Raw genomic sequence first — 57,671 nt, 5'->3', positions numbered from 1 at the left:
GAAATAAGCGCTATAAGGCTCATCTTATAGGAGGTTTTAAGCTTGCGTATACTCGGACTAGACTTTGGCACAAAGACGACAGGCGTAGCTGTAAGTGATCCACTTGGATTTACTGCACAAGGACTTGAGATTATTAGACGTACTGATAGCTATAATCTTAAGCCTACTATAAATAGAATTAAAGAAATTTGCGAAGAATATAAAGTAGAAAAAATTGTATTAGGATTCCCTAAAAACATGAATAATACAGAAGGTGAAAGATGTCAACATACTCTTGTTTTTAAGAAAAAACTTGAGCAGGCATTAGCATTACCTGTTGATTTATGGGATGAAAGGCTTACTACAATGGAGGCAGAGAATGTACTTCTTGCAGCCGATGTAAGTCGTGGACGTAGGAAACAAGTCATTGACAAATTAGCAGCTGTGCTTATTTTACAAAATTATCTACAAGCACATAGTTAAAGGGGATTATTATGGATAAAATAAATTTTTATGATGAATTAACAGGTGAAACAATTCAATTTGAAGTAATCGATCAAGCAACAATAGATGGACAAAAATATTTATTAGTTGCTGATGAAGAGGATATTGCAACAATACTAAAAGAAATGAGTGAGGACGGAGACGAAATCACATATGAATTAGTAGAAGATGATGAGGAACTTCAAAAAGTAGCTTTAACCCTTATGGAAAGCGATGAATATGACATTGAAGTTTAGATGATAGGAAGTATCAATTGACAATAGGCTAAGGTACATTTATAATAAAAGTACTTAGGAAATCAATTTTTAGAGGGGCGAATATAATGAATGCAGCAACATTTAAAGAACGACTTAAAGAAAAAGGTTGTAAACTAACCACACAACGTAGAGGAATCTTAGACGTTCTTATTGAAAATTGTGATAAGCATTTATCTACAGAAGAACTTTATGCATTAGTAAAAGAGCGTTATCCAGAAATCGGTCTTGCTACAGTTTATCGTACTGTGCAACTTTTTGAAGAAATGGGTATCATTGATAAATTATATTTTGATGAAGGATGTAGTCGATATGAACTAAGTCATCAAGAAGAACATCACCACCATCATCTTATCTGCTCAAAATGTAATAAAGTTTTTGAAGTAGAAAATGATTTGCTTGCGGAAATCGAAGCCCATATACAAGATAAATATCGTTTTAAAGTCACAAATCACAAAGTTACTTTTTATGGACATTGTGAGGCGTGTTCAAAAAATATATAGATGGAGGTGCAGTTTTGGTGCCCAGAAAAACTAAAAATAAGTTACGCATCATTCCTCTGGGTGGTTTAGGAGAAATCGGTAAAAATATGACAGCTTTTGAATATGAAGATGATATTATTGTTGTCGATTGTGGATTAGCTTTCCCGGAAGACGAGATGCTGGGAATTGACTTAGTTATTCCAGATGTAACTTATTTAACAAAAAATGCAGAAAAAATAAGGGGGATTGTACTTACACACGGGCATGAGGACCATATTGGTGCGTTACCTTATGTGTTACAAGAACTCAATGTTCCTCTCTACGGAACAAAATTAACTATCGGACTTGTAGAGAATAAATTAAAAGAGCATAACTTACTTAGAACGACACAAAGAAATAATGTATCACAAGGGGAAACTATTAAACTTGGTGGTAGTTTTAAAGTAGAATTTATACGTTCTAATCATAGTATTGCAGATGCTGTTATGCTTTCTATTTGGACTCCAGTGGGGACCATTCTTCATACAGGGGACTTTAAAGTAGACTATACACCTATTAGAGGAGGACGTATTGATTTACATCGTCTTGCTGAACTTGGTAAGAAGGGCGTATTAGCACTTCTTGCAGATAGTACAAATGTAGGGCGTACTGGGTTTACACAATCTGAGAAAATGGTTGGATTAAAATTTGAAGATGTGTTTAATAAAGCAAAAGACAAACGTATTATGGTTGCAACTTTTGCCTCTAATGTAGATCGTGTTCAACAGATTATAAATGCAGCTTATAAATTTAACCGTAAGGTAGCTATTATAGGACGCAGCATGGTAAATGTTGCAAAGACAGCAAGTGAACTTGGTTATTTAGATATCCCAGAAAATACACTTATTGATGTAAATGATGTAAAGCGTTATAATGATGAACAAATTGTTATTATTATGACGGGTAGTCAAGGAGAGCCTATGGCAGCTTTATCACGTATGGCAACTTCAGAACATCGCCAGCTTGAAATTAAACCGGGAGATGTGGTTATTTTAAGTTCTACACCTATTCCAGGTAATGAGAAAACCGTTTCTAAAGTAGTCAATGAGCTCGCTAAAAAGGGTGCTACAGTTATTAAAGAGGATACACACGTATCTGGACATGCTGCAGAAGAAGAACTTAAACTTATTCATGCACTAGTAAAACCTAAGTATTTTATACCAGTACATGGTGAGTATAGACACCTTCAAAAACATGGAGAACTTGCTGTTGAGATGGGTATGCCAAAAGACCATATTACTATAGCTTCTATAGGTGATGTTATTGAATTAACACGTGAAAGCTGTAAGATTGCAGGTAATGTACCTTCAGGGCAAGTGCTTGTAGATGGGCTTGGTGTAGGTGATGTAGGAAATATCGTTTTACGTGATCGTAAGCATCTTTCACAAGATGGTCTACTCATTGTTGTTATGACACTTGAGCGTGAAACAGGTATGGTAGTGGCTGGACCAGACATTATTTCTCGTGGTTTTGTTTATGTAAGAGAAGCAGAAAATCTTATGGATGCGGCAAAAGTAGTAGTGCGTAAGGCATTAGATCGCTGTGAAACAAAACACATTGTAGAATGGTCTCAGATTAAAACTATTGTCAAAGATGATCTTAAAGAGTTCGTATGGCAAAAAACAAAGCGTAGTCCTATGATTTTACCAATTATAATGGAAGTATAAAAAATACCTAGCTTTTTGCTAGGTATTTTTTGATATCGCTTGCATTATACTATTTTTTATCTTATATTGACATAGGAAGAATGATTAGAAAGGATAAGCTTATGAGTGAAATTAACTACGATTATATCGTTCAATATATACGTGCACTTCATAATCCACCGGAAGGATTACTTCATGATATAGAGGTTGCTATTGCAAATGGAGAAGAGACATGGCCTATTATTAAGCCAGAGGTAGCAGATTTTATGAGAGTACTTTTAACTATGCAAAAACCAAAAGAAATTTTGGAAATTGGTACAGCTGTTGCATACTCTGCTATGTTAATGAGTGAGCATTTAGAAGAAGGCGGACATATTACAACGATTGAAAGATTTCCTTATATGTTGGGTGTTGCAAGAAAAAATATAAAACAAGCAGGTCTTGAAGAGGTTATTCAAATTATAGAAGGTGATGCTGCTGATATATTAAAAACATTGCCGAGTGGGCAGTATGATGTCATTTTTATGGACTGTGCTAAAGGGCAATACATTAATTTCCTACCTGACTGTATTAGATTATTAAGAAAAGGTGGTCTGCTCATTACTGATAATGTCTTGCATAAAGGTACTGTAGCAAAATCACGTTATTTAATTGACCGTAGACAACGTACGACCCATATGAGATTGAGAGACTTTTTATGGACCATTACACATTCAGGGGAACTTACAAGTAGTGTACTACCTGTTGGAGATGGTATAGCCCTAAGTTATAAAAAATAGGAGAGATTATAATGAAGAAAAAACGTGTAGAATTATTAGCTCCCGCAGGGAGCTTAGAATCATTAAAAGTAGCTGTACTTTATGGTGCTGATGCTGTTTATATGGGAGGTGGAAGCTATGGTTTACGTGCTAAAGCTAAAAACTTCACCCCTGAAGAAATGAAAGAAGGTATTGCATTTGCACATGCACATGGTGTACAAGTTTATGTAACAGCTAATATCTTTGCGCATAATCAAGATTTTGAAGGTATGGCAGAATACTTTAAATCACTTGAAGAAATGGGCGTAGATGCTATTATCGTTGCAGATCCAGGTGTATTTTCTATTGCTAAAGCAGCAGTGCCTAATATGGAAATTCATATTTCTACTCAAGCTAACAACACAAATAGTCATACAGCTAAATTCTGGGCATCTTTAGGTGCACAACGTATTGTTGTAGCACGTGAACTTTCATTCCCAGAAATTAAAGAAATTCATGATAATATTCCAGAGGATATTGAGATCGAAGCTTTTGTACATGGTGCAATGTGTATGGCTTATTCAGGAAGATGCTTATTAAGTAATTACATGACACATCGCGATGCTAACCACGGTGAATGTGCACAGCCTTGCAGATGGAAATATCATGTTGTAGAAGAAACACGTCCAGGTGAATATATGCCTGTAGAAGAAGATGAGCGTGGTACTTATATTTATAACTCACGTGACCTTTGTATGATTGAATATATTCCAGAGCTTGTTGAAAGTGGCATTTACAGCTTTAAAATTGAAGGGCGTATGAAGACACCTCTTTATGTAGCAACAGTTGTTAAAGCTTATAGAGACGCTATCGACACTTATTTAGAAGATCCAAAAGCCTTTGAAGAAAAACGTAGTTATTTCCTTCAAGAGGTAGGTAAGGCAAGTCATAGAGAGTTTTCTACAGGTTTCTATGAACATAAACCAACAAGTGACGATCAAACTTACGGACATAACTCTTATGTACGTAACTATGATTTCTCGGGTATGGTTATTGATTATGATAAAGAAACAAAACTTGTAACAATTGAACAAAGAAGAAAGTTCTCTGTAGGTGATACAGTAGAGATTTTATTACCAAATAGACCGTTTATCAGTGTTAAGATTGAAGAAATGTGGGATGCGGAAGGTAACAGCATTGAATCTGCACCACATCCACTTCAAATTGTTAAGTTTAAAGTAGAAGAGGATGTAACTGTACCAGCACTTCTACGTAAAGAACAACCTCTTTAGACTAATTTTTTAAAATAGTATAAGCTCTTTACAAGAAAATACAAATTGTACGGGCACATTTCGTGCGCACATTCATACAATAAGTATGAACCCATTTTTTATGGAGGTGTGCCGAAATGTTGCCTTTTTTTTGTTTTTCTTATTTTAGCAGTATATCCTCTTTTCCACAGCCCCTTACACCAGAAGAAGAAAAGTACTATTTAGAACAATTAGGTAAAGGAAGTGAAGAGGCCAAGGATATTCTTATTGAACGTAATTTAAGATTAGTGGCACACATTGTTAAAAAGTATAGTAATTTAAATAAAGATATGGACGACCTTATTTCTACAGGAACTATTGGACTTATTAAGGGGATTACCTCTTTTGATACATCCAAAGGGACAAAGCTAGCAACATATGCTGCTAGATGTATTGAAAACGAAATTTTAATGAGCATTAGATCAAGTAAGAAAGAAAAGAATGAAACATCTATTCATTCTCCTATAGGGATAGATAAAGAGGGAAATGAAATCAGCTTATTAGATGTGCTTTTTACGGAGAGTGAATCTATCTTTGATCAAGTAGATTTTGGAATAGAAATTAAGAAGTTATATGAAAAAATTGGACGCGTACTTAAACCACGTGAAAAGCTTATTCTAAGAATGCGTTATGGACTGGATAATACAGAAGAAAAAACACAGCGTGAAATAGCAGAGCAAATGGGTATTTCCAGGTCTTATGTTTCACGTATAGAGAAAAAAGCTTTGAAAAAACTTTATCAGGAACTTAGTAAAAGTTAAAAAAGGTGTTACAACATATCCTTTTAGGTATGCTGTAACACCTTTTTAATCTACAAAATTAATATCTTGAGATTGTTTATAGCGAGTCTTATAAAAATTATGTTCTTCAGCAGTTTGGCTGAAAGCATGTTTGCTGGTAGAAGCATCTTCTAGTACAAAATAATAATAATCATGTTCTTCAGGCATAAAAGCAGCACGAAGAGCACTTTCACCAGGAGTGCAGATAGGACCTTGTGGAAGACCTTCATGAAGATAGGTGTTATAAGGAGAGTCTAAAGAGAGGTCTTCATAAGTAAGCGTTTGTTTACGTTCAGGCAAAGCATACTGAATGGTAGAGCACATTTGTAATTTCATTTGTTGATTAAGGCGATTATAAATAACACCGGATATAGTAGGACGTTCTTCTTGTAGCTTAGCTTCACGTTCAATAATAGAAGCAATGGTTACGATGTCATGAAGTGTATAGTCTGAATTATAGAGATACTGATTATAACGACTTGTAATCTCTTCAAAACGTCTAAGCATGATAGAGACAATTTCTTCAGCTGAGGCATTTTTGTGAATGCGATAAGTATCAGGGAAGAGATAGCCTTCTAATTTATAGGTGCCTCCCTCAGGAATATCTTTTAAAAAGTCATAATCATATGTTTTATTTTCTATGGCATTTAGGAAAGCAGCTTTGCTTACAATTTGTTTATCTTCTAGACGATTGGCAATTTGAGTAATAGTAAAGCCTTCAGGAATAGTAAATTGAACTTCCTCTAGCGTATCAGGATTTGTAGTAAGGAGCTTTACAATATCATGATTAGTCATATTACTACTAATGGTATAAGTGCCTGGATATAAGTCATCTTCCAAGTCAGAGAGTTTAGCCTCTACTACAAACCAAAACTGGTTACCTATAAATTGTTCATCATAAAGAAGTTTGGCAAGTGTCTGGGCTGTAGTTTGTTCATCTACTTGAAGTTGCAGAGTATGTACGTTAGGAAGGGTTGGACGATTTTGGTCTTCTTCAATCATATTAAAGGTGTAATCAAAGCTTTTAGAAAAGACAATAATACTTCCACATATGGCAAGAGTAATGAGTAGTAAAGTGATAATCATATTTAAAAGCATTCTTTGAGTATGAGAGTGTTTTTTCATAACAGCCTCCTTGTTATTTTACTCAAATTATACATATTTTTATAATATAATTCAATATTTTAATATTTATAAATATTGAATATAAATAAAGAGTTTGTTATACTAAAATGGTAGAATATGGAATAAAGGGAGTATTAATATGCCAAAGAAAAAAAGAATTTATTTAGCAGGATTACTATGTCTCGGTCTAATGGGGTATACGATAGAAGCAAAACAAGTAGAAAAACAGGAACTTAATAGCGAACTCCAAGTAGAGGAAGAACTTTATGAGCAGGTAGAAGAGTTAGAAGAGTTAGAAGGTCAAGAAGAATTGGAAGAAGCCTGGCAGATTGATCAAAAGATCCAAGAAGCATTAAATATAGAACCAATTCGCTTTGAAAGTTTTATAAGTCAGGAGGGTGTTATAAATCAAAGTGATTTTGCAAGAATGCTTTGCTATACCTTAAGGCTTTCACCTCTCTATACACAAGTTCCTGATGAAGACCCTTACATTGCAAGTTTGAAAAAAGCTGGTATATGGAACGATGCCATACCACAGCAGCTTACAGAATTCGATCAAGATATTATTGATCAGTGTATACAAATGGCTAAAGATTATAAAGGAGAGAGTTTATCTACATCTTTTTTTAAGCCTACACCTATTGGTTTTATGCAAAAAAGTACCATGAGGGTTAAGGTGAATGAGCAGATTTATCCTATGTATTACTTAAGTGATGTTAATTATGTAAGGCTTTCTGATTTAAGGCAAATAGGATTTGAAGTAACTTCTTATGAAGATTATATGCATTTAATTTTAAAGGAGAATACAGAAGCACTGCCTAAAGTACCCGAAATAAAATCTTTGACTAACCAAGTTACTACTTTACATACAGAGAAGATTTACATAGGAAATGTATTAAGCTATGCATTAAAGTGTGGAGATGAAGTGCTTATTCCACTTAGGGGATTGAGTGAATACTATGATTTAAGCATTGAAGGGGAGTTATGCACGCTTAAAGAAAAGTATAATAGGAGTACCCATTATATAGAACTTGCGCCAGGTTTTGTACATAATATTTCAGATGAAATCATTCAGGTGCAAATAGTTAGCGTATTTTGGAATGGAAAAGAAATAATAGAGGATCAATTTACCATTCAAGAGCTTATGCCAGATGAATATTATCCTCTTCATGAAGGACTTTATGCCTTAAACCAGGAAGTCGTTCATGCAAGTACTATGGTGGCAGAAATCCAAACTGATACGATTAAGATGGTTGTTCCTTATAAAAGTTATGGGCAACATACAGAAAGTCTTTTGAAAAGTTATACACGCCATCAAAATGAAACTTTAGAGACTTATATGAATAAGCTTTTTCCAGAATCTAAGATTATAGGAACTATGAAGTATGATACGAAAGGTTTTAAAAAGGGGGAAAAAGTAGAGGTATGGGCAGCAGAAGATGGCTATTATTATTATTTATTAAAAGAGGGTAAGAAGATAGAGGTACCGTGGAATAGTGTAAGCATTCCACCTAATCCGACTGTATGTAAAGAACAAGTGCCAAACGAAGTCATAGAAGGTTATGTTAACAGTAAGCAGGTTAAAAGTAAAACACCGTATTTTATCTGGACCGACCTTTATAGACAAAGAACTTATGTTTTTGAGAATAAAGGAGGAAGTTGGAAGCTTTTAAAAAGTATGCCAACTTCTACAGGAAACAATAAAACACCTACACCAACAGGCGAATTTGAAGTCCAAGGTTATGTGCCAGCCTTTGGAATGGACAAAGGATACCGTTGCAAAAATGCACTCCATTTATTTGGAGATTATCTCTATCATTCTGTTATGTTTGATGTAGGGGGGAGATATGTGTTAGGAGGACAGGGGCAGTTAGGGGAAAGAGCTTCTCATGGATGTCTTAGACTTTCACCAGAAAATAGTGAATGGCTTTATCAAACTATACCTTTAGGTACAAAAGTTTGGATTAGATAATAAATAAAATGGATTTGGAATATGCTAGGTTATGTGATAAAATATTTAAGTCTAAAACATTTAGAAAATACTAAGGAGGAATAAACATGTCAGACTTAAACAAAGAGTACAAAAGTGCATGGGAAACATACACAGAAGAAGACAAAAAAGCTTTATTTGCTTATGGTGAACGCTATAGAAAATTCATTTCTGATAATAAAACAGAACGTGAATGTATAAAAAGTATGGTTAAAACAGCCGAAGAAGCTGGATACAGAAATATTGAAGACTGTATTGCAAAAGGTGAAAGACTTCAAGCTGGAGATAAAGTTTATGCAAATTACAATGATAAAACTTTACTCATGTTCTGCATTGGTCAGGAACCTATTGCAAATGGACTTAATCTTTTAGGCGCACATCTTGATTCACCAAGACTTGACCTTAAACCAAATCCACTTTATGAAGATACAAACTTTGCAATGTTCAAAACACATTACTATGGTGGTGTTAAAAAGTATCAATGGGTAGCTATGCCACTATCTATCCATGGTATTGTTGCTAAAAAAGATGGTACAGTTGTAGATGTTGTTATTGGTGAAGATGAAACAGATCCAGTAGTAGGTATTTCTGACTTACTTATCCACCTTTCAGGTGAACAAATGCAAAAGAAATTAGGAGAAGCTATTGCAGGTGAAGATCTTAACATTTGTTTAGGTACACTTCCGTTAGAGGGTGAAGAAAAAGATAAAGTAAAAGCAAACATTTTAAAGCTTCTTAATGACAAATACGGCATTACAGAAGAAGACTTTGTATCAGCTGAAATTCAAATCGTTCCAGCAGGTGCTGCACGTGACTACGGCTTAGATAGAAGTATGGTTATGGGATACGGTCAAGATGACAGAGTATGTGGCTATGCATCTTTTGAAGCACAACTTGAAGTAGAAAATCCAGCACGTACAACAGGTACAATTCTTGTTGACAAAGAAGAAATCGGTAGCGTGGGGGCTTCTGGTATGCAATCTAAATTCTTTGAAAATATGGTTGCAGAGCTCATTGGTCTTACAGGTGAGTACTCAGACCTGACTTTAAGAAGAGCTTTAAGTCGCTCAAAAATGTTATCCTCTGATGTAACAGCAGGACATGATCCTAATTATCCATCTGTTTTAGAAAAAAATAACGCAGCATACTTTGGTAAAGGTGTTGTATTTAGTAAATATACAGGTTCACGTGGTAAATCAGGTTCAAATGAAGCGAATGCAGAATACGTAGCTTACTTACGTAGAATTATGGAAGAAAATAATGTTATCTGGCAAACAGCAGAACTTGGACGTATTGATTTAGGTGGCGGTGGTACAATCGCTTACATCTTAGCAAACTACGGTATGGACGTAATTGACTGTGGGGTACCAGTTCATAGCATGCATGCACCATGGGAAATTACAAGTAAAGTAGACCTTTACGAAATGCGTAAAGCGTATATTGCTTTCTTAAAAAATGCATAATATTAAACTAGAAAAGTAAGAAAGGAAGTTTAAAAATGGAAAACTTAAATCCAATTGTAACCATCACAATGGAAGATGGGAGTATTATCAAAGTAGAACTTTATCCAGAAATCGCACCAAATACAGTAGCAAACTTCATCAGCCTTGTAAAAAAAGGATTTTATGATGGACTTACTTTCCACCGTGTAATTCGCGGCTTTATGATTCAAGGTGGATGTCCACAAGGTACAGGTACAGGTGGACCAGGTTACCATATTAAAGGTGAATTCAGTGGAAATGGTGTACAAAACAACTTAAAACATACTAAAGGAGTTATCTCTATGGCACGTGCTATGGATCCTAACTCAGCAGGTTCACAGTTCTTCATTATGCATGAAGATTCTCCACATCTTGATGGCCAATATGCAGCATTTGGTAAAGTTGTAGAAGGTATAGATACAGTAGATTATATTGCCACAGTACGCACAAATCCTATGGATAAACCACTTACACCAGTTGTGATTAAATCTATGACAGTAGATACAAAAGGTAAAGAATACGACGAACCAGTTAAAAAGTAGGTGAATAAATGTCTTTTATTGATTTGCACTGTGATACAGCCAGTCTTATATTTGAGAACAAGGCCCACCTTAATCGCAATGACTATCATGTAGACATAGAAAAAATGAAAGCATCCCACTATCTTGCACAGTGGTTTGCTTTCTTTGTTGACATAAAAGGGCTAAAAAATACAGATCCTTTTATCTATTTAAAGGAAATGTATGCATACTTTAAAGCAGAAGTAGAAGCAAATCCGGATACAATATGTATTGTTTCTACTTATAAGGATTACTTAAAATGCAAGGCAGAAAATAAAATTGCAGCTTTTCTCTCTTTAGAAGAAGGAGAAGCTATAGCAGGTGTGAATGATCCTTTAGAAAAGCTTATGGAGCTTGGTATCACTATGATGACACTTACGTGGAATCATATGAATACATGGGGATACCCCCATTCCATCCTAAAAGGTCTTACTCCTAAAGGTTGCGAGCTTTTAGAAGGGCTTAATCATACACCCATCCTACTAGATGTCTCCCACTTATCAGAAAGTGCCTTTAAAGATATTACAAGACTTTATAAGAAGCCTATTATTGCTTCACATTGCAATGCAAGAAACTATTATGACCATACAAGAAATCTATCAGATGAAGCTATGAAGGTTATTGCAGAAAGTGGTGGCATTATAGGAACTAACCTCTATAGTTACTTCCTTAATACTTCAAACCATACTTCTATAGAAGATCTACTTAGAAATATGCAATATGTTTATAATCAGGTAGGAGAAGAAGCTTTAGCGATTGGAGCAGATTTTGATGGAATGAGTTGTAATTTAGAAGTATGTAATTGCGGAGAAATGGATAAACTTATGGGTAGCATGACACGTATTTTTCCAATGCGTATCATAGAAAAAATCTGTTATAGTAATGCGGAACGCATCATTCGAGAAAATTTATAAGCTTTTTCTTGGAAAAAATGTCCACTAATGCTATAATGGGAATATAGTTCTTTTAATTAAGAAGGGAGAATTACAATGGAAGAAAATAAAACATGTGGATGTTCACACGATGAAGGTTGCTGCGGTGGCGCTTCACATACTCATGATCATGAAGGATGTGGATGTTCAGGTGGACATGATGAACCAGTAATCTACGTAACATTCGAAGATGAAGACAAAGAAGTAGCTTGCGATGTATTAGGAATCTTTGAAGTTGAGGATCAAGAATATATTGCTTTAGCACCACAAGATGAAGAAGAAGTACTTATCTATCGTTATTCAGAAAACGGAGAAGATATCCAATTAGATGAAATCAACTCTGATGAAGAATACGAAAAAGTAGCTGCTGAATTCGATGATTTATTCTTTGGTGAGTTAGAAGAAGCTCCAGAAACAGAAGAATAACTTAAAACAGGATACTTAAGTATCCTGTTTTTTATGTTTACGACTAAGGGGCTTTAACCTATAATAAAGACTATGAAAAAGGATACTATACTTAAAAAGAAACTAGAAAATACATTAAATTGTTCAGGTGTTTATAAAATGCTTGACGAAAAAGGTAATATCTTGTATATTGGAAAATCTATTGCCTTAAAAAAACGTATTCACTCTTATTTTGCTAAAGAGCTGAATCGCAATAATAAAGTTAAACAAATGGTTAAACGTATAAAGGATATAGAGGTCTATTACACAGACACAGAACTTGATGCACTTCTCTTAGAATGCAAGTGGATTAGACAGTATAAACCGCCTTATAATACGGCTTTAATGCATCCAGAAAAATATAGTTATTTTACTGCTACAGATGAAGGTTGTATTTTAGAATGGGTGAAAAACAAACCTATGAAAGAGGCATTTATTCTAGGTCCTATGACACATAAAAGCCTTGCAAGAGGTGCTTATGCTTACTTGAAAAAACGTTATCCATATGCAGTTTGTTCTAGAAAAATAGGAAGCTGTATGGATTATGTAACGGGGAGGTGTAAGGGGTATTGTGCAGATGATCATTATCCATCCTTAACAGCTCAAGTGATAGAGGAACTAAAAAATACAAAAATCATCGAAGAGCAGCTGACAAAACAAATGGAAAGACTAGCAGATAACTGGGAATTTGAAAAGGCAAAGGAAGTATATGAGCAATTAAAAGGGCTGAAATATATGAGTAAACTTTATGAGATGACTACAGTTATACAAGAAGAAACTTATATAGGTAAACTACCTATTCCAGATACTTTTTATTATAAATACTATCTTATTAAAGGTGGTCAGATCGTAGCTACTTTAAAAGGCGTAGGTGCTGAAGAAGAAGAAATTCTAAAGAAACTACGTAGGATAGGAAGATTGGAACATAAAGTGGTTCTAGAGGTAGATAAAGAGAATATTGAGACTATAAAAATCATCTATAGCTTTAGAAAGAAAAAAATGAAAGTCTTTAAAGTATAAAATTTGAAACATTTCCCTATACTATAACAAAATACAAATGAAAGAGGATTTTTGTGAAAAAAGTAGTGTTTTGTTTAAGTATAGTAAGTGTTTTACTGTTTATGTTTATTATGAATAAGTCTATTGAAATCAGCAATTGGAATGCAGATAACCATCCTATTGCAACAGTGTATTTGAGCAATGATACAAGTTTTAAGGTAGAGCTATATCCTGAAGAAGCTCCTAATACAGTGAATAATTTTATTTATTTGGCACAGTCTCATTATTATGATGGTACGAAGATTAATCGTATATTGCCAAACTACTTAATTCAAGCAGGGGACCCTATTGGTAACAAAAAGGGGTTTCCAGGTTATTATATTAAAAGTGAGTGTCGCTACAATGGTGTAAACAACCGTTTAAAACATAAAAAAGGTACACTTTCTATGGCACGTAGTGAAACCTTTAATACAGAAGGCAGCCAGTTTTTTATTTTGCTTCAAGATGACTGGCAGTTAGATGGAAAGTATGCAGCCTTTGGACGTATTATAGAGGGTATGGAATATGTAGTAGAATTAGGAGAGGCCGGAGTCAATGTAGATTATACACCTGTCAAACCTATTCAGATAGATACCATTAAAGTAGAAAATTATGAAGCAGTCTATGAGATGCCTAGTGTACTCAGTGTACAGGAAGTTTTAGCTCAAGATGATTAAGCATCATTATGAATACTTAATTCATTGGTGTATTTCACCTACTTTATTTGTAAGTTCTTCCTATAAAAAGAGAGCGCCAACACCAAGAGAACGTGGTAAACGTGTCAGGACACTGAATATTACTTATTTTACTGTAGCATGTATTTTGTTTACCAGTATTATAATTTTATATATGACACATACTATAACTCATATAAACACCTTTTTAATTGGATTTTATATACTGTGGAGTTTATCACGTGTCAATGAAATCTTTATGGCTTTTATGAAAGATGTCTTTGATAAGCTTAACCCTAGAAAACGTAAGAAAAATGGCTTGCAGTACTATGAACGCATTGCATTAGCTTTAAGGAGCTTTATAGAGCTTATTCTTCATTATGCCATGCTTTACTATTTATTAGATACATGTTTTGTAAGATATGGTCTTTGGAACGGCCTCTTTAATCAACCACTACGTGACCCGCTTACAGCACTTTATTTTAGTTTAATTACAATCGTATCCATTGGATATGGTGACTATTATCCTATACATCCCATTAGTAAGCTTTTGGTGATGTATGAAATTATAAATGGTTTATTATTATTAGCAGTAAGTTTTACCGTTTATGTCGGATTAGATTTAGATGAAAAAGAGGCCTCTTAGCCTCTTTTTTTGTCTGCTTCAAAACTTGACAAGTGTTGAAGCATATTTTACAGTATTAAAATGAGAATAAATTTGCAGGTGATAAAAAATGAAAAAAGATAATTATGGAAATCAAAGTATTTCCTCGTTAAAAGGTGCTGACAGGGTAAGATTACGTCCAGCAGTTATTTTTGGCTCCGATGGGATTGAGGGATGTCAACATTCGGTATTTGAAATTTTATCAAATGCAATTGACGAGGCTAAAGAAGGTTATGGAAGTGTGATTGATGTAACACTTTGCAAAGATCATTCCATTATCATACAAGATTACGGAAGAGGGATGCCCCTAGATTATAATGAAAAAGAAGGTCGTTATAACTGGGATCTTATTTTTTGTGAACTTTATGCTGGGGGGAAATATAACAATAACAGTGGGGAAAACTATGAGTTTAGCTTAGGACTTAATGGTCTAGGTGCTTGTGCGACCCAATATAGTTCAGCCTTTATGAATGTTAGAGTTTATAGAAATGACTATGAATATGAACTTCACTTTGAAAGAGGTGAAAATATTGGAGGCCTAAGAAAAAATAAGGCAACTTATAAGTCTACAGGAACGTGGATTCATTGGAAGCCAGATTCAGAAGTTTTTACAGATATTAGAGTAAGTAGCAGCTACTTTCACAATGTGCTTAAGAGGCAGGCTATTGTTAATAAAGGCATTAAATTTAACTTTAAAGATGAAATTCTAGAAGAAAAACATGTTTACCTTTATCCAGAAGGGATAGTAGGCTATGCCAAAGAAATAGCAGCTGAAAAACAGTTTAGTGAACTCATTTTCATGCAACATGAGACAAGAGGGCAAGATAGCCCAGAGAGACCGGAATATAAACTTAAGTTTGAAATTGCTTGCACGTTTTGTAATGAAGCCAATTTATTAGAGTACTACCATAACTCAAGTTATCTTGAATATGGTGGAGCGCCAGATAAAGCAGTCAAGAATGCTTTTGTCTATTGCATAGATCAATATATTAAGAATGAGAACCTTTATAATAAAGATGAGAAGAAAATTACATTTGTAGATATACAAGATAGTCTCATCTTAATTGTCAACTCTTTTTCAACAGTAACAAGTTATGAGAATCAGACTAAAAAGGCCATTACAAATAAATTTATTCAAGAAGCTATACAGGACTACTTAAAAGACTATTTATCTATTTACTTTATTGAAAATAAAGATGAAGCAACACGTATTGCAAAACAAATCCTTATTAATAAACGAAGCCGTGAGAAAGCAGAACGTACACGTATCAATGTACGTAAACAGTTAGGTGGTACAATTGATATTACGAATCGCATTAAGAAGTTTGTAGATTGTAGATCAAAAGACCTAAATAAACGTGAGCTTTATATTGTAGAAGGAGATTCTGCGCTTGGTTCATGTAAATTAGGGCGTAATGCAGAATTTCAAGGTATCATGGCTATTCGAGGGAAAATCTTAAACTGTCTTAAATCAGATTATGATAAAATCTTTAAAAGTGATATTATTGTAGATTTGCTTAAGGTATTAGGTTGTGGGGTAGAAATTACAAGTAAACACAATAAAGAGTTGCATACTTTCGAACTTGAAAATTTAAGATGGCATAAAGTTATTATCTGTACAGATGCCGATGTAGATGGTTATCAGATTCGTACACTTGTATTAACTATGTTGTATGCTTTAGTGCCAACACTGATTAGAGAAGGTAAAGTTTTCATTGCGGAAACACCACTTTATGAAATCAATACAAAAGATCATACTTACTTTGCTTATTCAGATTATGAGAAAACAAAAATCTTAGAATCTCTTAAATGCAAATATACCATCCAACGTTCAAAAGGGCTTGGTGAAAATGATCCAGAGATGATGTGGGAAACAACTATGAATCCAGAGACAAGAAGATTGATTCAAGTGATGCCAGAAGATGCTGAGGTTACAAAAGAAGTATTTGAGAGGCTTCTTGGAGATAATTTAGCAGCAAGAAAAGCATTTATTGCAGAAGTAGGTCATGAGTATTTAGACTTATTGGATATGAGTTAAGAAGGGGGAAGAAGAAATGGACGAGAAGATTATTAGACAGAATATATCCGAGACATTAGAATCCAATTACATGCCATATGCTATGAGTGTAATTGTCTCTCGTGCACTACCTGAAATCGATGGGTTTAAACCATCTCATCGTAAATTACTTTATACAATGTATAAAATGTCACTTTTAAAGTCTGGTCGTACAAAGTCAGCGAATATTGTTGGACAAACTATGAAGCTTAATCCTCATGGAGATAGCGCTATTTATGAGACTATGGTGCGTCTTACAAAGGGCTATGCAGCACTCAATACACCTTTTATAGATTCTAAAGGAAACTTTGGTAAAATTTATTCAAGAGATATGGCTTATGCGGCCTCAAGATATACAGAAGCAAAGCTCAGTGATATTTGTGAAGAACTTTTTGGTGATATAGAAGAAGATTCAGTGCCGTTTGTAGATAACTATGACGGTAAGATGAAAGAACCTACTTTGCTTCCTGTTACATTTCCTAATATTTTAGTTAACCCTAATCAAGGGATTGCTGTAGGAATGGCTAGTAATATATGTAGTTTTAATTTAGGCGAAGTATGTGATGCAACTATTGCATACCTAAAGTCAGATAAGGAAGATGTAACAGATTATATTCTTGCACCTGACTTTTCTACAGGTGGAGAGCTTATTTATAATAAAGAAGAAATGAAAAGTATTTTAAATAGTGGGCGTGGTTCCTTTAAAATGAGAGGGAAATACGAGTATGTTAAAAAGGAAAACTGTATTGAAATCACAGAAATCCCTTATACAACAACAATAGAAGCTATTATTGATAAAATTGAAGATGCTGTTAAACAAGGCAAGATTAAAGAGATTTCAGACGTACGTGATGAAACAGACCTTTCAGGTTTAAAGCTTACTATTGATTTAAAACGTTCAGCTGATCCTAATATTGTTATTGAAAAGCTCTTTAAACTGACAACACTTGAAGATACTTTCAGCTGTAATTTTAATGTACTTATTGATGGAATGCCAAAAGTATTAGGCGTCAAATCCATCATTGAGGAGTGGGTAAGATTTAGAAAAGATTGTCTTATTAGAAAGTTTACTTTCAATATTGATAAAATGCAAAAAAGACATCATCTTTTACTTGGGCTTAAACAAATCTTATTTGATATTGATAAGGCTATCGATATTATCAGAAATACTGAAAAAGAAAATCAGGTTGTACCAAACCTTATGCGTGCCTTTGAACTTACTCAAATGCAAGCTGAGTTTGTAGCAGAGATTAAATTACGTCACCTTAACAAACAGTATATTTTAAATACTCTTCAAGATGTAGATAAGCTTGAAAAGGAGATTGCTAAGTATACAGAAATTATTAATAGCGATACAAAACTTAAAAAAGTTATTAGTGATGAGTTAAAGCAAACTAAGAAGAAATATGCTGTGCCAAGGCGTACAACTTTAATTGAACCACATAAAGTAGTTGCTTTACCGAGTGACGCTTTAATAGAAGACTATAATCTTAGATTTTTCTTTACAGAGCATCAGTATCTGAAAAAGATTTCACTGGCTTCTCTTAGAAGTAGCGGGGAGCAGAAGCTGAAAGATAATGACCAAATTATTCAAGAAGTTGAAACCACTAATAAAAGCGATGTACTCTTCTTTACGAATAAGTGTAATGTCTATAAAGTAAAAGCTTATGAAATAGAAGACTGTAAAGCAAGTCAATATGGGGTATACTTACCTAATATTTTAGACTTAGAGGTTGATGAGATAATTATTTATATGTATCCAACCATGAATTATACAGGCTCTATCTTATTTGGATTTGAATCAGGAAAAGTCGCACGCGTGCCACTTAATGTATATGAAACAAAGACAAATAGAAAGAAACTGGTTAAAGCTTATTATGGTAAAAGTAGTTGTGTAGGTATCTGCGTCATTTATGAAGAAGGTTATATTGAATGTATTAGGACAGATGAAAAGTGGGCCATTATCCCAACAGAACTGATTGAAGAAAAAGCGAAGCGAGATACACCAGGTATACAGGTGTTAAACATTACTAAGAAACATAATATGGCTCATATTAAGCCAATTATGGAAATAGATGAAAAAATAGAAAAGCTTGCCACTAAAGCATTACCGGCAAACGTAAAAAATATAGGGATAACAAAAGATTAAGACGAGCAATTAATGGAGGGAATCATGAGGGGACAATTATTAAACAGTAAGCGTATTGTTGTAAAAATCGGTACGTCTTCTTTAACCCATGACAATGGTAACACAAATTTAGACAAGATGGAAAAACTAGCAAGGGTTTTAACAGATTTAAATCATCAAGGAAAGGAAATAATACTTGTATCATCTGGTGCAATTGGTACAGGTTCAAGACGTATTGGTTTAACTGAAAGACCACAAGAACTTGAAATGAAACAAGCAACAGCTGCTATTGGCCAAGCTATTTTAATGCAAATTTATGAAAAGTTTTTTGCAGAATATAATCAAGTTATTGCACAAGTTCTTTTAACTAAAGATGTTATAGAAGATTCAATTAAAAATCAAAATGCTAAAAATACACTTTTTGCTTTATTAAAGCTAGGTGTTATTCCAATCATTAATGAAAATGACTGCATTTCTACAGCACAGATAGAAGGATACCGTTTTGGAGATAACGACACACTTTCTGCTATGGTTGCTCAGCTCGTAGATGCTGATCTGCTTATTTTATTAACAGATATTGATGGGCTTTATACAGATAATCCAAAAGTTAATAAAGAAGCTACACTCATTAAAACAGTAGAAGAGATTACACCTGAGATTGAAGGCTTAGGAAAGGATACAGGTTCCCAATTTGGAACAGGTGGTATGACAACAAAGATTACAGCAGCAAAAATAGCTAAAGAGAATCAGACACATACAGTTGTTGCCTTAGGGGACGATACACGTGTTCTTTACGATATTTTAGAAGGTAAAGAAGTAGGAACTTGGTTTATAGGAAAATAAGAGAGGTAAAAAGAATGGAAATGGAAAAGCTTATTGCACGTATTAATGAACTTGCAAACAAGAAAAAAACAGAAGGATTAACACCAACAGAACTTGAAGAACAAGCAACACTTCGTGCGCAGTACTTACAAATTTTTAGAGGTAACTTCAAGAATCAATTAGCTAATACAAAAATCCAAACACCAGATGGGAAATTGCATCCACTTAAATATATGCCAAATAAATAAAGGCTTATCTAAGGACAGAACATGATACTTTAATGTGTTCTGTCTTTTTTATAGTTTAATAGAAGTCTACCCCTATAGTATATAAAAGCAGCAGAGAGGATAAAAGGCTTCTACTAGACGAAAACTTAAGATTAGTGTACAATAAGAACAAATGTTCTTGTGAAGGAGATTGTATGATAGCATATTTAATAGGTGAAATCACCGATATAGAAGATAACAATATATATATTGAAGTAAATGGCGTAGGTTATGAAGTTTTTATGCCCTATGATCATGATGGACAGATGCTTCGCGTAGGAACAAAAATGAAAGCTTATATTTACGAACATATTAAAGAAGATGCTTATGATTTATATGGTTTTACAATGAAGATGCAAAGAGACCTTTTTAAAAAGCTTATAGGTGTGAATGGTATAGGGCCTAAAAGTGCACTTCAGATGATGAATATGTATGAAGTGAACCATCTCATTGAAATTATTATGATGCAGGATCATAAAGCACTTGGAAAAGTAAGTGGAATAGGGCCTAAGACAGCTCAGCGTATTACTCTTGAACTTAAAGATGTCGTACAGAAATTTGCTATGCCAGATTTAAGCTATCTAGAAAAAGGGCTTCCAGAATCAACAGGAAGCAATAAAGAAGAAGCAGTAGAAGCTCTTGAAGCATTAGGTTTTACTACAGCCGATGCTAGAAAAGCAGTACAAGCTATTTTTGATTATTCTGATACAACAGAAACTATTATTAAGAAGGCACTTGCCTTGCTGATGAATTAGGGAGTGAAAAAAGTGGATACACGTATGATGTCAGCAGACTTACAAATTGAAGATACGGATATAGAAAGTAGTATTAGGCCCATTACTTTGGAGGAGTATATTGGTCAAAGTGCTATTAAAGAAAATCTAAGTATTTTTATTCAAGCTGCTAAACTAAGAAATGAGGCACTTGATCATGTGCTACTCTATGGACCACCGGGACTTGGTAAAACAACACTTGCAGGCGTTATTGCGCATGAAATGGGTGTTAAAATCAAAGTGACAGCTGGGCCAGCTATTGAAAAACCGGGTGATATTGCAGCTATCCTTAATAACCTTCAGCCAGGCGATTTACTTTTTATAGATGAGATTCACCGCATGCCACGTCAAGTAGAAGAGGTGCTTTACTCAGCTATGGAAGATTATCATATTGATATTGTTGTAGGGAAAGGACCTACTGCTAAATCTATTCGCCTCTCTCTTCCACCCTTTACATTAGTAGGTGCTACAACAAGAGCAGGGATGCTGAGCTCTCCACTTCGTGATCGTTTTGGCATTGTACAAAGACTAGAATATTACTCTTTAGAAGAATTAGGACAGATTATCCAAAGAACAGCGAGTCTTTTAGAGGTAGAATGTACATCTGAGGGGGCTATGGAAATTGCAAAATGTTCAAGAGGTACACCACGTCTTGCAAATAGATTATTAAAGCGTGTGCGAGATATTGTATGGATTAAATATGAGGGGCATATTAATCAGGAGACTGCATTAGAAGCACTTAAACTCCTTAATATTGATACATACGGCCTAGATGAAATAGACAGGCGTATATTAAATACTATTGCTTATCAATTTAAGGGAGGACCTGTAGGACTAGAAACACTTGCAGCTACTATTGGAGAGGAAAGAGAGACATTAGAAGATGTTTATGAACCTTATTTGATGCAGCAAGGCTTATTACAGCGTACACCAAGAGGACGCATGTTGACTGATGCGGCAAAAATTTTAATTAAAATGCCGCCAGAGTTAAACAATTAAGATAGTTTTTTACATTCATCTATGATATAATGACAAAAAATATACTTATATAAAGTCATAGTGGGGTGCTACAGATGGCAAAGAATAAAGTAGAAGTCATGATAGGTGGACAAGTATATGCTTTACAAGGCAATGAATCTCGGGAACATATTCAAAAAGTAGCGCATGTACTCGATAAAAAAGTAGTAGAAATGCAAAAAAACAGCCTGGCAAGACACTTGAATCAGTCACAGAAACATTTTATGATGGCACTCAATATTGCAGATGAATATTTAAAACTAGAGGAGGAAAGGGACCTCTATAGTAAAGAACTTGCAAAGTGCAATGAAGAAAATCTTGCGCTTGCAGAGCGAATTAAAGAAATGGCCCTTGAAATCAATGAACTTAAGATTAACAAATAACATTAATAGTTATACTAAAAGGGGTAAGTAATTGCCCCTTTTATAATGAATAAATGAAAGAAGGACAAAGTGTGAGACAAGTAGAATTACTAGCACCAGTTGGCAAATTTGAAAATGCACTTGCGGCAATTGAGAATGGGGCCAATGCCATATTCGTAGGAGGCAAAGTTTTTAATGCAAGACAATTTGCAGATAACTTTGAAGAAGATGAACTAGAAAAAATCGTAGATTATTGTAAGTTACGTGGTGTAAAGACCCACATTACTGTTAATACTTTAATTAAGGATCAAGAAATAGAAGAGCTTATGGCTTATTTACAAAAGCTAGCACGCTTAAAAGTAGATGCCATTATTGTACAAGATTTGGGCGTAGCCTATTTGATTAAAACCTATTTTCCAGAGATTGAACTCCATGCAAGCACACAGATGAGTGCGCACAGTATTGAAGATGTTATGTTTCTTAAAAGCTGCGGATTTAAACGTGTGGTACTAGCAAGGGAAATGCAGCTTGAGGAAATTAGAGCCATTAAAGAAGCTGTAGATATTGAAATTGAGACCTTTATTCATGGAGCACTTTGTTACTCTTATTCTGGGCAATGTTTGTTTAGTAGTCAAATTGGTGGACGTAGTGGAAATAGAGGACGATGTGCACAGCCTTGCCGTATGGGATATGCCCTTTTAAGAGGAGAAGAAGAGGTTGTTAAATCAGCTTACTTATTAAGTCCAAAGGATTTATGTACTTTAAGTTTCCTTCCTGAGCTTATTAAGTGTGGGATTGACTCGTTTAAAATGGAAGGCCGTATGAAATCACCAGAGTATGTAGCTTCTGTTACAAAGGTCTATAGAAAATATATTGATCTTGCTTTAAAAGATCCTAAAAACTATAAGGTTGAGCAAGAAGATATGGAAATGCTACAGTCTATTTTTAATCGAGGAGGCTTTTCAGAAGGGTATTACTTCAAAAAAGCAGGTGCCGACATGATTACAGAGAAGACGCCTAAAAATATTGGTTTAAGAATTGGCTATGTAGTCAAATATGATAAGAAAACCAAGATGGCTACTATTCATACCAATAAGACACTTAATCCTGGAGATGGGCTTGAAATCTGGAACAAGAAAAAGCATACAGGAACAGGTATTTCAAAAGTATATCCAGCAGGCCAGCAGTTTACTGTACGTGTAGAAGATTGGGTAGATGAAAAGAGTCCAGTATACTTATCTAAAAATAACACTTTATTAAAAGTGCTTAAGAAGACCTATGAAAAAGCTCAAAGAAAAGTAGAGGTAAGTGGACAGGTGATAGGAAAAATTGGTGAACCGGTTCGTTTTACTTTAACTTATGGGATTTATACAGCTGAGGTAGTAGGAGATGTACTAGAGCCAGCTCAAAATGCACCTATTACACAAGACATTGCCTTTGAAAAATTATCTAAGTTAGGGAATACTTCCTTTGAATTAACGGAGTTAAAAGGGCACTGGGAAGATGGCGCTTATATGACAATCAGTAAGCTTAATCAGCTTAGAAGAGAGGCAGTAGAAAAATTAGAAGCTTTAATTTGTGAGAAAGATGAAGCCCGTATTTATAAGACTTATGAAAAAGTGCAAAACCCTATTTGGGAGGGGCCAAGGACACATAGTGTGCAGGTGCATACATTAGAACAGTTAGATGCGGCACTCATGTACTCAGAAGTAAGTAAAATTTATTGGGAATGGCGTTATAATGATATAGCCTTAGAAGAAGCTTTTAGCAAATGCCAAGAAGCAGAAAAAAGTTTTTATATTGTCTTTCCAGCTATTACAAAAGAGAAGACATTGATGTGTATTAAAGAACGTATTCAGTTTTGGGAAAACCTTTCTATAAGTGGATATGTTATTCGTACATTAGGTGTTTTTGAACTGCTTAAAAATAGTGCTAAAGAAAAAGTAATCGATTATAACTTAAATATTATGAATAATGAAGCTGTTTATCATTGGCTAGAGTATGGGGCAACAAGAGTTACTACATCAGCAGAACTAGCAAAAGAAGAGCTTGAACAGTTGAATGGGCCACTCGAAACGATTATTTATGGCAAGTTACCCGTTATGACAACTGAACAATGTGTATTAGGAAATCACAAGCTTTGTCATAAGAAGAAACCTACACTTGAATATAGCTTATCTGATCGAAAAGGTGCAAAATGGCCTATTTTAACAGATTGCATAGCTTGTAAGATGCAGATTCTTATGCATGAACCTCTTCTTATAGAAGAGAAATATTTAGAAGATGCAGCGATCATGGTATATCGTATATTATTTACAGATGAAAAAGCAGAACAGGTTAAAGAAATACTTTCTTATTTAATAAGACAGGAGCCAACTGGAGTAACTGGGCAAAAAGCAAGTTTCTTTAAGCCTATTGATTAATCATTATATAGAGAAAAAAGAGGTGATAAAGTGCCTTATTTAGAGCTAATGATTTTACTAAGTCGTTATATATTCGCGGGGTTTGGTCTAATTTTTATTGTATTAGTATTTAGTTATATGAAACCTTTTATTAGTTACTCTCTTGGACAGCCTCAGCAAAAAAACACATTGCTTTATATATGTATTAGCTTTCTACATCTAGGAGGAACTGCTATTTTATTTGGAAAAGCGCCTAGTCTTGCAGTAAGGCAGGGGATTTTATTTAATAGTATTGTATTCTTTGCTGTTATGACACTAGCGAGGTGGATGATTAAACTACTAAAAAGACAAGATGAGCTCATTATATGGCATATTATTTTCTTTCTAATAGATGTAAGCTACATTATGCTGGAACGCTTAAATCATACTGAAGCCACAAAGCAAATAGTATGGTTTATTTTAGGGATGAGTATTGCATTATTTTTGCCTAATTTATGTAGTAGATTAATTAGACCTAAATATAAAGTACTTTATATGATTTTGACAATTGGAATGATTGTATTGCCTTTTATATTTGGAGAAGCTAAATATGGAGCGATCAACTGGGTACAAATAGGACCGATAGGTTTTCAGCCATCTGAGTTTGGCAAAGTAACTTTTATTATGTTTTTAGCAGCACATTTCCATGAGTTCACTTATAAAGAGCATAAGATGAAAGAATTACTTATAGCTTGTGGTATTACAGGTTTTATTCTTCTTACCTTAGTTATACAAAGAGATTTAGGTGGTGCACTTTTATATGGACTTACCTTCCTTGTCATGCTATATATTGGGACGAAAAAGGCTTTTCTACCATTGTTAGGTATTATAGGTGGGGTAGGAGCATCCTTCATTGCTTATATGTTATTTGGGCATGTACGTGTAAGAGTGCAAGCATGGTTAGATCCATGGGCTGATATTGCTAATACAGGCTATCAAGTTGTGCAAGGTCTATTCGCCATGGGAACATGGGGCTGGTTTGGAAGTGGACTTACAAGAGGCATACCAACAACTATACCTATTGTAACAACAGATTATATTTTTGCTGCTGTTTGTGAGGAGTTTGGGAATTTATTTGGACTCATTATTCTGCTATGTTTTCTTGCACTTATTTTACAAGGACTTAAAGCAGCACTTATTCAGCTCGATGACTTTTCAAAGTTTCTATGCGTAGGATTTGTAGTTATTTTAGGGCTTCAAACCTTAATTATTATAGGTGGTGTTATGAAACTCCTTCCTCTTACAGGGATTACACTGCCATTTGTAAGTTATGGAGGAACTTCTTTGTTTGTCAGTCTAGGCATGATGGGTATATTGACTTATCTCATAAGAAAGACATTAAAATTTGCACGCAAAGAAGGTGAAACCTATGAAGAATAATCGCTATATTTATAGAGTAGCAAGTGTTTTTATTATTATCTTTATCTGTGTAGGTGCGTATTTAGGCTATTTCACAGCAGTAGAGAGTAAAAAAATCGTTATGAATCCTTATAACAAACGTTTAGATCATTTAGAGGCTGAGGTAGTAAGAGGTAATATTTATGATGCTCAGGGCGTACTTCTTGCGACAAGTGAAGAAGGAGGCAGAAATTATCCTTATGGCAGTACCTATGCGCATGCTATAGGTTATGTAGGACATGGTAAAGTAGGGGTAGAGGCTATGGCAAACGTAGAACTTCTCTACCCAGACTACCATGCAAAGGCTTTGCTAAATTATGCTTTTGCAGGAGAAAAGTTCAAAGGGCATGATGTCTATTTAACACTTGATCATACGCTACAAGAAGCGGCTCAAAAAGGATTAGATGGCAGAAAAGGTGCGGCTATTGTATTAGAGCCTAGAACTGGTAAAATTAGAGCTATGTATGCCACACCTGGATTTAATCCCAATAAAATCAGTGTAAACTGGGATAACCTCACACAAGATACTGAAGAAAGTCCACTACTTAATAGAGCTACGCAGGGACTTTATCCACCAGGTTCTACTTTCAAAATTCTTACGACTATTGCTTATCTAGAAGAAAAGGGAGATGTAGCCTTTAATTTTGAATACGATTGTAAAGGTAGTATTACAAAAGATAATCACCAAATTAAATGTAATAATGGTAAAGCACATGGGGTAGTTAATTTAGAATCAGCATTTGCTAAATCATGTAATACGTACTTTGTTGAATTAACGGATCAGGTTCCTATCGCTAAACTTAAACAGGTAGCGGATAAGCTTCTATTTAACCAAGAGTTACCTGTAAAAGTAGAGTATAAAAAAAGTCAGTTTAGTCTAAACGCAAATAGCAGTTCCTTTGATAAATTGATTACTTATATTGGACAAGGAGAAACACTTGTTTCGCCTTTACATCTAGCTATGATAGGTTCTATTCTTTATAATGATGGCGTACTTATGGTGCCTTATATGATAGATTATTCGCTAGATACAAGGGGGGAAATAGCTTTAAAAAACTTGCCTGAATATCAAGGAACTTATTTAGATGAAAAGACATGTAGTACATTAAAATCACTTATGACAAAGGTGGTAACAGAAGGAACTGGTAATAGGCTTTATCGTAAAGATATGCTTATAGGTGGTAAAACAGGTACAGCTCAAAATGAAACAAGCAAAGACCATTCTCTTTTTGTAGGGTTTGTAGAACCTAAAGATACAAAAAAAGAAAGTCTTGTACTAGCCGTTGTTGTAGAACAAGGTGGCCAGGGTGCGAAAGCTTTAGATGTAAGTCAAACGATTATAGAAGCTTATGCGCAGAGGTAACCTTCTTTATCTAGTTGAAAAAAAGTTTCAAACAAGCTATACTTAAATACAACTAGAGTTTAAAAGAAAGACAGGTGGCTTTATGATACAGACTGTCAGTTGTGGTGGTGTAGTGATCTATAAAGGAAAAATACTCACCTTATATAAAGACTTTAAGAGTAAGAGAGAGTATAAATATGTAGGGTGGGTATTACCTAAAGGAACTGTTGAATTAGGTGAAACACATGAAATGACGGCAAAAAGAGAAGTTAAGGAAGAAGCCGGTGTAGATGCCAAAATTATAGGATATATTGGTTCCAGTCAGTATCATTTCCGAGGGAAAGAAGATATGGTGAGCAAAACAGTACATTGGTATTTGATGAGTGCAGATAATTTTTATAGTAAACCACAAAGAGAAGAACACTTTGTAGATAGTGGCTACTATAAATTTCATGAGGCTTATCATCTTATTAAATTTTCTGATGAAAAGTATATTCTTAAAAAGGGCTATCAGATGTATTTAGACCTAAGAAAGCAGAATAAATGGGGAATTGAGCATAATAAAAAAACCTGAAGAATATTCTTCAGGTTTTTTTATTATGCGGATAAAGGGAATCGAACCCTTACGATGTTACCATCGGCAGATTTTGAGTCTGCTGCGTCTGCCAGTTCCGCCACATCCGCAAGTGCTCTATAATAATAACATATATTTCTAGGGGAAGCAAGTCTTATTGTATAATTTTTCTAGATGAAACTATAATATTAATGTTAATTAAATAAAAATATGATATGATAAAAAAGATTGGTTTGTACGGAAAGGAGAGGAACTCTTGGAGGAAAGATTAGAAAAGCGTCTGATTCAAAAGGCTCAAAAGGGCGATGTAGATGCATTTGAACAATTAATTTTAGGCTATGAAAAGCTTATTTATAATATTTGCTTGCGTATGCTTCATGATGAACAAGAAGCTTATGATGGTGCACAGGAAATTTGTCTGAAAATATGGAGGCAAATAAATGCTTTTGAAGGAAATGCCAAGTTTAGTACATGGATATATCGTATTGCCACTAACCAATGTCTTGATCTTTTAAGAAAAAGAAAAAATAAAGAGGAAATTTCTCTGTTTAGGCAGTCAAAAGAAGAGGATTCAGAGTGGGTATTAGAGGAAAAAGAACTAGCTGATCCTATGAATGAACATGTACAGCAGTTAGCGCTAAAGGATATTATGCTTCAAGCACTTAATGAGGTAAAAGAAGAGCATAAGCAAATTCTTCTTTTAAGGGATTTAGAAGGTTATAGTTATGAGGAAATTGCAGATATTTTAGTTATCAGTAAGGGGACTGTTAAATCGAGGCTTTCAAGGGCACGTCTAGCTATGAAACAAATTTTAACACAAGATAAGGAACCTTATAAGTCATTTTTTCGTCATAATATAAAGAAGGAGGGCAATTTATGAAATGTGAAGATTACCAAGAACGTATATCCCTTTATGTAGATGATGTATTAACATTAGATGAAAAGAAGCAACTAGAAAAACATCTTGAACATTGCCTTTCATGTAGAGAAACTTTAGAGACTCTGCTTATGATGAAATCCGTTATGCATGAAATAAAAGAGGTAGAAGTGCCTAAAACTTTTCATGATGATGTGCATAAACGTTTATGTCAAGAGGTTAAGCCTAAGAAGAAGGTCTATAAGTGGATGCCTTATGCCTCCGGTTTAGTAGCAGCACTATTAATTGGCTTTGTGCTTGTAGATGGTGGTGTTAGCCAAGAGCAACCTATACAAGACGCTCCAATGCCAATGGCAGTTAGTCTAGATAATAATGGGGTAGCACCAATAGCTATGGAAAACGAATCTGAAGTAGCTGATGTAGGTAGACAGTCAAGAGGTGCTATGCCTTCAGAAGAAGTTTGGCAAATAAATTGTACAGACTTAAAGGCTGCAAAAGCATTTTTAGAAGATTATACGACTCAGCATGAAGTGAGTATGGTGGAATGGCAAATAGATAGTGAGTATCATTTGTTATTAGAGCCTATTGAAGATAAGGAAGTATTAAAAAGTATTTTAGAAGACGAAATGTGGGTAGATGGGGCTATTCAGATTACTGTAATGGATACATCTAAAGTACATCTTATTTTGAATGTGCAAGAATAAAGGTAGATGACTTGACAGCTACCACTCTTTTTGTTACATTATAGTCATAAATGCATAATTTTAGATTTTACGATGAAAAAGAAGAGTAGTAAAATAAAGAGCGTTTAAGCGAGATCAGGAGGGTGAAAGCTGATTACGACTTGTTTTATGAAGGCACTTTGGAGTGAAATATTGAAAGTGGGATACATGTTATCCAATTAGGGTGGAACCGCGGAAGTTACCTTTCGTCCCTTGCTATAGGCAAGAGATGAAAGGTTTTTTTATTTCATCAATTTTTAGGAGGTAACAAAATGAAAGAAAAATCTATGCAACAAGTTGTTGCTGTAGCAAAATCAAGAGGATTTGTATATCCAGGTTCAGAAATTTATGGTGGCCTTGCAAATACATGGGATTACGGCCCATTAGGTGTAGAACTTAAAAATAATGTTAAAAAAGCATGGTGGAAAAAATTCATTCAAGAAAGTGCTTATAACGTAGGTGTAGACTGTGCAATCTTAATGAATCCACAAGTATGGGTGGCTTCAGGGCACGTAGGAGGCTTTAGTGACCCTCTTATGGACTGTAAAGAATGTAAAGAAAGATTCCGTTCTGACAAAATTATTGAAGACTTTCTTCATGAGAAAGGTGAAGACCAAGTTGTAGATGGTTGGAGTAATGAACAAATGCAAAGCTTTATTGCAGACAATCAAATTCCATGTCCAACATGTGGTGCACACAACTTTACTGATATTAGACAATTCAACCTTATGTTCAAAACTTTCCAAGGTGTAACAGAAGATTCTAAAAATGTTGTTTATTTAAGACCAGAAACCGCACAAGGTATCTTTGTAAACTTCAAAAATGTACAAAGAACAAGTAGAAAGAAAGTACCATTTGGTATTGGACAAATTGGTAAATCATTTAGAAATGAAATTACACCAGGTAACTTCATTTTTAGAACACGTGAATTCGAACAAATGGAACTTGAATTCTTCTGTAAACCAGGTACAGAGCTTGAGTGGTTTGATTACTGGAGAAGCTATTGCAAAAACTGGCTTCTTAATTTAGGGGTAACACCAGATAATATGCGTATGCGTGATCATGCCCAAGAAGAGCTTTCCCATTACAGTAATGCAACTTCTGATATTGAGTATTTATTCCCATTTGGATGGGGTGAACTTTGGGGTATTGCATCTCGTACAGACTATGACCTTAAAAAACATAGCGAACACTCTGGCGAAGATATGTTATACTTTGACCCAACAACAAATGAAAAATATGTGCCATATTGTATTGAACCATCACTTGGAGCAGACCGTGTAACGCTTGCATTCCTTTGTGAAGCTTATGATGAAGAAGAACTTGAAGATGGCGATACACGTACAGTATTCAGATTCCATCCAGCTTTAGCACCAGTAAAAGCTGCGGTATTCCCATTATCTAAAAAGTTATCTGCAGAAGCAACAGAAGTTTATCAAATGCTTCTTAAGCACTTCAATGCAGAATATGATGAAAGTGGTTCAATTGGTAAACGTTACAGAAGACAAGATGAAATTGGAACACCATTCTGTATTACATTTGATTTTGACTCATTAGAAGACCAAATGGTAACAGTAAGAGATCGTGATACAATGACACAAGAACGTGTCGCTATTAAAGATTTAGTAGCTTATATTGAAGGTAAAATGGAATTTTAATTCCTAAAATAAAGAACCTGTATACTTTTAGTATACAGGTTCTTTATTTTGTAGAATTATATAGAATGAATATTTTTAATATTATTAAAATGTAATCAAGAGAAAAGTATTGTAATAAATATACAAAAAGTAATAAATATTAAACTAATAAACAAGATCTTATTTATAAAAAATTAATCTAATTTTTGTATAAAAATTATTAAAATATTAAAATGTGTTATAAAATATTAAAATAGTATTTTAAAATATAAAAATTGTGATATAATGATAACGAAAACGGAATAGATAGCAAGTCTAGTTCGAAGGTAATTTCCAAATGAAAAATTTAGGAGGGTAATAACATGAACCAAAAATGGGTATATATGTTTAAAGAAGGAGATCCAAAAAATAAAAATCTTCTCGGGGGCAAAGGCGCCAATCTTGCAGATATGACACAATTAGGTTTACCAATTCCTCAGGGATTCACCGTTACGACAGAAGCTTGTACTGAATACTATAATAATGGACAAGCACTTTCTAATGAAATTGAATCACAAATTAAAGCATGTTTAGTAAATTTGGAAGAATTATCAGGTAAAAAATTTGGAGACAATACAAATCCATTATTAGTTTCAGTTCGTTCTGGAGCTCGCGTATCTATGCCAGGTATGATGGATACTGTTTTAAACTTAGGACTTAACGATGAAGCTGTTGTTGGTCTTGCAAATAAAACAGAGAATGAAAGATTTGCTTATGATTCATACCGCCGTTTCATTCAAATGTTCTCAGACGTTGTTATGGAAATTCCAAAACCACGCTTTGAAAAAATCATTGATGAGATGAAAGAAGCAAAAGGTGTTAAACTTGATACAGAACTTGATGCAAATGACTTAAAAGAAATGGTTATTAGATTTAAAGCTTTATATAAAGAAGTAAAAGGTGTAGACTTCCCGCAAGATCCTGAAGTTCAATTAATGGAAGCAGTTAAAGCAGTGTTCCGTTCATGGATGAATCCACGTGCTATCGTTTACAGAAGAATGAATGATTATCCATCAAGCTGGGGAACAGCAGTGAATGTTCAAATGATGGTATTTGGGAATATGGGAGATACATCAGGTACAGGTGTTGCCTTTACAAGAAATCCATCTACAGGAGAAAATGCAATTTATGGTGAATACTTAATCAATGCACAAGGTGAAGACGTTGTTGCGGGTATTAGAACACCTAGCCATATTTCTCAACTTGAACAAGATATGCCAGAAGTATATACAGAATTCATGAATATTGCGCATACACTTGAAAACCACTACCATGACATGCAAGATATGGAATTTACAGTTGAAAACGGTAAACTCTACTTCTTACAAACACGTAACGGTAAAAGAACAGCAGCAGCAGCTCTTAGAATTGCTGTAGATTTAGTGGCAGAAGGACAAATTACAGAAGAGGAAGCAGTACTTCGTGTAGAACCAAAACAACTTGATCAATTACTTCACCCAATGTTCGATGCAAAAGCACTTAAAGCAGCTAAAGTAATTGGTAAGGCACTTCCAGCTTCACCAGGTGCAGCAGCTGGTAAAGTATACTTCACAGCTGAAGATGCTAAAGAAGCAGGTGCAGCTGGCGAAAGAGTTATCTTAGTTCGTCTTGAAACATCACCAGAGGATATCGAAGGTATGGCAGCAGCTCGCGGTATCTTAACAGTACGTGGTGGTATGACATCTCACGCAGCAGTAGTTGCACGTGGTATGGGAACATGCTGTGTATCAGGTTGTGGTGAAATCCAAATCAATGAAGAAGAAAAACACTTCTCACTAGGCGGCATGACATTCCACGAAGGAGACTACATATCATTAGATGGATCAACAGGTAATATCTACGGTGAAGATGTTGCAACAGTAGAGCCAGAAATTACAGGTGACTTTGAAACCTTCATGGCATGGGCAGACAAATACCGTACACTTAAAGTACGTACAAATGCTGACTCACCAAAAGATGCACAAAATGCAGTTAAATTTGGTGCAGAAGGTATTGGTCTTTGTCGTACAGAGCATATGTTCTTCGAAGAAGATCGTATTATGAAAATGCGCAAGATGATTGTTTCTAAAACAGAAGCAGAAAGAAGAGAAGCATTAGATGCACTTCTTCCTCTTCAAAAGGGTGATTTTGTAGGTATTTACGAAGCCATGGGTGAAAGACCAGTGACTGTACGTCTTCTTGACCCACCACTACATGAATTCTTACCACATACAGATGAAGATATTGCTACACTTGCAGGTGAAATGGGTATCACATTTGAAGATTTAAAAGCTACAGTTGAATCTCTTCATGAATTCAACCCAATGATGGGTCACCGTGGATGCCGTCTTGCAGTTTCTTATCCAGAAATTGCTGAAATGCAAGCACGTGCTATCATTGAAGCAGCTATACAGGTGAAACAAGAAAAAGGTTATGATATTGTTCCTGAAATCATGATTCCACTTGTTGGTGAAGTAAAAGAATTAAAATATGTTAAAGATATTGTTGTAGCAGCAGCAGATAAAGCTATTGCCGAAGCAGATGTTACACTTACATACCATGTAGGTACAATGATTGAAATCCCACGTGCAGCTGTAACTGCTGACCAAATTGCTGAGGAAGCTGAATTCTTCTCATTCGGTACAAATGACTTAACACAGATGACATTTGGTTTCTCTCGTGATGATGCTGGTAAATTCTTAGAAGATTACTACGGAAAAGGTGTTTATGAATCAGATCCATTTGCAAGACTTGACCAAACTGGTGTAGGTGCACTTGTACAAATGGCAGCTGAAAAAGGTAGAAGTACACGTTCAGATATCAAACTTGGTATCTGTGGTGAACATGGTGGAGATCCATCATCTATCGAATTCTGCCATAAAGTAGGGTTAAATTATGTTTCATGTTCTCCATTCCGTGTGCCAATTGCACGTTTAGCAGCAGCACAAGCAGCTATTAAAAATAAATAAACCTAGTCATTTAGGCCTAAACCCCCACTTTTAGAGTGGGGGTTTTTGTGTAGATATACAAATCTAGGAAAAAAAAGAGGAAATAAGTGCTGGGTGTGGTATAAATATAAAGTGTAAGGAGGTGTTTTAAACATGTGTCATAGAAAAAGACAAGAACAAATGGAAATCGACCATTTACAACCTTATAGTGCAAAAGCTGCTTATTCAAAAGGACGTGTAAGAATAGAAGAAGAATGTGAAGTAAGAACGGCTTTCCAAAGAGATAGGGACCGTATTTTACACTCGAAAGCTTTTAGGCGCTTAGCACATAAGACACAAGTTTTTATCTCACCTGAAGGAGACCATTATCGTACGAGACTTACACATACATTAGAAGTAGCTCAGATTTCTAGGACGCTTGCAAGAGCCTTAAGATTAAATGAAGACTTAGTAGAAGCCATTGCTTTAGGCCATGACTTAGGACACACGCCTTTTGGTCATGCTGGAGAATATGTACTTCAAGAATTAACAGGGCATAAATTTGAACACAATGTTCAGAGCTTGCGTGTTGTAGAGCATATTGAACGTAAAGGTAAAGGGCTAAATCTCACTTATGAGGTAAGAGATGGTATACTTAATCATCAGACTAAAGGTCATCCTCATACGCTAGAAGGCAAAATTGTACAGTTATCTGACAAAATAGCTTATGTTAATCATGATATAGATGATGCCTTAAGAGGGAAAATATTAGAGTCAAATGAATTACCTAAGGCGTATACTAAACTTCTAGGGGATACGTCTTCAAAGCGTATTAATACCCTTATTGTAGACATTATTAAAACAAGCGAAGGGGTAAATGACATTTTAATGAGCGCTGAAGTACGAGAAGCTTTTCTTAAAATGCGTAAATTCTTATTTGAACGAGTCTATATTGGCTCTATTGCAAAAGAGCAAGAAGAAAAGGCTAAACATGTTGTCAGAGAGCTATATACATATTATATGGATAAACCTGACAAACTACCTGAGACATACCTTAATGAACTGGAGCAAGGTGAAGAAAAGGTGCAAGTGGTATGTGATTATATTGCAGGCATGACAGACCGTTATGCTATTCATACTTATGGTGAATTATTCTTTCCAACAGCTTGGAAGATTTATTAAATTGATAGAAAAGAGGAAGCTAGATGTATTATTCTGACGAGATTATTGACGAAATTAGGCAGCGCAGCGATATTATATCTATTATTTCCGAATATACTGCCTTAACAAAGAAAGGGCATTCTCATACAGGATTGTGCCCTTTCCATCATGAAAAAACACCATCTTTTTCAGTAAGCGAAGATAAACAAATGTATTATTGCTTTGGTTGTGGGGCAGGAGGAAATGTGATTACTTTTGTCATGCAAAAAGAAAATATGACTTTTCCAGAAGCATTACAGTTTTTAGCAGAAAGAGCCCATATTGATTTGGATGCAGCAGAAAAAATGCAAGGGCAAAATGGTGGCGTGAATAAAAAGGCCCTCCATTTAGAAATCTATAAAAAAGCTGCTAGGTTTTATTATTATAGTTTGCAATTGAAAGAAAATGAACAAGCTTTAGAGTATTTTCATAAGCGTGGTATTACAAGTGATGTGATTAAACATTTTGGCTTAGGTTATGCGCCAGCTGAATACAATATTCTTTATCAAAATATGAAAAGAGAAGGTTATGAGGATGAAGACCTTCTAGAAACTGGACTTTTCTTAAAAAGTAAAAAAAATGGGATGCTTTTTGATAGGTTTTCTGATCGTGTCATGTTTCCTATTTTTAATCTTAATAAAAAAGTCATTGCTTTTGGAGGACGTATATTAGGAGAAGGTCAACCTAAATATCTTAATTCTCCTGAAAGTCTACTTTTTGATAAAAGCCGTACACTCTATGGGTTGCATATAGCAAGGAATGAAAAGCATCCTTATTATATTTTGGTAGAGGGTTATATGGATGTTATTGCTATGCATGTAGCTGGCTTTACGCAGACAGTTGCTTCACTTGGTACAGCTTTTACAGATGGACATGCTAAACTTCTTAAACGTTATACACAGCAAGTAGTTATTTTGTATGATAATGATGGAGCAGGTAAGAAAGCCGCACTCCGAGCTATTCCTATTTTAAGAAGTAATGGTATCAATGTAAAAGTCCTACAGTTAACAGACGCCAAAGACCCAGACGAATTTCTTAAAAAGCATGGAGCGGATGAGATGAAGAAGCTATTAGATGAAGCAGAAAGTCACATCTGGTTTAGAATTAAAGAAATAGAGAGTACGTATCATTTAGAATTACCTGATGAAAAAGTAAAATTCCTTCAAGAAGTTGCTAAATTAATTGGTAGTCTTGAAAGTAGTATTGAGCAGAGTATTTATAGTGAAGAGATTTCACAAAAATATCAAATTAATCAAGATGCCCTTCAGGCAGAGGTAAAAAAATATTATCAAAGTGAAGCAAAGTCCATTCAGGCTGTTAAAGCTCCTAAAGTGCAAGAATCTTTAGGGGGAGGAACACTGCCTATGCAGTTGGAATTTTTATGTACACTTTACAATTATCCTTTTGCATATGGTTATATTAAAGGGTATATAGGAACTAATTTATTTGATGAAGGACTTATACAAGAACTGGCAAGTGCTATTTTTGAATCTATTGAAAAAAGTACACCAGTAGATATAGATTATTTTAATAATCGTTACCCAGAGATTAAAGATCAAAAAATTATCTCTACCGTTTTTATGAAAAAAGATGAGCGCTATGATGAGAATGACTTAATCCGAAAAATGCTTACGGAAACTATTAAACGTTTGAATATGATTCATATTGAAAAAACTTTAAAAATGACATCAGATATTACTGAAGTTCAAAGGTTATTAATGCGTAAAAAGGCACTAGACAAGTTGAATATTGAATTTATAAATGGTTAGAATAGTAGACAGGAGAAAGGATGAATTATGGTGAAAGAGGAATTAACAAAGGGAAAATTAGCTTTTAGATCGAGACTTGAACAACTTCTAATGTTAGCTAAAGATAAAAAAGGAGTTCTTGAACAAAGTGATATTTCAGATGCTTTTGCAGATTTAGAGTTAGATCAAGTAAAAATTGAACAAATCTATGACTATTTAGAAGCACAGAATATTGATGTCATAGGAAGTTTAAGTGATATAGACGAGGAAGAAGAAATAGACTTCACCTTGCCAGAAGGTATTAATATTGATGATCCTGTTCGTATGTATTTAAAAGAAATTGGTAAAGTTCCTCTTTTATCCGCAGAAGAAGAAATTGAATTTGCTCAGAGAATGGAAGAAGGTGATGAAGAGGCTAAGAAAAGGTTGGCAGAAGCTAATCTTAGATTAGTAGTAAGCATCGCGAAAAGATATGTAGGGCGTGGTATGCTTTTCTTAGATTTAATTCAGGAGGGGAATCTAGGTCTTATAAAAGCTGTAGAGAAGTTTGATTATCGTAAAGGATATAAGTTTAGTACATATGCCACATGGTGGATCAGACAAGCTATTACACGTGCTATTGCTGACCAAGCACGTACAATTCGTATTCCAGTGCATATGGTAGAGACGATTAACAGACTGATGCGAGTATCGAGACAACTTCTTCAAGAATTAGGACGAGACCCTGTACCGGAAGAAATTGCTAAAGCTATGGAAATGCCAGTAAGTAAGGTAAGAGAAATTATGAAAATTTCTCAAGAGCCTGTTTCACTAGAAACACCTATAGGTGAAGAAGAAGATAGTCATTTAGGTGACTTTATACCGGATGATGATGTACCTGTACCAGCAGAGGCGGCAGCTTTTACCTTGCTTAAGGAACAGCTTATAGAAGTACTTGATACACTTACAGAACGTGAGCAAAAAGTGTTAAGATTAAGATTTGGATTAGATGATGGAAGAGCACGTACACTTGAAGAAGTAGGTAAAGAATTCAATGTAACGAGAGAACGTATTAGACAAATTGAAGCTAAGGCCTTACGCAAACTCAGACATCCAAGTCGTAGTAAAAAATTAAAAGATTACTTAGAATAGGAGTTGAAAGTTCAACTTCTATTTTGTATTATGACATAATAATGAATGACAAAGAGGTGTTAATGTGCAATTATCAAAAAGACTTGGTGCAATCGCAAACCTTGTGCCGAATAATATGAGAATAGCTGATATAGGAACGGACCATGGGTATATTCCTATCTATCTTAGATTACAAAATCAAGTATCTTACTGTATAGCAAGTGATATTAATAAAGGACCACTTGAAAGTGCAAAACGTAATATGGCTAAATATCAGGTAACAGGTATAGAAACCAGACAAGGAGGAGGTCTTAGTACGCTTTGTAAAGAAGATCAGATAGATGTGGTAATTATAGCAGGTATGGGTGGATACCTTATACATGATATTCTAGAAAATGATTTAGAACTTGTAAAGGGGATGAAAAAAATTATCCTTCAACCTCAGAATAATTTAACAGAAATTAGAAAATATATACATGAGATTGGATTTAAAATAGAACAAGAGACATTCCTTGAAGAAGATGGCAAGTATTATACAATCATTGTTGCAGTACCAGGCGTAGAAAAATATGAAAAAGAATGTGAGTATGTATATGGTAAATATTTACTTGAACATGCTAGTGAACTTTATAAGTCATGGCTTAATTATAAAGGAGCCGGCTATAAAAAAATTATAGAGCAGCTAAAGGATACCCAGACAGAACAAATTAAAGAGCGTATAGCACAACTTGAAAAAGAATATGCTTTATATAGGGAGGCTATTACATGTATACAATAAAACAAGTAGTAGAGGCCCTAAATGCTTTTGCACCACCACATCTTGCAGAATCTTGGGATAGTATAGGGCTTATGGTGGGTTCTAAAAAAGCACCTGTTCAAAAAGTACTTTGTGCACTGGATTTAAATTTAGAAGTTATTGATGAAGCTATAAATATAGGTGCCCAACTTATTGTGACACACCATCCTTTATTTTTTAAGCCCATAAACAGTATTGATTATGATACACCAATGGGGCAGATACTTTATAAACTTATTAAACATGACCTTGCAGTTTTTTCAATGCATACCAATTTTGATGTAGCCACAGGAGGTATTAATGATTACTTAGCGCATCAAATAGGGCTTAAAGCTATTAAACCTTTACAGATTACATCATCTTATAAATTACAAAAGCTAGTGGTCTATGTACCACAATCACATTATGAAGCAGTACGTCAAGCTATAGTAAAGTGTAATAAAGCTACAATAGGGAATTATATAGGATGTACATTCGGAGCAGAAGGTATTGGAACTTTTATGCCTTTAGAGGGAAGCAATCCTTATTTAGGTAAAACGAATCAACTTGAGGCAGTTAAAGAAATTAAGCTTGAATGTATGGTTGAGCCAAGTCAGGTACAAGAGCTTATGGACATTATTAAGCGTGTTCATCCTTATGAAGAGGTTGCCTATGATCTTTATAATTTAGAGAATATAGAGCATTATGAAGGGATTGGACGTGTAGGAATGTGTGATCCTATAAAAGTAAGTGATTTTATAAGTAAGCTTAAACAGGTTTTCGGGATTCCTTATGTACGACTTGTAGCTAAGGAGGATAAAATGATTTCTAAAGTAGCGCTCTGTTCAGGTAGTGGTGGTTCTTTTATAGGTATAGCAGCTACTCAGGCAGACCTTTATATTACGGGGGATGTTTCCTTTCATCAGGCGCAAGAGGCCTTAAGTAAAGGGCTTGTTGTAGTAGATGTAGGGCACTATGCTTCAGAAAATATCGCTATGCCTATTATTGAGAGTTATTTAAGTAAACAGTTTAAAAATATGAAAATAGTATGTTCCAATGTAGATGGTGAGACATTTCAAACTTTATAAGCTTAATTAAAGGGGGTAGAACCTATGAGTGAGCAAGTAAGTGTAAATTTAAAAGATGGTAAGGTAGTACAGGTTTTAAAAGGTACTACATTTATGCAACTTATTGAACAGTTACAGGTAAAGCATACATCACCTATAGTCTGTGCAAGAGTTGGTAATGTACTTAGGGAACTCTGTAGTACTATAGAGGAGCCTCTAGAAGAGGTAAGTTTTGTAGATCTTACAGAGAAGGATGGTATGCGTATTTATCAGCGTACATCTACCTTTTTGTTAATTGTAGCGGTGCAAAAATGCTTTCCAAGTACAACCGTACTGGTTAATCACCACATAGCTGGAGGATATTTTTGTGAATTTGACAAACATCTTGAATGTACATCAGAGCATTTACAGGTTATTGAAGATTATATGCATAGTTTAGTGGAGAAGGAACTTTCTATTCAGAAGTCTACTTTATCCGTAGATGAAGCGCTTAGACAGTTTAAAGCGTTAGATATGCCGGATAAAGAAGCGCTCTTTAAATATAGACGTACCTCTACAGTGAATTTGTATGAGTTAGATGGTATTAAAAATTATTTTTATGGATATATGATGCCTAATACAAAAGAAGTACGCTTGTTCAAACTCATTCCTTATGCACATGGATTTATTTTGTTATTCCCAAATGAACAAAATCCAGTTGAACTTGCTCATTTTGTTCCACAACCTAAGCTTTCTCATGTTTTTAAAGAGTCTGAGAACTGGGCACGTATTTTAGATGTCGATATTGTGGCCTCTTTAAATAACCTTATTACAGAAGGTAAATTGCCAGATCTTATACGTGTTTCAGAAGCTTTACATGAGAAGAAAATAGCCCAGATTGCAGATAGTATTTCCAAGCACTCTAAGGTGAGGCTTGTACTCATTGCAGGACCATCTTCTTCAGGGAAAACAACTTTTGCACAAAGGCTATGCATACAGCTTAGAGTAAATGGTTTAAAACCTCACGTGATTTCAATTGATGACTATTTTGTTGACCGTGAGAATACCCCGAGAGATGAGTATGGAGAGTATGATTTTGAAGCCTTAGAAGCTATAGATATTAAACTTTTTAATGAACATATGGCAAGGCTCATTGCAGGTGAAACTGTAGAGATTCCTCGTTTTAATTTTAAGACAGGGAAAAGAGAGTACAAAGGGCATACTATTACATTAGAAGAGGAAGATGTGTTAGTTATAGAGGGGATTCACGGCTTAAATGAAAAATTAAGTTATGCTATACCAAAAGAAAATAAATTTAAAGTTTATGTGAGCTGTTTGACTCAGCTTAATGTAGATTATCATAATCGTATTCCAACAACAGATACAAGGCTTATTCGTCGTATGGTAAGAGATTATCAGTATAGAGGATTAAGTGCCGAGCAGACGCTTGCTCAGTGGGCTTCTGTAAGAAGGGGAGAAAATAAAAATATTTTCCCATTCCAAGAAGAAGCAGATGTAATGTTTAATACTGTTTTACTATATGAACTGGCAGTTCTTAAAAATAAAGCTGAACCACTTTTGTTTGGTATTGATAGAAGGTCTCCTTACTATAGTGAAGCTAAAAGGCTACTGAAATTCTTAGAATATTTCCTTGCGGCAGGTACGGAAGGTATACCTTATAATTCTATTATACGTGAATTTGTAGGAGGTAGTTGCTTCCACTAGTTGACATCTGTAAAAGTTTATGGTAAAGTAATGAGGTTGTTAAGTAAGTCAGATGGTCGCGTCTGCAAGTACCGAAAGGTCGCAGATGAGGAACGTCCGGGCTCCACAGAGCAAAGGTGCTGGGTAACCCCCAGTGGAGGCGACTCTAAGGAAAGTGCAACAGAAATAAACCACCTATTGCATGCAATAGGAAAGGGTGGAAAGGTGAGGTAAGAGCTCACCGTTTCTAGGGTGACCTAGAAAGCCATGTAAACCCCACCTGGAGCAAGACCGGATAAAGACATATGTGGCTGCTCGTCACGTCTTAGGTAGGTTGCTAGAGCCTTATAGGTAACTATAGGTCGAGATAGATGACTATCAAATACAGAACCCGGCGTATAGACTTGGTTAACAGCTTTATAAAGGTAATAATCCCAATGGTTTGAGTGAATCAGCCATTGGGATTTTCTGCGATTTACAGTAAATTTACTGTAAATAAATTTTCTAAACTATTTACAGCATCCTTCTTACTGTCATCGGTTCAATGTACATATGTTGATAATGTAATATTGACATCAGCATGTCCAAGTAATTCAGATACAGTTTTAATGTTAACATCATTTTCAATAAGCCTAGTTGCGTATGTATAACATCAAGCATGAAAGTTTTTATAGGGGATACAGGCTTTCTTACATAATGCTGTTTGAATGCGGAGGATATTTTCTGACATCATACGATAGGCCAGTAGATGAAGGGAATACATACTTAGAAGAAGAGTTTTGTTGATGTGCAACTAAAGGGGGCTTTAAGTTATTAGAGATGGGGATGGTACGATTACTATGCTTTCACTTATACCATTAGTATTATATTTGGCTGTACGTCTATAGGATTCGTAGACTAAGATTGTATCATTATCAAAATTTATGTTATCTCATTTTAGAGCGAAAAATTCTTTAAGGAGCATACCAGTAGAAAGAACTATCTTAAAAATAGCTCGTATCTAGTTGGAGGCAATACATTAATAAATTATTATTAATAGCAAAATCAAAAGCCTGTTTTAACAAATAGCTCATTATACTTTATCCACTAGCAGAACTATCTGTATTATTAAAGAAATCTTGTACATGGATTGGTTTTTACTTGTGAAATTATTATTTTCCCCAAAGTAGAAGGTATGATATGTTTATTATATAAATTCATGTAGTAGTCAAATGTTCCATCAGAAACAGATCTATGAGTATTGTTAAAAAGATGCTATATAACCAAGAACAAACAGTCTCTTTAGTTTTCTCTAATTCAACATCATAGCTATTAAGATCTTTGAGATAAGCTTCCATTTTGTATGAATAGTAGTTATACCTTAAGGATTAACAAGCTAGAAGCACAAATAGAGTTTAACCACAGAACATTACAAAAAGCTATCAAAAGATTGTTTTATTTTTTACTTTTAGAAAGAACATATGTTTGTGCTAGATGGGAAAGAAAACAGCCCTAGGATCTAGGGCTGTTAAAGGTAGGGATGGTTACTTTTTTGAAATATTTAAGGTCTAATTCATGTTCACCAACAGACGACTTGATAATGGATATTTCAGTTCGAATATCACGTAGTTGACTAGAGATAGCTTGAGAAACGTCATCTGAAATAACATGAGAAATATCTTTAGCTAATTCATTCAACTTTTTATCAACATTAGAGAAACCGTTATCTACTTTAAGTTCTAATGACTGAATATTATTGTGTACATTTTTTATATCTGTACGAAGTGATGTAAGTTCTTGTAAAACTTGTTGTAATAATTCATTTTCCACTATATCAACTCCTTTGAAGGTAGTTTAACATTTTTAGTAAAAAAAATAAAGCCCTATTATTTAAGGTTTTGAGATAGTTCAAAAGCTATTATAGCATTAACTAATCGTTTGACTAAAATTATCCTATTATATCCATGCTATCTATAAAGAAGTGAGTATAATGAGATTACTATTCATAGGAATGCAAAATTTTTTTAGTGGATGTGGCTGAATGGTCCTACTAATTTTATGGGGCTATTCAGGAGATTAAAGTAAATAGAAAAAGAGAATGCACAGAGGTAGGGAGATGCAGCATTTATAGTTTAAATAATAAACTTAATAAGTAAGGTTCAATCTTTAGGAGGATTGGAGCCTTTTTTCACCTTAAGTTCTAATTCAAGACCTTTGATACCTCTTTCAAATGGTAAGCTGTATCATAAATGAGTGAATTTTTGTAACTCTATATGATTATTTGAATTCTACTTTCGATATAGTATACTAGAGGAGTACAAAGGATTAGGAGGTTAAAGGAGATGGTACGAAATGGATGATAAGGAATATATGAGACAGCTAGAAGAGAGAATAGTAGCTTTAGAGAATAGGCTTAATAATATTAGGATTGGAACTAATGGGCACATTATCATGACTCAATGTTCTGTTCATAATCTAGAGACAAACCACGATTGTGATATCAAGTTAGAAAATTGTCCGATTGGTGATATTCAAACAGGGAGAGATTGTGACATAAAGATAGAAGGTTGTTCAGTAGAAACAGTTATCAACTGTGATATTGATGAAGGGGAAGAATGTATTGAAGAATTAGAGGAGTGTTTAGAGGAGTTAAAAGAAAATACGGAAGAACTCACATCTAAAATAGACGAAGTAGAAGATAAAAAGTGATTCGAACAGAAATATGGAAGAGATAATGAATCATTTTAATAGGTGCATTATTAATTTTAAAAATAGATATTTTAATAAAAATGTCATTTGGGCTAGGGCTTGGATTCTAGCCTTATTTTTTATATTCTAAGGTACTCTTTAAACATAAAAATTAAAGCCAGTGGAGTAGATAAATGCCATATTTATAATTAAATATCTAAATAGGAAGGCTCTAAAACTTATCTAATGTAGAAGTGTTTTATTGACACAAATAAGAATGTTAGGATGTAGTATATAGCAGAGACCTCTACAAAATAAAAGAACCAATATTAAGGGACCAATAAAATGAGTGACTGCGGAAACTGGAGAAATGATATTTATGAAGATGATGCATTAGATTTTGATGATTTTAGCTACTCTGATGATTTTAACCGTGGGAGAATAGATGGAAGAACATTTCAAACAGAGCCATTTGAAGATACAAGAATAATACGTGAATTTGCTGCGCCAAGAACTTATATGGACTATGTATGGTATGAAGTCAAATATGTTGGACCATTCCGTACTGGAGCAGTGGTAGGAGAACCATCACAGGCAGATTTAGCACGAAACGAAAGAATAGCTGAAAGGGTATCAAATAACAATTATCGAAATGAAGAGAGTCGCAGGAATAGATGTACGTGCCAACGTAGAAATAGATGTTGCTGTGACTGCTGTAGAAGATGCAGATAAGGATTAGGTTAGCGATGAAAATACTGAATGCTTAATTCCTATTTTAAAAGAAATAAAGCTAGGAGTTTTCCTAGCTTTGGTTAAAGTGAGCTGCTCATTATCAATAATTGTACCACTTTGGATAACGTTATTAAGGAGCTGTAAACTAGATAAAATAATATTAAGAGTTGTTCTTAAAATAATAAAAAACAATCTGTATTGTTCCACTTTGCTTAGTAGCGTTAGTGAATAAAATATCCTTTTTTACTTTTGAATTGTAAAGATGCCCGATTGATAACAAATAGGGCGTTATCAAGATAGTTCAAACATTCTTCTTAGGTAATCCCTTTACTATACAAAATTACCTATTTTAAATCATGTGATAAAACTCGAAGTAGCTAATCTAGTATGGTTTAGAGCCAAATAAAAGGCACACTTATATAGGTGTGCCTTTTATTTAAGGTTGCATTTTGATGGTTTGCGTTGGGAACGCCATCTCTACATGAAGTTGGCTTGCTAAATCCATAATTTTTAAGTTAATAACTTCTTTAAGAGCTGTATAATCTTTTAAACCAGTTTGGAAAGTATAGTACATAATTTCAATGTTTAATGAATAATCGCCGAAATCTTTAAAGTAAACGAGATAAGTATTTTTTTCGATTTCCTCCATTTGCTCTAGAGTTTCTTTGATTTGAGTAATAAAGTTTTCAAGTTGTTCTTTGGAAGTATCATAGGTAACACCTAGTGTAAATTTTGCACGTCTTTTAGGCATAGTGGACCAGTTGAGAATGTTGTCATTAGATAAAGTCGCATTAGGTACGATGACAAGTCCTTGCTCAAAAGTACGAATACGTGTACTTCTAAAACTCACATCTTCTATAATCCCCTCAATAGAACCACATTCAATCCAATCACCGATTGTAAAAGGCCTATCAATCATAAGTACGACGCCACTCATAATATTGGTAAGAGTATCTTTGGCTACAAAAGTGAAGGCAACCCCTCCTAAACCTACACCGGTGAAAATACCCGCAATATTAATATCAAATTGGACAATGATTAAAGCACTGCCAATGATAATAATCATAAGCTTAATAATACGTGAGGTAAAACGAATCAGAAGGCTATGATCCAATAAGGTAAATTTGGAGCCAATATTAACAAGAATTTGTTCATAAATATCTACACAATTATAAGCACCCCATGTAAGAAGTAGGATAAAGCATACTGTATAGCCTAGATTTACAAAGGAGTAAGGAATAAGAGCAAGGTTGATCACGAGATTTTCATTAATAATGAGTTCACTTTGTTTAAAGTGTGGATAGTATACAAAAGGAGAAATTAAAAGTCCCACGTATAATCCTGTTAAAATCCACCAATAATCTAAAGGTTTAGAAAGTGCAGTGGTAAGTTCATCTAAAAAGTTAGGAATTTTATTACTAAAGTGTCCAAAAAACTTTAGTGTAGCCTTACGTAATGTTTTGCTGAGGATAATAAAAAAGATAAAAGTAAAAAGTGCAAGTCCCAGTTGGATATAGAAACGATAGCCGGCTGAAACTTTAAGTAAATCTGATAAGTTCATAAAATATGTCCTTTCTGGGATAATTATATTGATTTTGGATACAACTTATAGAAGTAAGCCGATAATGTGAGGACTAGGATGTAGTCAAAAGATAAGTGAGTATGCTATAATATTTTCTATAATATGCTAAAAAGTATACGTAAACCCATTAGCTACCTTTTAAAATTAAGGAGAATAGAAATGAAAACCTCTAAATATTTAAAAATAGATCAGAATTTACATCATAGCAAATGGCACTATGTACGTATTCGAAAAAATAGAGGTCCCAAAGATCTTTATGTACTTTGTACATGTCCTCATTCTCAAAATCTATTTGAAATTATAACGTGTGATCAGCTGACATGCAAGCATGAAGAAAGTTATGCATTAGGGTTGAGTAAGGATAAAACCTGGCTAATTGACTATGTTGTAGAACTTATTGACGGGATTTATAATACTAAAACCTTAACTTATGAAATGCTTGAAGCCAAATAAAGAGGTGTATAATGACTATATTATGGCTGATACTAAAGATAATATTAATACTGCTAGGCATTCTCATTGGAGTAGCTTTTTGCCTATTGTTAGTACTTCTTTTTGTACCTCTTGAATATAGACTAAGAGCCGAGAAGTATGAGATAATAGCTTACTCTATGCAGTTTAAAATATTTCATCTTATAAGTATTGTATATGATTGTAAAACAAATAATAGTATTAAGATTCGGTTTTGTAGAAGAACTATTAAAGAAATATCTTTTGAAGAAGCTAAAGAGCAGGTAGAAGAAAAATTAGAGAAGACACAAAAAGTTGTTACGAAGGAAACACAGGAAGAAGTAGAAGCTATTACTAAAAATAAAAGAGGACAGCAACAGCCTAAATCCACTCGGGCAACTCATACAGATGAAAGTAAAAAGATTCAAGTGAGTTCTTCTGTGGAAAAATTAGAGAGCAGAACTCAAGGTAAAAGTGAACAGGTTAGAAGGCATGAAGAAAAACACACAGCTTCTAAAAAGCAGAATAAAGCATCAAATCATTCACGTACTGAAATAAACTGGATAGAGACCATTAAATTTATCTGGGAAGATGAAAATCGTGGTCCTTTTATTCGTTTTTGCAAAGCCTTACTCAAAGACTTATGGCATGCTATACGTCCTAAAGGAATAAGTTTTAATCTTATTTTTGGGTTGGATGATCCTGCTGAAACAGGCATGTGGCTTGCAAAACTTATGGCATTATATCCTTTTTATGCACCGTATGGTAATGTTGTAGGAGATTTTGAAAAAGCTACATTTAAAGGTGATATAAAGTTATTTGGTAAAACGAACCTCTATAAATTTATTAAACCTCTTATTATATTTGTGACACATAAAGAAGTAAGAAATTATATTAAATTACTAATGAAAATAGGAAAGGATGAGTAATATGGAATCAAAACTCAACAATAATTTAGAAGTTCTATTAGGTCAGCTTGAAAATTTTATTAATACGAAAACAGTAGTAGGAGAGCCTATACATATAGGTGATACAATCTTAGTCCCTCTTGTAGATGTGAGTTTTGGAGTGGCTGCTGGATCTGCTGCGACTTCTAAGTTGCAAGAACGTAATAAAGATAAAGAAAAGAATATAGATGGCAATTCAGATAAGGGAGCAGGTGGTTTAGGCGCTAGAATCACACCAAGTGCTATGCTTGTTATTCAAAATGGGACAACACAGCTTATTAGTACAAAGGGTCAAGATAGCTTAAATAAATTAATTGATATGGTACCAGGTCTTATCTCTAATTTACCAGATGTAATTGCTAAGTTTACTCATAAAGAAGAGACAGTAGGAGCAGAAGAAGATTATCATCAGATGAGAAATAAGAACTCATAAAGTTAATAAATGAATAAAAGCACCCTATTATTTAAGGGTGCTTTTATTTTGTGGAGTAAAGTTGTTATACGTTAAATCTGAATAAAATAATATCGCCGTCTTTGACAACGTATTCTTTACCTTCAAGGCGTACAAGACCTTTTTCACGTGCAGCATTGTATGAACCACATGCTACTAGATCATTAAAGTTAACGATTTCAGCACGAATAAATCCGCGTTCAAAGTCAGAGTGAATTTTACCAGCGGCACCAGGTGCTTTTGTGCCTTCTGTAATTGTCCAAGCACGTACTTCTTTAGGTCCTGCAGTTAAGTAACTGATTAAACCAAGAAGTTTGTAGCTTGCTGCGATAAGTAAGTCGAAACCTGTATTATGGATACCTAAGTCTTCTAAGAAAACTGCTTTTTCTTCTTCATCAAGATCAGCAAGTTCTTGCTCGATTTGAGCACAGATAACGAATGTTTCAGAACCTTCTTCGGCTGAGAAAGCTCTTACACGTTTTACGTAGTCATTGTCTTCACCAGATACAAGATCATCTTCAGATACGTTTGCTGCGTAGAGAACTGGTTTAGCACTAATAAGACCAAGTGTTTGGATTAAAGCATCTTGTTCTTCGCTTTCACCAAGAAGCATACGTGCTGGTTTACCAGACTCAAGTGTTTCGTAAATTTTTTCTAAAACAACAACTTCAGCTGCAAGTGCTTTATCATTTTTAGCTGTTTTTTTAGTTTTGGCAATACGACGCTCAAGAACTTCCATATCAGAAAAAATAAGCTCTAAGTTAATTGTTTCGATATCACGAAGTGGATCAACGGTTTTGTCAACGTGAATAATATTGTCATTTTCAAAGCATCTTACAACTTGAACGATAGCATCTACTTCACGAATATGAGATAAGAATTGATTACCAAGCCCTTCTCCTTTACTTGCACCTTTAATAAGACCTGCAATATCTACAAACTCAACAGCAGCAGGTAAGATTTTTTCTGATTGATACATTTCCTTTAAAACGTCTAATCTTTTATCAGGCACAGCAACAACCCCAACGTTTGGTTCAATTGTACAGAATGGGTAGTTTGCAGATTCAGCTCCAGCTTTGGTTAAGGCATTAAATAACGTACTTTTACCTACGTTTGGTAATCCTACAATCCCTAGTTTCATTTATTTCATCCTTTCTATTATGACACATATGTGCGTTACACTAATTTTAAATTATATAGGATATGTAGGATGGTTGCAATGGCGATTATAAGAAAAAAACTGCAAGAATCTGCAGTTTTTGGCGAAATTAATGATTTTTTCCTATTAAATAGCCTAAGCTTATGCTAATTATAAGAGAAAGAATATATACACATAGCCCTAAAAAGGTGAGTTGCTGTAAGCTTGATTGAGTAAGTACGCATTCTTCTTGTTCAAGTTCTTTATTACGTTCTGCAACACGATAATGGCGTTTAGATGTACTCATGTAGATCCCTCCTAATAAAATGAAAATACATTCTTTATATAGTATAGGATAAAATACGAAAAATATGCAGCTCATCTGTTTACACCACCTGGATTAAGGAATATAATTTAAAATAAAACAAAGGAGGAACTTTATGCCAAACATTTATTTTCCACATTTGAATTTATCTTTCCATATAGAACCTATTGCTTTTGAAATTTTTGGTATTCCTATTTACTGGTATGGTATTATTCTAACTAGTGGTATTCTACTAGGTTTACTTATTGCTATGTATATTGGTAAAAAGGAAGGCATGTCTACAGATGATATCTTCGACTTTTTACTTTATGACATTGTTTTTGCTATCCTTGGTGCTAGAGCCTATTTTGTTGCTTTTAACTGGGATTATTATAGTGAAAATCTTTCACAAATTTTTAATCTAAGACAAGGTGGTATTGCTATTTATGGTGCTATTATTGCATCGCTCATTGTAGCTATTTTCTATACACGTAGACGTAAAATTAATTTATGGCAGTTTGGAGATGTTGCAGCCTATGGACTTTTAGTAGGGCAAGCTATAGGACGTTATGGCAATTTTGTGAACAAAGAAGCCTTCGGAGATTATACAAATAATCTATTTGCTATGCAAATTGTAAGAGCAGAAGCTTCTACACCTGTTACACAAAATATGTTAGATCATAGTATTATGCGTAATGGTATTGAGTTCATACAGGTACATCCAACTTTCTTTTATGAATCTTGTTGGAACATTGTACTACTTGTCTTACTTCTTATTTATAGGAAGTATAAAAAATATTCAGGAGAGATTTTTTTCCTTTATATAGCTGGATATGGTATAGGGAGATTTTGGATAGAAGGACTTAGAACAGATCAACTTGTTGTACCAGGAATTAATATTGCAGCTTCACAGATTGTAGCAGTATTTTCAATTATTGCTGGAATTATTGGTTTTATATGGTGTCGAAAATCTAATCCAAAAGCTATTAAATTCAAAAAAATGTAAATTTGTGTTGATTTCTTCCAAATATTATACTATAATAAAAATATAGAGAGAAAAGTAGTATATATAGTGGAGGGATTGATATGAATACAACAACCAAGAGGCGTATTGTAGATTTACAAATACGTCTAAATAGTCTTGTAGAAAACAGCAACGACTACACGGATCATATGCGAGAATTATACACTATAAGCACAGAACTAGATGAATTAATTGTACAATATTATAAAGAATATAGCGCTTAAAACTAGTACAGCAATGTACTAGTTTTTTTTCTTTTACTCAATTTTTACTTGAAAAGTCTGCCATAAAGCAATAGAATAGAAGAAAGTGGTTAAAAGTGGTTTGAAGTGGGGTAAAAAGGGGGAGAAGTGGAGCATGTTCATTGGTGAATACCAGCATAGCCTAGATGAAAAAAGCCGGGTTATTGTACCAGCTAAGTATCGTGAGCAACTTGGAGCATGCTTTGTTCTGACAAAGGGTTTAGATGGCTGTTTGTTTATTTACCCACAAGATGAATGGATAAGCTTTGAACAAAAACTTAAAGAGCTACCTTTAACTAATATAAATGCCCGTAAATTTGTACGTTTTTTCTTAGCGGGGGCTGTAGAATGTACACCTGATAAGCAGGGAAGAATTCTTATTCCAAGTCATTTGAAAGTATATTCCAGTATAGAAAAAGACATAGTATTTATAGGGATGGGTAACAGAGTAGAAGTATGGAGCAGCAATAAGTGGGATGCCTATAATGAAGATGCTTTTGATGCAAATGCTTTAGCGGAACAAATGGAATCATTAGGAATATAGAGGTGAATGATTATGGAATTTAAACACGTATCAGTATTATTAGAAGAATGTATAGAAGGTTTAGCCATTAAGCCAGATGGAACTTATGCAGATGGCACATTAGGTGGAGCTGGACATGCAAAGGAAGTATGTAAAAGGCTTTCTAAAAAAGGACACTTTATAGGCATTGATCAAGATACAAATGCACTTAAAGTATCTAAAGAAAGGCTAGCAGAAGTTGCACCTGAAGTAACACTTGTGCATAATAACTTTTCTAATGTAGGAGAAATTTTAAAAGAATATGCAGCAGAAGGTGTAGATGGTATGCTCATTGACCTTGGGGTGTCTTCGCATCAGTTAGATGAACCTTCTAGAGGATTTTCTTATATGCATGATGCACCACTGGATATGCGTATGAATCAGGAAGCAACTTTTTCTGCTTATGATGTAGTCAATGAGTATAGCGAAGAAGAACTTTTTAGGGTAATTAAATCTTATGGGGAAGAAAAGTGGGCAAAACGTATTGCAACTTTTATTGTGGAATCTCGTGCTACAAAGCCTGTTGAAACAACATATGAACTTGTAGAAATTATTAAAAGCGCCATTCCTTATAAAGCAAGAAAAGAAGGTCCACATCCAGCTAAAAGAACTTTCCAGGCTATTCGCATAGAAGTAAATAAGGAACTTGATATTATTAGACCTACTATTTTAGATGCGGTGCCTTATCTTAAAAAAGGTGGAAGACTTTGCATTATTACATTCCATTCTATAGAGGACCGTATTGTTAAACACACATTTAGAGAGTTGGAAGATCCATGTACATGTCCAAAAAATATTCCAGTATGTGTATGTGGGAATAGACCACAGGTAAAAGTAGTAACAAGAAAACCTATATTACCATCTAAAGAAGAACTAGAATTTAACCCTCGCGCAAGAAGTGCAAAATTAAGAATTATAGAAAAGATATAAAAATAACGTAAATGTTGTTCAGGAGGGAAAGAGATGGCCGACCATTCATACAAAAGATATGATTATCAATACGGCAGTGAAGCACCTAAATATCCATATATGCCATATGGTGTTCCAAATGAAAAGCCTGATTTTACACCACTTAAGAGACCTAAACCAAAGAAACGATCAAAAGAAGATATTATCTTTGGTTTAAAAATGACAACTTGTGGCTTACTTTTATTTGCGGGTGCTTTTTCATTTGTACATGTTACATCTAACTTAGCAATTAAACAAAGAGAATTAAAGCTTATTAATGCAGAAATTAGGGAAACACAAAGTACGATCAATAGCGTCAGGGCAACCATTGCAACCAACCTGAACTTAGAACATATTCAAACTGTCGCTGAAGAAAAACTTAATATGTCAGAACCATTGCCACATCAGGTTGTGTATATTACAACAGCGCAGGAGAGTTATACACGTTATAATGAATAAGAGGTATGGTTATGGCGACGAAAAAGAAGAAAAAAGTCAAATCAATAGAACCTATGAAACGTTTAAACAATCGTATTCAGGTAGTAAAGTTTTTAATGTTCATTTGTATTGTTACCTTAGTGGGACGTATAGGATATTTCAAATTCGTTAAAGGTGAAGAATTTGAAAAAGAAGTACGTACGCGTATGATGAGTACAGAGCGTGAAGTAGAAGCTTTAAGAGGGACGATTGTAGATCGTAATAACAAAACAGTTGCAGCAAGCACCCTTTCTTATCATATTATTCTAGATCCTAAAATTCTTTTAGAAGAGGTAAAGGAAGGGCCTAGACAAAAAACTTATCAGGTTTTAGCTGAGTATTCAGGTAAAACTGTAGAAGAAATTGCAGCTTTAGTAAATAATCATAAAGACTCTCATTATAAAATCTTCATGAAAGATATTAGTGCAGAGGATATGACTAAGCTAAAAGAGCAAAAGATCCAAGGGGTATACTTTGAGGAAAGCTTTATACGGAATTATCCTAAAGGAAGTTTAGCAGCTCAAGCTATTGGGTTTTATAATAAAACAGAGGGGCAGTATGGGGTAGAGCAGGCTTATAACAAGTATTTACTTGGTAAGACCGGTCGTATTTTCTCAAGAATGCAACAATCTAGTATTGTGACTACAGAAGTAGCAGCTGCTCAAAATGGTCATACAGTTGTATTGACGATAGATGAAGTCATTCAACAGTATGTAGAACAGACAATGAACAAATATGTCAAGGAACTAAGTCCACTTAATGCAGCTGCACTTGTCATGAATCCTAAAACTGGTGAAATTTATGCCATGTATTCTTATCCTTATTATGATCCGAATCACTATACAGATTTATCTGAACAAATGGGAAAAGAAAAATGGGATAGTTTAAAGAGTGAGGATCAGGCTCTAGCGCTTAATAGAGCATGGAAAAACTTTAACACACAGAATCCTTATGAACCTGGGTCTACCTTTAAACCGCTATTAGTAGCAGCAGGTCTTGAAGAAGGTTATATTAACCCAGATACACTCTATAATTGTACAGGTTCTAATAAAGTAGGACCAGAGACGATTAAGTGCTGGAAACGAGGTGGACATGGCATACAGACACTAGAACAGGCTTTAGCGAATTCTTGTAACTCTGCTATGATTGAGATCAGTAAAAATATTCCAGATGAAGTTTTCTATGATTACTTTATTAGATTTGGATTTAATGATATTACACAGATTGACTTACCTGGAGAAGCAACAGGTATGATTCATGAACTTAATAAGTTAGGACCTGTCCAAAAGGCAACAAGTTCAATGGGACAGTCGTTTACTATTACACCTATTCAACTTATTACTGCTTTTTCTTCTTTAATTAATGGAGGAAATCTTATGCAGCCTTACATAGTATCCAGTGTAGTTAACTATCAGAATAACATTATCATGCAAAATACACCTCAGATTAAGAGGCAGATCTTCTCAGAAGAAGTGGCTTCTCAGGTTTCTGAATATATGGAAGCTGTAGTGAGTTATGGTACAGGTACACCGGCAGCTGTAGCAGGTTATACAGTGGGAGGGAAAACAGGTACAGCTGAAAAACTTCCACGTGGGCAAGATAAACATATTCTTTCTTTTATGGGGTATGCGCCATTAGAAGACCCACAAGTTATAGCACTTATTCTCTTTGATGAGATTCCAGAAGATACGAAGGCGCAAAGTTTGGCTTTTAAAGAAATTATGGAAAATGTACTTCCTTATTTAGGAATTGAGCCAACAGGAGATAATGACGCCCCTGTTGTTAATATGGCAGTTGTACCAAGTGTTACTGGACTAGATGTAACAGATGGTATAACAAGACTAGAAACAGAACACCTTAACTATGAAGTAATTGGTGTAGGAAATAAAATTATAAATCAATATCCTACAGCGGGTACTAAACTTCCTTATGAAAATACAGTTAAAATTTATTTAGAGGCAGAAAATCCTGAAAACATTGTACAAGTACCTAATCTTATAGGGTTATCCTTAGAAGATGCTAAAAAAGCCACATCAGGTTTATTTACTTTAGAAGGATATACGGATGAAAAAATTAATCATCAAATCCCTAAAGCAGGTACTAAAATAGAAAAAGGGCATAAAATATTTGTACAAACCGTACAATAATGTGAATAAAGCCTCCCTTTTAAAAATACATTTAGTTAAGACGTATTTTTAAAAGGGAGGTTTTTGCTGTGATGAAAAAACAAGTACCTACAGCAATCAAAAAGCGTATAGTCTTTGTAAGTGCTATGTTTGCAGTGATGACAATAGTCATGATTATACGATTAGGTTATGTTCAGATTGTTATGGGAAGTTTCTTGCAAGGGAAAGCACTTGAACAACATACTAGAGATAGGCTTATATCACCAACTAGAGGAACAATTTATGATCGAAATGGAGAGGTTATTGCAAAGAGTGCTTCTGTATCTACTATAGGTGTTGTACATGCTCAGGTAACAGAACCTGCTATGATATCTAAAATCTTAGCAGAAAAGCTAGAAATGAGTTATGAAGATGTCTATAAGAAGGTAACTAAGCGCGTAGCATTTGAACGTATTAAAACTAAAGTAGATAAAGAAGTGGCAGATGAGATTCGTAATATGAACTTGCCAGGCGTAAAAGTAGATGAGGATTCTAAAAGGTATTATCCTTATAACGAGTTGGCAGCTCAGGTTATAGGTTTTGTAGGAAAAGATAATCAAGGTATTGTAGGTCTTGAAGTGCAGTATGATTCCTACTTAAAAGGGACACCAGGTAAGATTTTGATGGAGACCAATGGTAGAGGAGAAAGAAGAACAGAGGAAGCAGAAGTAAGAATAGATCCCCAAAATGGTAGCCATTTGGTGACTACTTTAGATGTGACTTTGCAGCAATATGCACAGCAGGCTATTGATAAGATTGTAGAAGAAAAACAGGCTAGTAGAGGAACGATTATTTTAATGAATCCTCAGAATGGTGAAATCTATGCTATGGCTAATGCACCTACTTTTAATCTAAATGAGCCATTTACTATTAATAATCCAGAACTTGAAGCAGCTTGGCATACTTTTACGAATAAGGAGCAGCAAGACTATTTGAACCAGATGTGGCGTAACTTTACTATTAATGATACTTATGAACCAGGATCTACTTTTAAAGTATTTACTTCTGCTATGGGACTTGAAAGTGGTGTGATTACACCTGAAAGTGAGTTTAATTGTGGAGGATCACGTGTTGTAGCAGGACGTACCATTAAGTGCTGGAGAAGTCCAAGAAGTCACGGACATCAAACTTTTGTGCAAGGCGTTCAAAACTCCTGTAACCCTGTTTTTATGGATGTAGCAGAACGATTAGGGGCTAAACAGTTTTATGATTATATGATTAAATTTAAGTTTAACAGCAAAACTGGTATTGACCTTCCAGGTGAAGCAACAGGTATTTTGCATGCAGAAAAAAATATAGGGCCGGTAGAGCTAGCGACTATGTCTTTTGGACAGTCTTTCCAGATTACACCGATTCAACTTTTGACTTCTGCATCGGCTATGATTAATGGGGGGCATGTCATCACACCCCATCTTGGGAAAGAAATTGTAGATGACAACGGGGAAAGTCTACAAGTTTTTGAATACCCTCAAGGTGAACAGCTTATATCTACTAAGACAAGTGAGCAGCTCAAAACAATACTAGAGAGTGTTGTAAGTGAGGGAACAGGTAGTAAAACATACATACCGGGATATCGCATTGGAGGTAAAACTGCAACCTCTCAAAAACTTCCTAGAGGTTCCGGAAAATATATTGCTTCTTTTATGGCCTTTGCACCGGCTGAAAATCCACAAGTTATAGGATTAGTACTTATTGATGAACCAAAGGGGACTTATTATGGGGGGACTGTAGCAGGTCCTGTTATGAAAGAAATTATGTGTAATACACTTCCTTATCTAGGAATTGAGCCTGTTTACACAGAAAAAGAAAAAGAACTTGAAGAGGTACAGACAATTATTGTGCCAGACTTTAATACTTTATCTATTAAAGAGGCAAAAAACTTGGCCCATGAGAATGGTGTAACCGTTGAGATTAAGGGTGAAGGAAACAGTGTAGTCAGACAATTTCCAATAGCTAAAGAGATTATTAATAAAAATAGTAAAATTATCCTCTATACTGAGTAACTTCTCTTTTTTATCCTCTAAAGACGTGATATAATAACTAAGATATTTGTTAAATAAGTACTTGGGAGGTTGTTATGAAACTCATAACGTTGCTAAAAGATATAAACTACGACTTGATTTGTGGTGAAATTAATCAAGAGGTAGATTCTATTATATATGACTCACGTGTGAAAACGGTAAATGGTCTTTTTATTGCCATTAAAGGATTTACAGTAGATGGCCATAAATATATTAAAGCTGCCATAGAAAATGGTGCAAAAACAGTTGTTGTAGAAGACCCGGTTACAATAGAAGAAGAGGGGATTACAGTAATACGCGTAAATAATACACGTATTGTCATGGCGAATCTTGCAACAAACTTCTATAATCATCCTTCTTTAAAACTGGATTTAATAGGG

General features: G+C 34.5%; 55 protein-coding genes, 1 tRNA gene, 1 other RNA gene and 1 pseudogene (2 of these 58 running past the window's edge). 51 read left to right on the top strand and 7 right to left on the bottom strand.

Going from position 1 to position 57,671, the window contains the following annotated elements; translation table 11 throughout:
* The 8 genes from ACLTBU_RS00845 to sigK form a co-directional block, all read left to right on the top strand.
* On the top strand, positions 1–7 hold the end of the coding sequence (locus ACLTBU_RS00845; protein WP_177669742.1) for an IreB family regulatory phosphoprotein. It extends 245 nt beyond the left edge of the window; 7 of the gene's 252 nt are visible here — the last part of the coding sequence; its start codon lies beyond the left edge, outside the window; it ends in the stop codon at positions 5–7.
* Between the two features lie 35 nt (positions 8–42).
* Positions 43–462 carry a Holliday junction resolvase RuvX gene (gene ruvX, locus ACLTBU_RS00840; protein ID WP_177669744.1) on the top strand — a complete coding sequence of 140 codons (420 nt, stop codon included), beginning with the start codon at positions 43–45 and terminating at the stop codon, positions 460–462.
* Between the two features lie 11 nt (positions 463–473).
* Positions 474–719 (top strand): DUF1292 domain-containing protein, encoded by a 246-nt coding sequence (locus ACLTBU_RS00835; RefSeq protein ID WP_177669746.1) that lies wholly within the window; start codon positions 474–476, stop codon positions 717–719.
* Positions 720–805: 86 nt separating this feature from the next.
* A complete protein-coding gene (locus ACLTBU_RS00830) occupies positions 806–1,240 on the top strand; it encodes a Fur family transcriptional regulator (RefSeq protein WP_177669748.1) in 435 nt (144 codons plus the stop codon).
* A gap of 17 nt (positions 1,241–1,257) precedes the next feature.
* On the top strand, positions 1,258–2,925 hold the full coding sequence (locus ACLTBU_RS00825; protein WP_249333211.1) for a ribonuclease J: 1,668 nt from the start codon (positions 1,258–1,260) through the stop codon (positions 2,923–2,925).
* An 80-nt stretch (positions 2,926–3,005) separates the two neighbouring features.
* Positions 3,006–3,683, top strand: a complete 678-nt coding sequence (locus ACLTBU_RS00820) for an O-methyltransferase (protein WP_412217103.1) — start codon at positions 3,006–3,008, stop codon at positions 3,681–3,683.
* A gap of 11 nt (positions 3,684–3,694) precedes the next feature.
* Complete coding sequence (locus ACLTBU_RS00815) at positions 3,695–4,933, top strand: peptidase U32 family protein (RefSeq protein WP_177669752.1); 1,239 nt, start codon at positions 3,695–3,697, stop codon at positions 4,931–4,933.
* Positions 4,934–5,049: 116 nt separating this feature from the next.
* Positions 5,050–5,712 (top strand): RNA polymerase sporulation sigma factor SigK, encoded by a 663-nt coding sequence (sigK, locus tag ACLTBU_RS00810; protein ID WP_177669753.1) that lies wholly within the window; start codon positions 5,050–5,052, stop codon positions 5,710–5,712.
* A 45-nt stretch (positions 5,713–5,757) separates the two neighbouring features.
* Here the strand turns inward: sigK and mltG are convergent, their stop codons facing one another.
* Positions 5,758–6,855, bottom strand: coding sequence for an endolytic transglycosylase MltG (mltG, locus tag ACLTBU_RS00805; protein ID WP_412217100.1), 1,098 nt, complete (start codon positions 6,853–6,855; stop codon positions 5,758–5,760).
* 139 nt (positions 6,856–6,994) lie between these two features.
* Here mltG and ACLTBU_RS00800 point away from each other — a divergent pair, with 139 nt between their 5' ends.
* From ACLTBU_RS00800 to ACLTBU_RS00710, 19 genes are all read left to right on the top strand, one after another.
* Positions 6,995–8,827: a L,D-transpeptidase gene (locus ACLTBU_RS00800; protein WP_412217098.1), complete on the top strand. Its 1,833-nt coding sequence runs from the start codon at positions 6,995–6,997 to the stop codon at positions 8,825–8,827.
* A gap of 86 nt (positions 8,828–8,913) precedes the next feature.
* Complete coding sequence (locus ACLTBU_RS00795; protein WP_337528881.1) at positions 8,914–10,308, top strand: aminopeptidase; 1,395 nt, start codon at positions 8,914–8,916, stop codon at positions 10,306–10,308.
* Positions 10,309–10,343: 35 nt separating this feature from the next.
* Positions 10,344–10,868 (top strand): peptidylprolyl isomerase, encoded by a 525-nt coding sequence (locus ACLTBU_RS00790; protein WP_177669761.1) that lies wholly within the window; start codon positions 10,344–10,346, stop codon positions 10,866–10,868.
* 8 nt (positions 10,869–10,876) lie between these two features.
* The gene (locus tag ACLTBU_RS00785; protein WP_412217096.1) at positions 10,877–11,800 is read left to right on the top strand and encodes a dipeptidase; all 924 of its coding nucleotides are present in this window, start codon (positions 10,877–10,879) and stop codon (positions 11,798–11,800) included.
* Positions 11,801–11,875: 75 nt separating this feature from the next.
* Positions 11,876–12,244, top strand: a complete 369-nt coding sequence (locus tag ACLTBU_RS00780; RefSeq protein WP_177669765.1) for a DUF1292 domain-containing protein — start codon at positions 11,876–11,878, stop codon at positions 12,242–12,244.
* A gap of 72 nt (positions 12,245–12,316) precedes the next feature.
* A complete protein-coding gene (locus tag ACLTBU_RS00775) occupies positions 12,317–13,282 on the top strand; it encodes a GIY-YIG nuclease family protein (RefSeq protein ID WP_283246218.1) in 966 nt (321 codons plus the stop codon).
* Between the two features lie 53 nt (positions 13,283–13,335).
* Positions 13,336–13,977 (top strand): peptidylprolyl isomerase, encoded by a 642-nt coding sequence (locus tag ACLTBU_RS00770; RefSeq protein WP_177669769.1) that lies wholly within the window; start codon positions 13,336–13,338, stop codon positions 13,975–13,977.
* Entirely contained in the window at positions 13,970–14,620 is a 651-nt protein-coding gene (locus tag ACLTBU_RS00765; RefSeq protein ID WP_412217093.1) for a potassium channel family protein, read from the top strand. Before ACLTBU_RS00770 ends, ACLTBU_RS00765 begins: the two co-directional genes overlap by 8 nt.
* Before the next feature lie 88 nt (positions 14,621–14,708).
* Entirely contained in the window at positions 14,709–16,676 is a 1,968-nt protein-coding gene (locus tag ACLTBU_RS00760; protein WP_412217091.1) for a DNA gyrase/topoisomerase IV subunit B, read from the top strand.
* A gap of 16 nt (positions 16,677–16,692) precedes the next feature.
* The gene (locus tag ACLTBU_RS00755) at positions 16,693–18,843 is read left to right on the top strand and encodes a DNA gyrase subunit A (protein WP_412217089.1); all 2,151 of its coding nucleotides are present in this window, start codon (positions 16,693–16,695) and stop codon (positions 18,841–18,843) included.
* Between the two features lie 12 nt (positions 18,844–18,855).
* The gene (gene proB, locus ACLTBU_RS00750) at positions 18,856–19,665 is read left to right on the top strand and encodes a glutamate 5-kinase (RefSeq protein WP_408646578.1); all 810 of its coding nucleotides are present in this window, start codon (positions 18,856–18,858) and stop codon (positions 19,663–19,665) included.
* Positions 19,666–19,679: 14 nt separating this feature from the next.
* A complete protein-coding gene (locus ACLTBU_RS00745) occupies positions 19,680–19,892 on the top strand; it encodes a DUF896 domain-containing protein (RefSeq protein WP_177669778.1) in 213 nt (70 codons plus the stop codon).
* Positions 19,893–20,065: 173 nt separating this feature from the next.
* Positions 20,066–20,665, top strand: a complete 600-nt coding sequence (ruvA, locus tag ACLTBU_RS00740; protein WP_177669779.1) for a Holliday junction branch migration protein RuvA — start codon at positions 20,066–20,068, stop codon at positions 20,663–20,665.
* A 12-nt stretch (positions 20,666–20,677) separates the two neighbouring features.
* Positions 20,678–21,682: a Holliday junction branch migration DNA helicase RuvB gene (gene ruvB, locus ACLTBU_RS00735; protein ID WP_177669781.1), complete on the top strand. Its 1,005-nt coding sequence runs from the start codon at positions 20,678–20,680 to the stop codon at positions 21,680–21,682.
* Positions 21,683–21,756: 74 nt separating this feature from the next.
* Positions 21,757–22,083: a cell division protein ZapA gene (locus tag ACLTBU_RS00730; RefSeq protein ID WP_177669783.1), complete on the top strand. Its 327-nt coding sequence runs from the start codon at positions 21,757–21,759 to the stop codon at positions 22,081–22,083.
* A 71-nt stretch (positions 22,084–22,154) separates the two neighbouring features.
* A complete protein-coding gene (locus ACLTBU_RS00725; RefSeq protein WP_412217086.1) occupies positions 22,155–24,485 on the top strand; it encodes a DUF3656 domain-containing U32 family peptidase in 2,331 nt (776 codons plus the stop codon).
* 30 nt (positions 24,486–24,515) lie between these two features.
* Positions 24,516–25,883 (top strand): FtsW/RodA/SpoVE family cell cycle protein, encoded by a 1,368-nt coding sequence (locus ACLTBU_RS00720; RefSeq protein ID WP_177669787.1) that lies wholly within the window; start codon positions 24,516–24,518, stop codon positions 25,881–25,883.
* Positions 25,873–27,264 carry a peptidoglycan D,D-transpeptidase FtsI family protein gene (locus tag ACLTBU_RS00715; protein WP_177669789.1) on the top strand — a complete coding sequence of 464 codons (1,392 nt, stop codon included), beginning with the start codon at positions 25,873–25,875 and terminating at the stop codon, positions 27,262–27,264. Before ACLTBU_RS00720 ends, ACLTBU_RS00715 begins: the two co-directional genes overlap by 11 nt.
* 82 nt (positions 27,265–27,346) lie before the next feature.
* Entirely contained in the window at positions 27,347–27,817 is a 471-nt protein-coding gene (locus ACLTBU_RS00710) for an NUDIX hydrolase (protein WP_177669791.1), read from the top strand.
* Positions 27,818–27,843: 26 nt separating this feature from the next.
* On the opposite strand, the gene ACLTBU_RS00705 is transcribed toward ACLTBU_RS00710, so the two are convergent.
* Positions 27,844–27,927, bottom strand: a tRNA-Leu gene (locus ACLTBU_RS00705).
* 146 nt (positions 27,928–28,073) lie between these two features.
* Between ACLTBU_RS00705 and ACLTBU_RS00700 the strand changes: the two genes are divergently transcribed.
* From ACLTBU_RS00700 to rnpB, 11 genes are all read left to right on the top strand, one after another.
* Positions 28,074–28,697, top strand: coding sequence for an RNA polymerase sigma factor (locus ACLTBU_RS00700; RefSeq protein ID WP_177669792.1), 624 nt, complete (start codon positions 28,074–28,076; stop codon positions 28,695–28,697).
* Positions 28,694–29,398 carry an anti-sigma factor family protein gene (locus tag ACLTBU_RS00695; RefSeq protein WP_412217083.1) on the top strand — a complete coding sequence of 235 codons (705 nt, stop codon included), beginning with the start codon at positions 28,694–28,696 and terminating at the stop codon, positions 29,396–29,398. The genes ACLTBU_RS00700 and ACLTBU_RS00695 overlap by 4 nt, the downstream gene beginning before the upstream one ends.
* Before the next feature lie 290 nt (positions 29,399–29,688).
* Positions 29,689–31,074 (top strand): glycine--tRNA ligase, encoded by a 1,386-nt coding sequence (locus ACLTBU_RS00690; RefSeq protein ID WP_177669796.1) that lies wholly within the window; start codon positions 29,689–29,691, stop codon positions 31,072–31,074.
* A 341-nt stretch (positions 31,075–31,415) separates the two neighbouring features.
* On the top strand, positions 31,416–34,040 hold the full coding sequence (gene ppdK / locus ACLTBU_RS00685) for a pyruvate, phosphate dikinase (protein WP_177669797.1): 2,625 nt from the start codon (positions 31,416–31,418) through the stop codon (positions 34,038–34,040).
* Positions 34,041–34,172: 132 nt separating this feature from the next.
* Positions 34,173–35,180: a deoxyguanosinetriphosphate triphosphohydrolase gene (locus ACLTBU_RS00680; protein ID WP_177669799.1), complete on the top strand. Its 1,008-nt coding sequence runs from the start codon at positions 34,173–34,175 to the stop codon at positions 35,178–35,180.
* 23 nt (positions 35,181–35,203) lie between these two features.
* Positions 35,204–36,967 carry a DNA primase gene (dnaG, locus tag ACLTBU_RS00675; RefSeq protein ID WP_412217081.1) on the top strand — a complete coding sequence of 588 codons (1,764 nt, stop codon included), beginning with the start codon at positions 35,204–35,206 and terminating at the stop codon, positions 36,965–36,967.
* A gap of 30 nt (positions 36,968–36,997) precedes the next feature.
* Complete coding sequence (rpoD, locus tag ACLTBU_RS00670) at positions 36,998–38,077, top strand: RNA polymerase sigma factor RpoD (RefSeq protein ID WP_330597699.1); 1,080 nt, start codon at positions 36,998–37,000, stop codon at positions 38,075–38,077.
* A 64-nt stretch (positions 38,078–38,141) separates the two neighbouring features.
* A complete protein-coding gene (locus tag ACLTBU_RS00665) occupies positions 38,142–38,834 on the top strand; it encodes a tRNA (adenine(22)-N(1))-methyltransferase (protein WP_177669804.1) in 693 nt (230 codons plus the stop codon).
* Positions 38,822–39,919 (top strand): Nif3-like dinuclear metal center hexameric protein, encoded by a 1,098-nt coding sequence (locus ACLTBU_RS00660; RefSeq protein ID WP_249333207.1) that lies wholly within the window; start codon positions 38,822–38,824, stop codon positions 39,917–39,919. Before ACLTBU_RS00665 ends, ACLTBU_RS00660 begins: the two co-directional genes overlap by 13 nt.
* Positions 39,920–39,943: 24 nt before the next feature.
* Positions 39,944–41,602 (top strand): nucleoside kinase, encoded by a 1,659-nt coding sequence (locus tag ACLTBU_RS00655; protein WP_249333208.1) that lies wholly within the window; start codon positions 39,944–39,946, stop codon positions 41,600–41,602.
* A gap of 40 nt (positions 41,603–41,642) precedes the next feature.
* An RNA gene (gene rnpB, locus ACLTBU_RS00650) (RNase P RNA component class A) lies at positions 41,643–41,996 on the top strand.
* A 126-nt stretch (positions 41,997–42,122) separates the two neighbouring features.
* On the opposite strand, the pseudogene ACLTBU_RS00645 reads toward rnpB, so the two are convergent.
* Positions 42,123–42,215 (bottom strand): annotated as a pseudogene (locus tag ACLTBU_RS00645) (hypothetical protein); the annotation flags it as partial.
* An 857-nt stretch (positions 42,216–43,072) separates the two neighbouring features.
* A complete protein-coding gene (locus tag ACLTBU_RS00640; protein WP_177669809.1) occupies positions 43,073–43,390 on the bottom strand; it encodes a hypothetical protein in 318 nt (105 codons plus the stop codon).
* Positions 43,391–43,912: 522 nt separating this feature from the next.
* On the opposite strand from ACLTBU_RS00640, the gene ACLTBU_RS00635 reads away from it, so the two are divergent.
* Together ACLTBU_RS00635 and ACLTBU_RS00630 are read left to right on the top strand one after the other, a co-directional pair.
* A complete protein-coding gene (locus ACLTBU_RS00635; RefSeq protein WP_177669811.1) occupies positions 43,913–44,269 on the top strand; it encodes a hypothetical protein in 357 nt (118 codons plus the stop codon).
* Positions 44,270–44,593: 324 nt separating this feature from the next.
* Positions 44,594–44,980, top strand: coding sequence for a hypothetical protein (locus ACLTBU_RS00630; RefSeq protein WP_412217079.1), 387 nt, complete (start codon positions 44,594–44,596; stop codon positions 44,978–44,980).
* Positions 44,981–45,416: 436 nt separating this feature from the next.
* On the opposite strand, the gene ACLTBU_RS00625 is transcribed toward ACLTBU_RS00630, so the two are convergent.
* Positions 45,417–46,541 carry a mechanosensitive ion channel family protein gene (locus ACLTBU_RS00625; RefSeq protein WP_177669815.1) on the bottom strand — a complete coding sequence of 375 codons (1,125 nt, stop codon included), beginning with the start codon at positions 46,539–46,541 and terminating at the stop codon, positions 45,417–45,419.
* 180 nt (positions 46,542–46,721) lie between these two features.
* Here ACLTBU_RS00625 and ACLTBU_RS00620 point away from each other — a divergent pair, with 180 nt between their 5' ends.
* Genes ACLTBU_RS00620 through ACLTBU_RS00610 form a run of 3 tightly spaced genes read left to right on the top strand, consistent with a single transcriptional unit; the run spans position 46,722 to position 48,392 of the window.
* On the top strand, positions 46,722–47,015 hold the full coding sequence (locus ACLTBU_RS00620; protein ID WP_249333139.1) for a hypothetical protein: 294 nt from the start codon (positions 46,722–46,724) through the stop codon (positions 47,013–47,015).
* An 11-nt stretch (positions 47,016–47,026) separates the two neighbouring features.
* Positions 47,027–47,941 carry a hypothetical protein gene (locus tag ACLTBU_RS00615; protein ID WP_249333140.1) on the top strand — a complete coding sequence of 305 codons (915 nt, stop codon included), beginning with the start codon at positions 47,027–47,029 and terminating at the stop codon, positions 47,939–47,941.
* Between the two features lies 1 nt (position 47,942).
* Positions 47,943–48,392, top strand: coding sequence for a GerW family sporulation protein (locus ACLTBU_RS00610; RefSeq protein WP_412217077.1), 450 nt, complete (start codon positions 47,943–47,945; stop codon positions 48,390–48,392).
* A 64-nt stretch (positions 48,393–48,456) separates the two neighbouring features.
* On the opposite strand, the gene ychF is transcribed toward ACLTBU_RS00610, so the two are convergent.
* Both ychF and ACLTBU_RS00600 read right to left on the bottom strand, forming a co-directional pair.
* Entirely contained in the window at positions 48,457–49,551 is a 1,095-nt protein-coding gene (gene ychF / locus ACLTBU_RS00605; protein WP_177669823.1) for a redox-regulated ATPase YchF, read from the bottom strand.
* A gap of 127 nt (positions 49,552–49,678) precedes the next feature.
* Positions 49,679–49,855: a hypothetical protein gene (locus ACLTBU_RS00600; protein ID WP_177669825.1), complete on the bottom strand. Its 177-nt coding sequence runs from the start codon at positions 49,853–49,855 to the stop codon at positions 49,679–49,681.
* Positions 49,856–49,988: 133 nt separating this feature from the next.
* Between ACLTBU_RS00600 and lgt the strand changes: the two genes are divergently transcribed.
* From lgt to ACLTBU_RS00560, 8 genes are all read left to right on the top strand, one after another.
* Positions 49,989–50,858, top strand: a complete 870-nt coding sequence (gene lgt, locus ACLTBU_RS00595; RefSeq protein ID WP_177669827.1) for a prolipoprotein diacylglyceryl transferase — start codon at positions 49,989–49,991, stop codon at positions 50,856–50,858.
* 80 nt (positions 50,859–50,938) lie between these two features.
* On the top strand, positions 50,939–51,100 hold the full coding sequence (locus ACLTBU_RS00590) for an aspartyl-phosphate phosphatase Spo0E family protein (RefSeq protein WP_177669829.1): 162 nt from the start codon (positions 50,939–50,941) through the stop codon (positions 51,098–51,100).
* A gap of 133 nt (positions 51,101–51,233) precedes the next feature.
* Positions 51,234–51,662, top strand: a complete 429-nt coding sequence (gene mraZ / locus ACLTBU_RS00585; RefSeq protein WP_177669831.1) for a division/cell wall cluster transcriptional repressor MraZ — start codon at positions 51,234–51,236, stop codon at positions 51,660–51,662.
* Positions 51,663–51,674: 12 nt separating this feature from the next.
* Positions 51,675–52,610: a 16S rRNA (cytosine(1402)-N(4))-methyltransferase RsmH gene (rsmH, locus tag ACLTBU_RS00580; RefSeq protein ID WP_177669833.1), complete on the top strand. Its 936-nt coding sequence runs from the start codon at positions 51,675–51,677 to the stop codon at positions 52,608–52,610.
* 33 nt (positions 52,611–52,643) lie between these two features.
* Positions 52,644–53,087 carry a hypothetical protein gene (locus ACLTBU_RS00575; protein ID WP_177669835.1) on the top strand — a complete coding sequence of 148 codons (444 nt, stop codon included), beginning with the start codon at positions 52,644–52,646 and terminating at the stop codon, positions 53,085–53,087.
* An 11-nt stretch (positions 53,088–53,098) separates the two neighbouring features.
* Positions 53,099–55,252: a penicillin-binding transpeptidase domain-containing protein gene (locus ACLTBU_RS00570; protein ID WP_412217074.1), complete on the top strand. Its 2,154-nt coding sequence runs from the start codon at positions 53,099–53,101 to the stop codon at positions 55,250–55,252.
* 71 nt (positions 55,253–55,323) lie between these two features.
* Positions 55,324–57,273, top strand: a complete 1,950-nt coding sequence (locus ACLTBU_RS00565) for a penicillin-binding transpeptidase domain-containing protein (RefSeq protein WP_412217340.1) — start codon at positions 55,324–55,326, stop codon at positions 57,271–57,273.
* Between the two features lie 74 nt (positions 57,274–57,347).
* A protein-coding gene (locus tag ACLTBU_RS00560) for a UDP-N-acetylmuramoyl-L-alanyl-D-glutamate--2,6-diaminopimelate ligase (RefSeq protein ID WP_177669838.1) crosses the window boundary here: on the top strand, positions 57,348–57,671 show its 5' portion. 1,128 nt of this gene lie beyond the right edge of the window; the window shows 324 of its 1,452 coding nt (coding positions 1–324); it begins with the start codon at positions 57,348–57,350; its stop codon lies beyond the right edge, outside the window.

Source organism: Zhenhengia sp., from assembly GCF_046966505.1.
GTDB classification, from domain to species: domain Bacteria; phylum Bacillota; class Clostridia; order Lachnospirales; family Cellulosilyticaceae; genus Zhenhengia; species Zhenhengia yiwuensis.
The sequence above is the reverse complement of the archived record's forward strand: the minus strand, read 5'-3'. Positions and strand labels throughout refer to the sequence as shown.

Coding starts and splice junctions, on each gene's coding strand:
- ACLTBU_RS00780 (WP_177669765.1), top strand. CDS start 11,876: ATGGAAGAAAATAAAACATGTGGATGTTCACACGATGAAGGTTGCTGC.
- ACLTBU_RS00730 (WP_177669783.1), top strand. CDS start 21,757: ATGGCAAAGAATAAAGTAGAAGTCATGATAGGTGGACAAGTATATGCT.
- ACLTBU_RS00680 (WP_177669799.1), top strand. CDS start 34,173: ATGTGTCATAGAAAAAGACAAGAACAAATGGAAATCGACCATTTACAA.
- ppdK (WP_177669797.1), top strand. CDS start 31,416: ATGAACCAAAAATGGGTATATATGTTTAAAGAAGGAGATCCAAAAAAT.
- ACLTBU_RS00695 (WP_412217083.1), top strand. CDS start 28,694: ATGAAATGTGAAGATTACCAAGAACGTATATCCCTTTATGTAGATGAT.
- ACLTBU_RS00765 (WP_412217093.1), top strand. CDS start 13,970: ATGATTAAGCATCATTATGAATACTTAATTCATTGGTGTATTTCACCT.
- ACLTBU_RS00610 (WP_412217077.1), top strand. CDS start 47,943: ATGGAATCAAAACTCAACAATAATTTAGAAGTTCTATTAGGTCAGCTT.
- ACLTBU_RS00790 (WP_177669761.1), top strand. CDS start 10,344: ATGGAAAACTTAAATCCAATTGTAACCATCACAATGGAAGATGGGAGT.
- ACLTBU_RS00820 (WP_412217103.1), top strand. CDS start 3,006: ATGATTAGAAAGGATAAGCTTATGAGTGAAATTAACTACGATTATATC.
- ACLTBU_RS00830 (WP_177669748.1), top strand. CDS start 806: ATGAATGCAGCAACATTTAAAGAACGACTTAAAGAAAAAGGTTGTAAA.
- ACLTBU_RS00635 (WP_177669811.1), top strand. CDS start 43,913: ATGGATGATAAGGAATATATGAGACAGCTAGAAGAGAGAATAGTAGCT.
- ACLTBU_RS00745 (WP_177669778.1), top strand. CDS start 19,680: ATGGAAATGGAAAAGCTTATTGCACGTATTAATGAACTTGCAAACAAG.
- ACLTBU_RS00760 (WP_412217091.1), top strand. CDS start 14,709: ATGAAAAAAGATAATTATGGAAATCAAAGTATTTCCTCGTTAAAAGGT.
- ACLTBU_RS00800 (WP_412217098.1), top strand. CDS start 6,995: ATGCCAAAGAAAAAAAGAATTTATTTAGCAGGATTACTATGTCTCGGT.
- ACLTBU_RS00570 (WP_412217074.1), top strand. CDS start 53,099: ATGGCGACGAAAAAGAAGAAAAAAGTCAAATCAATAGAACCTATGAAA.
- ACLTBU_RS00690 (WP_177669796.1), top strand. CDS start 29,689: ATGAAAGAAAAATCTATGCAACAAGTTGTTGCTGTAGCAAAATCAAGA.
- lgt (WP_177669827.1), top strand. CDS start 49,989: ATGCCAAACATTTATTTTCCACATTTGAATTTATCTTTCCATATAGAA.
- ACLTBU_RS00590 (WP_177669829.1), top strand. CDS start 50,939: ATGAATACAACAACCAAGAGGCGTATTGTAGATTTACAAATACGTCTA.
- ACLTBU_RS00625 (WP_177669815.1), bottom strand. CDS start 46,541: ATGAACTTATCAGATTTACTTAAAGTTTCAGCCGGCTATCGTTTCTAT.
- mraZ (WP_177669831.1), top strand. CDS start 51,234: ATGTTCATTGGTGAATACCAGCATAGCCTAGATGAAAAAAGCCGGGTT.
- sigK (WP_177669753.1), top strand. CDS start 5,050: ATGTTGCCTTTTTTTTGTTTTTCTTATTTTAGCAGTATATCCTCTTTT.
- ACLTBU_RS00565 (WP_412217340.1), top strand. CDS start 55,324: ATGAAAAAACAAGTACCTACAGCAATCAAAAAGCGTATAGTCTTTGTA.
- ACLTBU_RS00835 (WP_177669746.1), top strand. CDS start 474: ATGGATAAAATAAATTTTTATGATGAATTAACAGGTGAAACAATTCAA.
- mltG (WP_412217100.1), bottom strand. CDS start 6,855: ATGAAAAAACACTCTCATACTCAAAGAATGCTTTTAAATATGATTATC.
- ACLTBU_RS00630 (WP_412217079.1), top strand. CDS start 44,594: ATGAGTGACTGCGGAAACTGGAGAAATGATATTTATGAAGATGATGCA.
- proB (WP_408646578.1), top strand. CDS start 18,856: ATGGAGGGAATCATGAGGGGACAATTATTAAACAGTAAGCGTATTGTT.
- ACLTBU_RS00795 (WP_337528881.1), top strand. CDS start 8,914: ATGTCAGACTTAAACAAAGAGTACAAAAGTGCATGGGAAACATACACA.
- ACLTBU_RS00775 (WP_283246218.1), top strand. CDS start 12,317: ATGAAAAAGGATACTATACTTAAAAAGAAACTAGAAAATACATTAAAT.
- ACLTBU_RS00615 (WP_249333140.1), top strand. CDS start 47,027: ATGACTATATTATGGCTGATACTAAAGATAATATTAATACTGCTAGGC.
- ACLTBU_RS00660 (WP_249333207.1), top strand. CDS start 38,822: ATGTATACAATAAAACAAGTAGTAGAGGCCCTAAATGCTTTTGCACCA.
- ACLTBU_RS00620 (WP_249333139.1), top strand. CDS start 46,722: ATGAAAACCTCTAAATATTTAAAAATAGATCAGAATTTACATCATAGC.
- ychF (WP_177669823.1), bottom strand. CDS start 49,551: ATGAAACTAGGGATTGTAGGATTACCAAACGTAGGTAAAAGTACGTTA.
- ACLTBU_RS00815 (WP_177669752.1), top strand. CDS start 3,695: ATGAAGAAAAAACGTGTAGAATTATTAGCTCCCGCAGGGAGCTTAGAA.
- ACLTBU_RS00710 (WP_177669791.1), top strand. CDS start 27,347: ATGATACAGACTGTCAGTTGTGGTGGTGTAGTGATCTATAAAGGAAAA.
- ACLTBU_RS00785 (WP_412217096.1), top strand. CDS start 10,877: ATGTCTTTTATTGATTTGCACTGTGATACAGCCAGTCTTATATTTGAG.
- ACLTBU_RS00755 (WP_412217089.1), top strand. CDS start 16,693: ATGGACGAGAAGATTATTAGACAGAATATATCCGAGACATTAGAATCC.
- ACLTBU_RS00600 (WP_177669825.1), bottom strand. CDS start 49,855: ATGAGTACATCTAAACGCCATTATCGTGTTGCAGAACGTAATAAAGAA.
- ACLTBU_RS00715 (WP_177669789.1), top strand. CDS start 25,873: ATGAAGAATAATCGCTATATTTATAGAGTAGCAAGTGTTTTTATTATT.
- rsmH (WP_177669833.1), top strand. CDS start 51,675: ATGGAATTTAAACACGTATCAGTATTATTAGAAGAATGTATAGAAGGT.
- ACLTBU_RS00575 (WP_177669835.1), top strand. CDS start 52,644: ATGGCCGACCATTCATACAAAAGATATGATTATCAATACGGCAGTGAA.
- dnaG (WP_412217081.1), top strand. CDS start 35,204: ATGTATTATTCTGACGAGATTATTGACGAAATTAGGCAGCGCAGCGAT.
- ACLTBU_RS00655 (WP_249333208.1), top strand. CDS start 39,944: ATGAGTGAGCAAGTAAGTGTAAATTTAAAAGATGGTAAGGTAGTACAG.
- ruvA (WP_177669779.1), top strand. CDS start 20,066: ATGATAGCATATTTAATAGGTGAAATCACCGATATAGAAGATAACAAT.